Annotated in this window: 51 protein-coding genes and 1 pseudogene (1 of these 52 running past the window's edge); 28 read left to right on the top strand and 24 right to left on the bottom strand. The window is 43.9% G+C overall.

The window, feature by feature from the left end:
* The 4 genes from BHV72_RS05240 to BHV72_RS05225 form a co-directional block, all read left to right on the top strand.
* On the top strand, nt 1-1,402 hold the 3' portion of the coding sequence (locus BHV72_RS05240) for a family 43 glycosylhydrolase (RefSeq protein ID WP_286855021.1). It extends 38 nt beyond the left edge of the window; only the last 1,402 of its 1,440 coding nucleotides appear in the window; its start codon lies beyond the left edge, outside the window; its stop codon occupies nt 1,400-1,402.
* 121 nt (nt 1,403-1,523) lie between these two features.
* Nucleotides 1,524-2,810 carry an alpha-L-fucosidase gene (locus tag BHV72_RS05235; RefSeq protein ID WP_224241536.1) on the top strand — a complete coding sequence of 429 codons (1,287 nt, stop codon included), beginning with the start codon at nt 1,524-1,526 and terminating at the stop codon, nt 2,808-2,810.
* 51 nt (nt 2,811-2,861) lie between these two features.
* Nucleotides 2,862-3,425 (top strand): Crp/Fnr family transcriptional regulator, encoded by a 564-nt coding sequence (locus tag BHV72_RS05230; protein ID WP_005680254.1) that lies wholly within the window; start codon nt 2,862-2,864, stop codon nt 3,423-3,425.
* A gap of 112 nt (nt 3,426-3,537) precedes the next feature.
* Nucleotides 3,538-4,692, top strand: a complete 1,155-nt coding sequence (locus tag BHV72_RS05225) for an acyltransferase family protein (RefSeq protein WP_286855020.1) — start codon at nt 3,538-3,540, stop codon at nt 4,690-4,692.
* 38 nt (nt 4,693-4,730) lie between these two features.
* Here BHV72_RS05225 and BHV72_RS05220 read toward each other — a convergent pair whose 3' ends face one another.
* Complete coding sequence (locus BHV72_RS05220) at nt 4,731-6,137, bottom strand: DUF4419 domain-containing protein (RefSeq protein ID WP_182426354.1); 1,407 nt, start codon at nt 6,135-6,137, stop codon at nt 4,731-4,733.
* A gap of 179 nt (nt 6,138-6,316) precedes the next feature.
* Between BHV72_RS05220 and dinB the strand changes: the two genes are divergently transcribed.
* The 3 genes from dinB to BHV72_RS05205 all read left to right on the top strand — a co-directional run bounded on the left by dinB (nt 6,317) and on the right by BHV72_RS05205 (nt 10,335).
* Nucleotides 6,317-7,408, top strand: coding sequence for a DNA polymerase IV (gene dinB / locus BHV72_RS05215; protein ID WP_022042486.1), 1,092 nt, complete (start codon nt 6,317-6,319; stop codon nt 7,406-7,408).
* A gap of 247 nt (nt 7,409-7,655) precedes the next feature.
* A complete protein-coding gene (locus tag BHV72_RS05210) occupies nt 7,656-9,590 on the top strand; it encodes a heparinase II/III domain-containing protein (protein ID WP_286855019.1) in 1,935 nt (644 codons plus the stop codon).
* Nucleotides 9,591-9,633: 43 nt separating this feature from the next.
* Nucleotides 9,634-10,335 (top strand): BT4411 family hyaluronic acid-binding protein, encoded by a 702-nt coding sequence (locus BHV72_RS05205; protein ID WP_286855018.1) that lies wholly within the window; start codon nt 9,634-9,636, stop codon nt 10,333-10,335.
* 110 nt (nt 10,336-10,445) lie between these two features.
* On the opposite strand, the gene BHV72_RS05200 is transcribed toward BHV72_RS05205, so the two are convergent.
* Nucleotides 10,446-11,624, bottom strand: coding sequence for a C1 family peptidase (locus tag BHV72_RS05200; protein WP_022042484.1), 1,179 nt, complete (start codon nt 11,622-11,624; stop codon nt 10,446-10,448).
* A gap of 525 nt (nt 11,625-12,149) precedes the next feature.
* Between BHV72_RS05200 and BHV72_RS05195 the strand changes: the two genes are divergently transcribed.
* The 4 genes from BHV72_RS05195 to BHV72_RS05180 all read left to right on the top strand — a co-directional run bounded on the left by BHV72_RS05195 (nt 12,150) and on the right by BHV72_RS05180 (nt 17,119).
* Nucleotides 12,150-14,843, top strand: a complete 2,694-nt coding sequence (locus BHV72_RS05195) for a transglutaminase domain-containing protein (RefSeq protein WP_374938594.1) — start codon at nt 12,150-12,152, stop codon at nt 14,841-14,843.
* Between the two features lie 115 nt (nt 14,844-14,958).
* Nucleotides 14,959-15,333, top strand: a complete 375-nt coding sequence (locus BHV72_RS05190; RefSeq protein WP_229095655.1) for a DUF8440 family protein — start codon at nt 14,959-14,961, stop codon at nt 15,331-15,333.
* A 125-nt stretch (nt 15,334-15,458) separates the two neighbouring features.
* Complete coding sequence (locus tag BHV72_RS05185) at nt 15,459-15,890, top strand: hypothetical protein (protein ID WP_005679424.1); 432 nt, start codon at nt 15,459-15,461, stop codon at nt 15,888-15,890.
* Between the two features lie 14 nt (nt 15,891-15,904).
* Nucleotides 15,905-17,119, top strand: a complete 1,215-nt coding sequence (locus BHV72_RS05180) for a sodium ion-translocating decarboxylase subunit beta (RefSeq protein ID WP_005679425.1) — start codon at nt 15,905-15,907, stop codon at nt 17,117-17,119.
* Here the strand turns inward: BHV72_RS05180 and BHV72_RS05175 are convergent.
* From BHV72_RS05175 to BHV72_RS05160, 4 genes are all read right to left on the bottom strand, one after another.
* Nucleotides 17,103-17,855: a copper homeostasis protein CutC gene (locus BHV72_RS05175; protein ID WP_005679426.1), complete on the bottom strand. Its 753-nt coding sequence runs from the start codon at nt 17,853-17,855 to the stop codon at nt 17,103-17,105. The two genes, BHV72_RS05180 and BHV72_RS05175, sit on opposite strands and share 17 nt — an antisense overlap.
* Before the next feature lie 120 nt (nt 17,856-17,975).
* Nucleotides 17,976-19,511 (bottom strand): ribonuclease Y, encoded by a 1,536-nt coding sequence (gene rny / locus BHV72_RS05170; protein WP_005679427.1) that lies wholly within the window; start codon nt 19,509-19,511, stop codon nt 17,976-17,978.
* A 119-nt stretch (nt 19,512-19,630) separates the two neighbouring features.
* On the bottom strand, nt 19,631-19,921 hold the full coding sequence (locus BHV72_RS05165; protein ID WP_005679428.1) for a cell division protein ZapA: 291 nt from the start codon (nt 19,919-19,921) through the stop codon (nt 19,631-19,633).
* Between the two features lie 12 nt (nt 19,922-19,933).
* Nucleotides 19,934-20,227, bottom strand: coding sequence for a coiled-coil domain-containing protein (locus BHV72_RS05160; protein ID WP_005679429.1), 294 nt, complete (start codon nt 20,225-20,227; stop codon nt 19,934-19,936).
* 325 nt (nt 20,228-20,552) lie between these two features.
* Here BHV72_RS05160 and BHV72_RS05155 point away from each other — a divergent pair, with 325 nt between their 5' ends.
* Entirely contained in the window at nt 20,553-21,119 is a 567-nt protein-coding gene (locus tag BHV72_RS05155; protein ID WP_055172930.1) for a 5'-methylthioadenosine/S-adenosylhomocysteine nucleosidase family protein, read from the top strand.
* Here the strand turns inward: BHV72_RS05155 and BHV72_RS05150 are convergent.
* Nucleotides 21,089-21,448, bottom strand: a complete 360-nt coding sequence (locus tag BHV72_RS05150) for a YbaN family protein (protein ID WP_005680267.1) — start codon at nt 21,446-21,448, stop codon at nt 21,089-21,091. The genes BHV72_RS05155 and BHV72_RS05150 overlap by 31 nt on opposite strands.
* A 128-nt stretch (nt 21,449-21,576) precedes the next feature.
* On the opposite strand from BHV72_RS05150, the gene BHV72_RS05145 reads away from it, so the two are divergent.
* The 6 genes from BHV72_RS05145 (at nt 21,577) to BHV72_RS05120 (ending at nt 26,633) form a co-directional block, all read left to right on the top strand.
* Nucleotides 21,577-21,966 carry a 6-pyruvoyl trahydropterin synthase family protein gene (locus BHV72_RS05145; protein ID WP_005679433.1) on the top strand — a complete coding sequence of 130 codons (390 nt, stop codon included), beginning with the start codon at nt 21,577-21,579 and terminating at the stop codon, nt 21,964-21,966.
* A gap of 30 nt (nt 21,967-21,996) precedes the next feature.
* Complete coding sequence (locus tag BHV72_RS05140; protein ID WP_122336680.1) at nt 21,997-22,542, top strand: 7-carboxy-7-deazaguanine synthase QueE; 546 nt, start codon at nt 21,997-21,999, stop codon at nt 22,540-22,542.
* A 51-nt stretch (nt 22,543-22,593) separates the two neighbouring features.
* Nucleotides 22,594-23,334 (top strand): (Fe-S)-binding protein, encoded by a 741-nt coding sequence (locus tag BHV72_RS05135; protein ID WP_005679435.1) that lies wholly within the window; start codon nt 22,594-22,596, stop codon nt 23,332-23,334.
* Nucleotides 23,331-24,716, top strand: coding sequence for a lactate utilization protein B (locus BHV72_RS05130; RefSeq protein WP_005679436.1), 1,386 nt, complete (start codon nt 23,331-23,333; stop codon nt 24,714-24,716). The genes BHV72_RS05135 and BHV72_RS05130 overlap by 4 nt, the downstream gene beginning before the upstream one ends.
* A complete protein-coding gene (locus BHV72_RS05125) occupies nt 24,713-25,294 on the top strand; it encodes a LutC/YkgG family protein (protein WP_005679437.1) in 582 nt (193 codons plus the stop codon). Before BHV72_RS05130 ends, BHV72_RS05125 begins: the two co-directional genes overlap by 4 nt.
* Nucleotides 25,295-25,760: 466 nt before the next feature.
* Complete coding sequence (locus tag BHV72_RS05120; protein ID WP_005680270.1) at nt 25,761-26,633, top strand: pyridoxamine kinase; 873 nt, start codon at nt 25,761-25,763, stop codon at nt 26,631-26,633.
* Nucleotides 26,634-26,659: 26 nt separating this feature from the next.
* Here the strand turns inward: BHV72_RS05120 and BHV72_RS05115 are convergent, their stop codons facing one another.
* Together BHV72_RS05115 and BHV72_RS05110 are read right to left on the bottom strand one after the other, a co-directional pair.
* Nucleotides 26,660-27,877, bottom strand: a complete 1,218-nt coding sequence (locus tag BHV72_RS05115) for an energy transducer TonB (RefSeq protein ID WP_286855017.1) — start codon at nt 27,875-27,877, stop codon at nt 26,660-26,662.
* Nucleotides 27,874-28,443, bottom strand: coding sequence for an RNA polymerase sigma factor (locus BHV72_RS05110; RefSeq protein WP_022042479.1), 570 nt, complete (start codon nt 28,441-28,443; stop codon nt 27,874-27,876). Before BHV72_RS05110 ends, BHV72_RS05115 begins: the two co-directional genes overlap by 4 nt.
* Before the next feature lie 155 nt (nt 28,444-28,598).
* Here BHV72_RS05110 and BHV72_RS05105 point away from each other — a divergent pair, with 155 nt between their 5' ends.
* Nucleotides 28,599-30,434, top strand: coding sequence for a vWA domain-containing protein (locus tag BHV72_RS05105; RefSeq protein WP_149928006.1), 1,836 nt, complete (start codon nt 28,599-28,601; stop codon nt 30,432-30,434).
* Between the two features lie 147 nt (nt 30,435-30,581).
* Here the strand turns inward: BHV72_RS05105 and BHV72_RS05100 are convergent, their stop codons facing one another.
* From BHV72_RS05100 to BHV72_RS05085, 4 genes are all read right to left on the bottom strand, one after another.
* Nucleotides 30,582-30,728, bottom strand: a complete 147-nt coding sequence (locus tag BHV72_RS05100; protein ID WP_286855016.1) for a hypothetical protein — start codon at nt 30,726-30,728, stop codon at nt 30,582-30,584.
* Nucleotides 30,719-32,278, bottom strand: a complete 1,560-nt coding sequence (locus BHV72_RS05095; protein ID WP_122336683.1) for a beta-N-acetylhexosaminidase — start codon at nt 32,276-32,278, stop codon at nt 30,719-30,721. Before BHV72_RS05095 ends, BHV72_RS05100 begins: the two co-directional genes overlap by 10 nt.
* 423 nt (nt 32,279-32,701) lie before the next feature.
* Complete coding sequence (locus tag BHV72_RS05090; protein ID WP_005679447.1) at nt 32,702-33,055, bottom strand: arsenate reductase family protein; 354 nt, start codon at nt 33,053-33,055, stop codon at nt 32,702-32,704.
* A 41-nt stretch (nt 33,056-33,096) separates the two neighbouring features.
* Nucleotides 33,097-33,675, bottom strand: a complete 579-nt coding sequence (locus BHV72_RS05085; protein ID WP_258909369.1) for a uracil-DNA glycosylase family protein — start codon at nt 33,673-33,675, stop codon at nt 33,097-33,099.
* Nucleotides 33,676-33,784: 109 nt separating this feature from the next.
* Here BHV72_RS05085 and BHV72_RS05080 point away from each other — a divergent pair, with 109 nt between their 5' ends.
* The 4 genes from BHV72_RS05080 (at nt 33,785) to BHV72_RS05065 (ending at nt 40,653) form a co-directional block, all read left to right on the top strand.
* Nucleotides 33,785-36,919 carry a SusC/RagA family TonB-linked outer membrane protein gene (locus BHV72_RS05080; protein WP_286855015.1) on the top strand — a complete coding sequence of 1,045 codons (3,135 nt, stop codon included), beginning with the start codon at nt 33,785-33,787 and terminating at the stop codon, nt 36,917-36,919.
* 17 nt (nt 36,920-36,936) lie between these two features.
* Entirely contained in the window at nt 36,937-38,532 is a 1,596-nt protein-coding gene (locus tag BHV72_RS05075; RefSeq protein WP_122295102.1) for a SusD/RagB family nutrient-binding outer membrane lipoprotein, read from the top strand.
* A 72-nt stretch (nt 38,533-38,604) separates the two neighbouring features.
* Nucleotides 38,605-39,312, top strand: coding sequence for a nucleoside-specific channel-forming Tsx family protein (locus tag BHV72_RS05070; RefSeq protein ID WP_005680276.1), 708 nt, complete (start codon nt 38,605-38,607; stop codon nt 39,310-39,312).
* A 24-nt stretch (nt 39,313-39,336) separates the two neighbouring features.
* Nucleotides 39,337-40,653 carry a nucleobase:cation symporter-2 family protein gene (locus tag BHV72_RS05065; RefSeq protein WP_005679452.1) on the top strand — a complete coding sequence of 439 codons (1,317 nt, stop codon included), beginning with the start codon at nt 39,337-39,339 and terminating at the stop codon, nt 40,651-40,653.
* On the opposite strand, the gene BHV72_RS05060 is transcribed toward BHV72_RS05065, so the two are convergent.
* The 3 genes from BHV72_RS05060 to BHV72_RS05050 form a co-directional block, all read right to left on the bottom strand.
* Nucleotides 40,650-42,788: a KamA family radical SAM protein gene (locus tag BHV72_RS05060; protein WP_005680277.1), complete on the bottom strand. Its 2,139-nt coding sequence runs from the start codon at nt 42,786-42,788 to the stop codon at nt 40,650-40,652. The two genes, BHV72_RS05065 and BHV72_RS05060, sit on opposite strands and share 4 nt — an antisense overlap.
* Nucleotides 42,789-42,947: 159 nt before the next feature.
* Nucleotides 42,948-43,580, bottom strand: coding sequence for a DUF8491 family protein (locus BHV72_RS05055; RefSeq protein ID WP_005679454.1), 633 nt, complete (start codon nt 43,578-43,580; stop codon nt 42,948-42,950).
* 216 nt (nt 43,581-43,796) lie between these two features.
* Nucleotides 43,797-44,444, bottom strand: a complete 648-nt coding sequence (locus BHV72_RS05050) for an AlbA family DNA-binding domain-containing protein (RefSeq protein WP_022042472.1) — start codon at nt 44,442-44,444, stop codon at nt 43,797-43,799.
* A 146-nt stretch (nt 44,445-44,590) separates the two neighbouring features.
* Here BHV72_RS05050 and BHV72_RS05045 point away from each other — a divergent pair, with 146 nt between their 5' ends.
* A complete protein-coding gene (locus BHV72_RS05045) occupies nt 44,591-44,767 on the top strand; it encodes a BF3379 family histone-like protein (protein WP_005679456.1) in 177 nt (58 codons plus the stop codon).
* A gap of 171 nt (nt 44,768-44,938) precedes the next feature.
* Nucleotides 44,939-45,958: pseudogene (locus tag BHV72_RS05040) on the top strand (ATP-binding protein); the annotation flags it as partial.
* Nucleotides 45,959-46,456: 498 nt separating this feature from the next.
* Here BHV72_RS05040 and BHV72_RS05035 read toward each other — a convergent pair.
* The 6 genes from BHV72_RS05035 to BHV72_RS05010 form a co-directional block, all read right to left on the bottom strand.
* Entirely contained in the window at nt 46,457-46,906 is a 450-nt protein-coding gene (locus BHV72_RS05035) for an N-acetylmuramoyl-L-alanine amidase (protein ID WP_055170243.1), read from the bottom strand.
* The gene (locus tag BHV72_RS05030) at nt 46,903-47,193 is read right to left on the bottom strand and encodes a hypothetical protein (RefSeq protein ID WP_005679746.1); all 291 of its coding nucleotides are present in this window, start codon (nt 47,191-47,193) and stop codon (nt 46,903-46,905) included. Before BHV72_RS05030 ends, BHV72_RS05035 begins: the two co-directional genes overlap by 4 nt.
* A gap of 111 nt (nt 47,194-47,304) precedes the next feature.
* Nucleotides 47,305-47,808, bottom strand: coding sequence for an HU family DNA-binding protein (locus BHV72_RS05025; protein ID WP_122294960.1), 504 nt, complete (start codon nt 47,806-47,808; stop codon nt 47,305-47,307).
* A gap of 189 nt (nt 47,809-47,997) precedes the next feature.
* A complete protein-coding gene (dnaB, locus tag BHV72_RS05020) occupies nt 47,998-49,359 on the bottom strand; it encodes a replicative DNA helicase (RefSeq protein WP_286855014.1) in 1,362 nt (453 codons plus the stop codon).
* 13 nt (nt 49,360-49,372) lie between these two features.
* Complete coding sequence (locus BHV72_RS05015; protein ID WP_022042468.1) at nt 49,373-49,993, bottom strand: LvrA C-terminal domain-related protein; 621 nt, start codon at nt 49,991-49,993, stop codon at nt 49,373-49,375.
* Nucleotides 49,994-50,472: 479 nt separating this feature from the next.
* Complete coding sequence (locus tag BHV72_RS05010; protein ID WP_005679740.1) at nt 50,473-50,769, bottom strand: DUF4248 domain-containing protein; 297 nt, start codon at nt 50,767-50,769, stop codon at nt 50,473-50,475.
* 298 nt (nt 50,770-51,067) lie between these two features.
* On the opposite strand from BHV72_RS05010, the gene BHV72_RS05005 reads away from it, so the two are divergent.
* From BHV72_RS05005 to BHV72_RS04995, 3 genes are read left to right on the top strand one after another with little or no spacing between them, the layout of a single operon-like run.
* On the top strand, nt 51,068-52,336 hold the full coding sequence (locus BHV72_RS05005) for a putative DNA modification/repair radical SAM protein (protein ID WP_005680285.1): 1,269 nt from the start codon (nt 51,068-51,070) through the stop codon (nt 52,334-52,336).
* Between the two features lie 14 nt (nt 52,337-52,350).
* Nucleotides 52,351-53,154, top strand: a complete 804-nt coding sequence (locus tag BHV72_RS05000) for a TIGR03915 family putative DNA repair protein (RefSeq protein ID WP_195414376.1) — start codon at nt 52,351-52,353, stop codon at nt 53,152-53,154.
* 19 nt (nt 53,155-53,173) lie between these two features.
* The gene (locus BHV72_RS04995) at nt 53,174-53,542 is read left to right on the top strand and encodes a ribosomal maturation YjgA family protein (protein ID WP_005679735.1); all 369 of its coding nucleotides are present in this window, start codon (nt 53,174-53,176) and stop codon (nt 53,540-53,542) included.
* Nucleotides 53,543-53,783: 241 nt separating this feature from the next.
* On the opposite strand, the gene galB is transcribed toward BHV72_RS04995, so the two are convergent.
* Together galB and BHV72_RS04985 are read right to left on the bottom strand one after the other, a co-directional pair.
* Complete coding sequence (gene galB / locus BHV72_RS04990; RefSeq protein WP_005680287.1) at nt 53,784-56,285, bottom strand: beta-galactosidase GalB; 2,502 nt, start codon at nt 56,283-56,285, stop codon at nt 53,784-53,786.
* A gap of 41 nt (nt 56,286-56,326) precedes the next feature.
* Entirely contained in the window at nt 56,327-57,220 is an 894-nt protein-coding gene (locus tag BHV72_RS04985) for an ion transporter (RefSeq protein ID WP_005679715.1), read from the bottom strand.
* Nucleotides 57,221-57,671 lie beyond the last annotated feature (451 nt).

The raw sequence follows: 57,671 nt of genomic DNA, 5'->3' as shown, positions 1-57,671 counted from the left end.
TTGTTTGGGATTGTCGGCACAGCATCGCATGGTAAATACGGCTGTGACCGAACAAACAGGAAAGAAGGTTTCCAAATTACTTAAGACTAATCATCGAATGCTTAATCCTATTTCTCCTCCGGGCGTGTATATTGCCGATCCGGAGGCCAGGCAGATGCCTGATGGGCGTGTCTATGTATATGGTTCGCGTGATGAGCCGACAAATGTCTGGTGTTCGCATACCTATGATGTGTTATCGACTTCTGATTTGATAAATTGGGATGTGGAACAGTTTTCTTTCGCTACAAAAGGTATAGGGAAACAAGTCGACTATACCGACCAGTTGCTTTATGCTCCGGATTGTATCTATCACAACGGCAAATACTATTTATACTATTGCCTGACGAATGAAAAGGAAGATGAAGGTGTTGCCGTATCTTCTTCTCCTTATGGACCTTTTAAAGAGGGAAAAGCCATAGCCGGAATTCATGGAATTGATCCTTCGGTCTTTATAGATGATGACGGGCAAGCTTATTTATTCTGGGGACAAGCCAATGCCAAAGGAGCTAAACTGAGTAAGGATATGTTATCTATCGAAGGTGAAGTACATGAGAAACTGTTGACTTATAATGAACATGCATTCAATGAAGGCAGTTCGGTCCGTAAACGGAATGGCATCTACTATTATGTATATGCCGGGCACCAGCGTCACGGTGAATCTAATTGTGCTACCCTGAACTATGCTACGGCTACTTCTCCATTAGGTCCTTATACATATCGGGGAGTAATTATAGACAATTGGGGGAGTGACCGGAATTTAGTGAACAATCACGGTTCTATTGCTGAAATAGATGGGCAGTGGTATATCTTTTATCATCGGCCTACCCATGCTAGTTCATCTATGCGCAAGGTTTGTATGGAACCCATTGTATTTAATCCGGACGGAACTATCAATGAAGTAGAAATGACCACTCAAGGTTGTGGGGGGCCTATTAATCCTTTATTGCGTATGGATGCGGCGAGGGCTTGTCTTTTGTCGGGGCATACCACGGTAGTTGTTCGGCGTCCGGCACATAGCAATCCGGTAGAATATTTGTCGGCTATACGGAATGGAGATTGTGCTTACTGGAAATATTTCGATTTTACAGGAATGGAGGTGAATTCTTTCATTTGCAAAACATGGGGAAAGAATGCTGCCGGTACTATTGAAATCCGTTTGGATAAACCGGATGGAGAACTGATTGGTACTTGTGAGCTGCAACCGATGAATGGGGATGTTGCCTATTCCATTCACCGGACAAAAGTGAAACCGGTGACCGGTGTTCATGCATTGGTGCTGGTGTTCAAGAACAATGATCCGTCTATGACCGGGCAGGATTTTATGAATCTGGAGTGGTTTATGTTTGAAAATCATGACCGCTAATTCAGATGTATGGGGTAAAACACCTCTTTGAATATAGAAAAATAACTTAAATAACTTCTATTATATGCAGCTTAAAAGACTCTCTTTTCTATTATTGTTTATATGTGGATATTTAACTTGTGTGCAAAGTCAGACAACGGTACTTAATCCTCAAACGGACAAGAAACTTCTAAAACAGTTTCAAGATGCCAAACTGGGTTTGTTCATTCATTGGATGGCTTGTCATTCACCCGGTACAGGAGATTCCTGGGCTATTGGTAATGGTACTCCTAAAAGTGTGGCGGACTCTATTACCATGAAATGGAATCCTCAGAATTTCAATCCTAAAGAGATTGTAAATGTAGCTGTTCAGGCTGGATGTAAATATATGGTAGTCATTTCAAAACACCATGACGGGTTTTGCATTTGGCCGAGCGAATATTCTATCTTTGATATAGACCGCATACCTTTCAAGCGAGATATTTTGAAGGAATTGGGTGAAGAATGTCGGAAACAGGGATTGCTTTATGGCATTTACTATTCAATAGCAGACATTGATTATTGCGGTTGGAACTCTATGGCACAAGTTGGAAGAGAAATAAAAGAACCGAAATATGGGCGGGAAGATTTTATCCGGTTTGTGCATAACCAGACAAAAGAACTGATAGACCGTTACCAGCCGGATATCTTGTGGTTTGACGGCTTTTGGCTGGATCCTCTTTGGACTGCAAAAGAAGGAAATGATTTATATCAGTATATCAAGAAACTAAAAAGTAATACGTTATCTACTCGTCTGGCTATTACCAGAGGAGAGGACGGGCATGAAACTTTCTGGACAGACGGCTCATCGGGCGACTACTTCTCAATAGAAGCCAAAACAACAGATGCTCCCCCGTTTCCATGGGAAGCATGTACCAGCGTCACTTATCCGGTATATGCTTACGAACCTGATGCTAAGATGCTGACAGCAGACGAACTGATCGGAATGTTTAGTAAAACACTTTGCGGTAACGGTAATCTATTAGTGAATATCGGACCTAAACCTACCGGAGAGATGCCCGAAGAACAAGTGGAACGGTTATATGAATTGACGAAATGGATCAACCGGAATAGAGAAGCTGTGTATGATACACATGGAGGTCCTTTCAAGCAAACTGATGAAATAGGAAGTACCTATAAAGATGAGTATATATACTTGCATTTACGGAAACCGGTTTCTACCCTTCGGATAAATTCTTTGGAAGGCTATCAGATAACCAAAGCTTTTGATTTGTCAACAGGTAAAAGGATTAAGATTCAACGAAAGAATAATGAGGTCATCTTATCCTTGCCGGCTTGGGAGAAAGGACGACAAATACCTGTCATTGCCTTAAAGCTCGATAGAGAATATCGTTTTGTAAAATGGTTGCCGTTTGTATTGCTGAAGTAATTGTTTTTTCTATCTTTGTGACCACTGGAAAAACAATTAAGGATTTGCTTTATGACGAATGTAATAGAAATGATGACCTCTCTGTATCCGGTTTCTGATGATACAATACAACTATTGAAGGATAATGTGACACTTTGCCATTTCCCTAAAAAATATCAATTGATAAAGGCTAATCAATATAGCAGATCAGCTTATTTCATCGAAAAAGGAATGACCCGCTCTTATTGGCTGGTCAACGGAGAGGAAATCACTACCTCCTTCTCGTGTGAAGGAGGGATTGTTTTCAGCATGGATGAATTATATTATAATAAAATGAGTGAGGAATTTGTGGAAACGCTTGAAGACGTGGTTGCCTATAAAATAGCACTATCTGATTTGATCCGGCTTTTTCAGACCAATATCGAACTGGCTAATTGGGGAAGGATCATTCATCAGAATGAATATCGACGCTTACACCGTTCACACAAAGATCGCCTGACTTTGTCGGCCAAAGAGCGATATGAGGAATTTATGCAGCAGTTTCCTCAGATATGCCAGCGGGTACAATTAGGATATATTGCCTCTTATCTTGGAATAACCCTTCCGACACTTAGCCGCCTTAGAAGCCGGAAATAATTTCTGGTAGGGGCGTATTTTGATGTAGGACAATTTTTTTAATAACTAACTTCTGTAACTTTGGGCCCTCATCAGTGATACGCAAAATAATAATCTAATTTATAAATTTATCATGCAAAACATCTCTTCTTCTGCTGCATTTGCAGATAGTAAACCCCATTATGAACTCCTTGACGGCTTGAGAGGAATCGCTGCTCTTTTGGTTATATGGTATCATATATTTGAAGGCTTTGCCACAAGTCCCATAGACCAGCGGTTCAATCACGGCTATTTGGCCGTCGATTTCTTTTTTATCCTGTCGGGATTCGTTGTTGGTTACGCTTATGACGACCGTTGGAAAACAACGATGAACACAAAAGACTTTTTCAAACGCAGGTTAATCCGTTTGCATCCAATGGTTATCCTGGGAGCTGTTTTAGGTGCTATTACGTTTTGTATACAAGGTTGTGAGAAGTGGGACGGTACGCAGGTCAGCATATCTATGGTGATGCTTGCATTGCTTCTCAATCTTTTCTTGATTCCGGCTGTACCCGGTTCGGGTTCCGAAGTTCGTGGAAATGGAGAAATGTATCCTTTGAACGGTCCGAGTTGGTCTTTGTTTTTCGAGTATATAGGGAATATTCTGTATGCCCTGTTTATCCGCCGGTTCTCGACTAAACAGCTGACCGTGCTTGTCATTCTGGCGGTGATCGGACTGGCTTCATTTGCTGTATGCAATCTTTCCGGTTATGGGCATTTAGGTGTAGGTTGGTCATTGCTGGATTATAATCTGCTCGGAGGATTTCTGCGTTTGCTGTTTGCTTTTTCCGCAGGGTTGTTGATGTCGCGTATTTTTAAACCGGTCAAGATTAGAGGAGCTTTCTGGATATGTAGTATTGCGATTGCTGTTCTACTGTCTATACCACATATCGGTGGTATGGAAGCTTCGTGGATGAATGGTATTTATGACTCTGTATGTACCATTATTCTTTTCCCGATCCTTGTTTACCTGGGTGCCTCCGGAAAAACGACAGATAAAGGGACTTCCGGAATTTGCAAATTCCTGGGAGATATATCCTATCCCTTGTACATCGTTCATTATCCTTTTATGTATTTGTATTATGCCTGGTTGTGGAGTGGGGAAAAACTCACTTTCTCCGATACATGGCCGGTGGCTTTGATAGTATTCTTCGGAAATATCCTGTTGGCATACCTCTGTCTGAAGCTGTATGATGAACCTGTAAGAAAGTGGCTGACTAAGAAGTTTCTGGCTAAGAAACAGGCCTGATATATATAAGAAATAGTCCCGTTCATCGGGACTATTTCTTATATTCGTGAACCATTTATTTTAATATCACTATCAGGCAATAGTCTTTTAATACGTTCAATTCCTTCTTTGCTTATTTTCCCGAATAACTCTAAATGTTCAATTTTTATCTTTGATATTTCATCCGGTATATCAATCTGATTAATGAATCTTATTTCCAATTTCTTTATTTCAGTGAGTTCTAACAAAACAGAAGGAAATTCTTTCACTCTAATAGAAATGCCACGACCGAAACCTGTACCTTGTGTATCTGCCATTAATTTGTTTTTCACTTTGTTGTTAGTGAGGTCTTTCTTTCTGATCATCCAACTGATTTGTGGTCGTAGAGCGAAGTTTCTTTTATTCTGTTCAAGCCCGACGAAGCCTGCCCAAAGTTCCAACGGAGTTTCTGTAACTGTATTGTTATATACTTCCTGATATTTTAAATCTACTTTTACTATTTCATCAGGCAGACTGTCTGTGCCTTCCAGTTGTTTTAGATTGTTCCTTTGTCCTTTTTTGTCATAAGGAAAGAATTTCACTATCCAGCCGTCGATCATATTAGGAGCGCCATACTTCTCTTGCGAATGATATTTAAACATATTGCGCCAAAAGCCTTTATTAATTTCGCCTTTGGATGCTTTTACAAATTCCTCCAGAAGAGGTTCCAGCTCGGAGATCCACCATTCGAGCTTATATCCTTTCAAACTTTTAGCCTTACTTAGCACCTTCTCCCAATCTTCAGGTGTACCTTCGAGGGTTATTTCCGGGATTCCGCAAACAATGCGTATAACAATAAACTCAAAATAAGGCTTCACGGATTCCATGATTGTTATTTCAGAGGCAATTTTCTCTAAAGGTGTTGTTGTTGAGAAGTTGCAAGTCAGGGTTTCAACCAGGCTATTTCCTACTTGTTTTTTTATTTGTTCTGTAAATTGAGGGAAGATCTCATTCCATGAAAGAGTAGGATCTTCCAACTGTTTATCTGTCTTAACAATCAACGATTGTTTTCCGGAGAAATCGACGATATAATCTCGCATTGCTTCTTGATTAGCGTTGATATGTCGTGCAAAGCCTTGGCTGATTAACAACCAGATCATGTCCGGAGATAACACAAACGGTCTGTGGTCCGCATAAGCCTGATACATACCTTGAAAGAAAGAATGGTAGCGATAAGATACCAGGCTGTCGGGAGCTTCGCTTTTTGCGATGATATTGAACGGCGGATTCTTTTCCTGCTTTTCAACTTCTTTTGAAAAAACTTCGGTTTCGGACATGATAAGTCTTTTGTAGATATCGTCGTAAGATTGCAAATAAAGGAAGTTTTCGGGAGTTGAAAGCTTTTCTATTTTGAAAGTAATTCTTTTTTGAGCAAATGCGGAAATGCTGCAAAGCATTATTAATACGCAAAATAGTATTTTTTTCATAATATTGAAGTATATAGTACTGTGATATAAACTTTTCAGGTGCGCCTGTGGTTTCAATAGATAATATGCAAATATAGTATTATTAAGAGTCGGTTTGGTGCAATCTTGAATATTTTTTGAACCGCTAAACAGAAATTATTCAGGAATTTATAGTAAGTTTGCTCTGCTAATCGCAAGAAATGGTTCAGAGAAAGATCATACACATTGACATGGACGCCTTCTACGCATCCGTAGAACAGCGTGATCATCCGGAGCTTCGGGGAAAACCTCTGGCAGTCGGTCATGCCGAAGAAAGAGGAGTAGTAGCTGCTGCCAGCTATGAAGCCCGGCGTTACGGTGTCCGTTCTGCGATGTCCTCACAGAAGGCAAAGCGCCTTTGTCCTCAGTTAATTTTCGTACCGGGCAGAATGGATGTCTATAAGTCCGTTTCCCGACAGATACATGAAATCTTTCATGAATATACCGATATCATTGAACCGCTTTCTTTGGATGAGGCTTTCCTGGATGTGACGGAGAACAAGAAGGGTATTTCTTTGGCTGTGGATATAGCGAAGGAAATAAAGCAGAAGATTCGCGACCAGTTGAATCTTGTTGCATCTGCCGGGATTTCTTATAATAAGTTTCTTGCCAAAATAGCTTCGGATTATCGTAAACCGGACGGGTTGTGTACCATTCATCCGGAACAGGCACTCGAGTTCATCGCCCGTCTGCCTATTGAATCCTTTTGGGGAGTGGGACCTGTCACGGCAAAGAGAATGCATCTGTTGGGAATCCGTAACGGGCTTCAACTGCGGAAATGTTCATTGGAGACATTGACCGCGCATTTTGGCAAAGTAGGATCACTTTATTACGAATGTGCACGAGGGATCGACGAACGTCCTGTGGAAGCGGTTCGTATTCGTAAATCTATCGGGTGCGAGCGTACATTGGAACGGGATATTTCCTCCCGTTCATCTGTTATTATCGAACTATATCACATGGCGGTAGAACTGATAGAACGACTGCAACGAAAAGAGTTCAAGGGAAACACTCTGACGCTGAAAATCAAGTTCCATGATTTTAGTCAGATCACCCGCAGTATCACCCAGTCGCAGGAGTTGACGACGCTGGACCGCGTGCTTCCACTCGCCAAGGAATTATTGAAAACAGTGGAATATGAGCAACATCCGATCCGCCTTATCGGACTTTCCGTTTCCAATCCGAAAGAAGAAGCCGATGAGCAACACGGGGTCTGGGAACAGCTCAGTTTCGAGTTCAGTGACTGGGAATAAAACAGAGCCTCTATTTCATTCAAACAGAGCCTCTATTTACCCCAAACAGAGCCTCTGTTTTACTCAAATAGAGCCTCTGTTTTTTGCAGGATAAAATCTCGCTTTTATGGCTTGAATACTTAATTTAAGCTTTCTGTGAGTACAATTCTTGAACTCTGTACTATTTTGTCATCAGGTTCGTATGATTTGTTCACCTCGTTTTTAGGGAGATGCGCTATCTTTGCCATACTTAAATGAACAAAATACCATGAATCGAATGAAACATTTACTTTGTTTTCTTCTGGTTGCAACTTTGGGAAGTCTTTCTTTCAAAGCCAATGCTTACACCGAACGAAATATGCTGCAAAAAGCGGCTGATGAAGCTACGTTGAAAAACGTATTAGTAATGAAACAAGCTTGGGTGCCTTACCCGGCTTATACCGATCGGGCAGCCTGGGATTCGTTAATGGGGCCTAACAAGCAACGTCTTATCGCAGCCGGTGAGAAACTTCTCGATTATAAATGGAAACTGATTCCTGCCACTGCTTATCTGGAATACGAACGTAGTGGTAATCGTAAAGTAATGGAAGCTCCTTATGACGCCAACCGCCAGGCATTGAATGCGTTGATGCTTGCTGAACTGGCCGAAGGAAAGGGACGTTTTATCGACCAGTTATTAAACGGAGCTTACATGAGCTGCGAGATGAATTCATGGGTTTTGTCTGCACATTTGCCTCGCCAGAGCAGTAAACGTTCACTTCCTGATTTCCGCGAACAGATTATCGATCTTGGTTCCGGTGGTTATGGTGCTTTAATGGCATGGGTACACTATTTTTTCCGTAAACCGTTCGACAAAATTAATCCCGTGGTGTCTCTTCAAATACGTAAAGCTATTAAAGAACGCATTCTCGATCCTTATATGAATGATGATGATATGTGGTGGATGGCTTTCAACTGGCGGCCGGGAGAGATTATCAACAACTGGAATCCATGGTGTAACTCCAATGCGCTGCAATGTTTCTTATTAATGGAGAACAACAAGGATAAACTGGTCAAAGCCGTTTACCGTTCGATGAAATCGGTGGATAAGTTCATAAACTTTGTGAAATCCGACGGGGCTTGTGAAGAAGGAACTTCCTACTGGGGACACGCAGCCGGTAAACTTTATGATTATCTTCAGATTCTTTCTGACGGTACGGGTGGCAAAATATCCTTGTTTCAGGAACCGATGATTCGCCGAATGGGTGAATATATGTCACGCTCTTATGTTGGCAATGGCTGGGTCGTAAACTTTGCCGATGCATCTGCACAAGGCGGGGGTGATCCTTTATTGATCTATCGTTTCGGTAAGGCTGTGAACAGTGAGGAGATGATACATTTTGCCGCTTATCTATTGAATGGCAGAAAGCCGTATGCTACAATGGGTAATGATGCTTTCCGTTCTCTCCAGTCCCTGCTTTGCTGTAATGATCTTGCCAAAGCCACCCCTAAACATGAGATGCCGGACGTGACTTGGTATCCCGAAACGGAATTCTGCTATATGAAGAATAAACATGGAATGTTTGTAGCAGCCAAAGGAGGGTTCAATAACGAAAGCCACAATCATAATGATGCGGGCACATTCTCTTTGTATGTGAATACGATTCCCGTATTGATTGACGCCGGCGTGGGCACATATACCAAACAGACATTCGGAAAGGACCGCTATAAGATTTGGACGATGCAGAGTGATTATCATAACTTGCCGATGATTAACGGGATATCGCAGAAATTCGGTCAGGACTATAAGGCTACCAATACGGTGTGTAATGAGAAGAATCGCTTTTTCTCTACTGATATAGCTGCTGCCTATCCGGCAGAAGCGAAAGTAAAAAGCTGGGTTCGTTCTTATAAACTGGATGACCGTAAGTTGGTGGTGGCCGACAACTATACATTAAATGAAGTGCTGGCGCCTAATCAGGTAAACTTCCTGACTTGGGGAAATGTTACATTTCCGTCGCCGGGCAAAGTGCGTATCGAAGTCAGAGGACAGAAGGTGGAACTGGACTATCCGGCTCAATTTAAAGCCGAACTGGAAACTGTCAAGTTAGATGATCCGCGCCTGTCTAATGTATGGGGTGAGGAGATTTACCGGATCACACTGAAAGCAGAAGAAAAGAAAATGACCGGGAATTATAAATTTGTCATTCAACAAGTAAAATAAGAAAGAATAGAAATTGAGATATTAACAATTAAATTGCTATAAGATGAAGAAAGTATTATTTGCCGGCCTTTTGGCTATCGCGGGAGTAAGCGTAAGTGCTCAAAATCTGATTAAAAACGAAAAGTTTGCTACCGAAGTGAAAACTAAAGTAACTAACGCCAACAAGGCTACCGCAGGAGAATGGTTTATTATGAATAATGAAGCTGACGGAGCGACTACCATTGTTTGGGAACAGACAGGAGACGCCAAGTATCCGAATGCCATGAAGATTGACAACTCCGGAGCCGAAAAGAATATTTCCTGGTACAAGGCATTCTTGGGACAGCGTGTTACCGACGGTCTGGAAAAGGGTATCTATGTTCTCACTTTCTATGCAAAAGCTAAGGAAGCCGGCACTCCGGTAAGTGTATATATCAAGCAGACGAATGAGGAAAAGAATGATAACGGTAAGTACAACACTACTTTCTTCATGCGTAGAGATTATGATGCGGACGCTCAACCAAACGCTTCGGGTGCACAATATAACTTCAAGATTAAGGATGCTGATAAATGGACTAAAGTAGTGGTTTACTATGATATGGGACAGGTGGTGAATGCTATCAGCAGTAAGAAATCAAATGCCAATCTGGAAGTATCCGATACTGATGATGATGCGGCTATCCTGAAAGATTGTTATGTAGCTATCCTTTCCCTAGGTAAAGGTGGTGTGGTAGAAATCAGTGATGTGACGCTGAAAAAGAAATAAAAGAAAAAAGGGTTTAATAGTGGGTTAATAAGAAAATAGGGCGGTGAAGTAATACTACTTTTCCGCCCTGTTTTTTCCAACTAAGTCTATAAGAATTTGCCCGATACGTTTTATCGGATTCCGAGTTTCTGTTTCAATTCCTTCGGTAGGGAGTCTTTGTGTACCATAACGCAGATAGTCTTGGCACGTACATAGCTTTCCGACATATTCAGGTAACCGCCGGACTTGTTACTTTCTGCTCCCCAGGAGTTCTTGGTAATATAATATTTAGTACCGTTCTGATCTTTTGCAATGCCGGTGATATGCATTAAATGGTCGTCGGTAGTTACAAACTTTTCATAGCCTTCCTGACGGATTTCAGGTGTTACGGCGATTTCCGGATAAGGGTGCTCAAACTTAAACACTTCGTCCAGGCGTTGATATTTCGGCATACTTTCAAAACGGGCGCGATCGGTAGTAGAGTAATCTTTTACGTCTTCCACTTGTGGATTGATAGCAACTCCGTTCTTAAAAGAGAAGCCTTGTTCGCTGACATCACCGTCCCAACATACGGTATATCCTTTGTTCAGTGCATAGTCGATAGTTTCAATCAGTTCATCCAACGGAAGATTATACATCGGCTGGTTCTCCCAGTTGTCCGGTACCTCGGGAGAGAACATTTCATAATAAGGTTTGTGGGTGAAGCTGGTCAGTTCTATGTAATCATCCATATTCAGTCCCAGGCTTTCGGTGAAAGACTGCGGTGTATATTCCTTTCCTTTATAAGTGAATTTCTCCGGCAGCTTACCCAAATACGTATCGAACAGATTATTGATAAGTGCATAATATTGCGGAGTACGCTTTTTAGAAGCGATATTTGCGTCTACCAAAGCCTTGAAATAACGTGATAACGCTCCATGGTTATGTTCTTTGTTGCCGTCTATCAAACCGGAGTATGCCTCTTCCGGTACAATTCCTACTTGCTTATAAGCGTTTTTAAAAGTATGTGCCAGGCTTCCCTCGCCGATATTTCCTTTTCCGCGTCGGAGATAATTATCTTCCATTTGGTTCATGTACTTTTGGCGGACGATGAACATCTCTGATAAATCGTATTCTCCTTTCCCCATGCGGAGCAGTTCCGACTCCATAAAAGATGCAGTGGCAAAGCACCAGCAAGTTCCGGTGGACGACTGGTCTTTGACAGGTGTGGCTTTGTGGGATACAACGGTTGTGAATTCATAGCCGGGTGCTTGTGCAAATGAGGCTATGGCAAAGGCGAATACCGCGACCGATATTAATAGTTTCTTCATAATTGATGTGTTTTATTATCTTTAGAGTACAAAAGTATAAAAAAAGCGAGGATACTCGAAAGTTCCTCGCTTTATTTCAATATAATTAGTGTGTTTATTTACATGGCAACCTGCTGTGACAGCAGTTTTTGAAGTTTACCGTTCAGGGTTTGGCACATTGCACCATTTCCCATTGCTTGATAGCGTTTAATACGGTACTGTAACATCATTTTGCATTCTTTTTCATAATTTGTTTCCTCTTTTTTTGCCCTCCACGTTTTGAAGAGCGGTTTTACATCTTGTTTTCTTTATTAACACTGCAAAGATACGAAATGTTTTTGGATTATATGCTGTAAAACATAAAATATTTCTTTTTCTTCTGCTTTTTCTTTTTATAAGAGGTTCGAACACGGTATATATTACAAACCTATTACATACATTTACAAGGACTTGTGCCGTCTTTCTGAAAAAAACTTGTAATTTTGTGAACGTATCTTTTAAGTACGCATAAAATAGCTCACATATTTATTTTATTAAGATATGAATATAAACACACACATTCGACTATTACTTGTTCCGATTCTATCGGTTGTATTGTTTTCCTGTGGTGAATCTCACTTTCTGAAGGAGGAGGCTTACCGGAATCAGGTGTTTCAGGATTTTGAACAGAAGCAGAGGGCACTTCCTCATGGAGATTTGTTCGCAATCTTTTCCGATTCGACTTTGACTCTTTCCGAGCGTGAAGCTCTGATGTTTTTGTATGCCTATATGCCGATAGGGGATATTACGGATTATTCCGGAAATTACTATCTGGAGAATCTTCGTCTTTCCGAGCAGGCCCGTAACGAAATGTCTTGGGGAAAAAACGTCACCGATGAATTATTCCGGCATTTTGTTCTGCCTATCCGGGTGAATAATGAGAATCTGGATGATTCGCGAAAAGTGTTTTATGGAGAATTGAAAGAGAGGGTGAAAGGCCTTTCTATGAAAGATGCAATTCTGGAAGTGAACCATTGGTGTCATGAGAAGGTGGTGTATCGTCCGAGTGACGCCCGCACTAGTTCGCCTTTGGCTTCAGTAAAGACGGCATACGGGCGTTGTGGGGAAGAATCCACTTTTACTGTTGCCGCATTGCGTTCCGTTGGGATTCCTGCGCGTCAGGTTTATACTCCCCGTTGGGCACATACCGATGATAACCATGCGTGGGTAGAGGCTTGGGCAGACGGTGAATGGTATTTCTTCGGGGCTTGCGAACCGGAACCGGTCTTGAATCTGGGTTGGTTTAATGCGCCTGCAAGTCGTGGAATGCTGATGCATACCAAGGTATTCGGACGTTATAACGGTCCGGAGGAGATTATGCTCGAAACTCCTAACTATACTGAAATCAATGTAATAGGGAATTATGCTCCGACGGCAAAAGCCGTGGTGACGGTGACAGATGCGAATGGGAAACCTGTTTCCGGAGCCAAAGTTGATTTTAAGGTGTACAATTATGCCGAGTTTTATACGGTAGCTACCAAATACACTGGTACCGACGGCCGGGCATCGTTGACAGCCGGTAAAGGAGATATGTTGGTATGGGCTTCCGCTGGCGGGGCATTCGGCTTTTCTAAGTTGTCTTTTGGTAAAGAAGATACTTTGAATTTGGTTTTAGATAAGAAAGGAGGAGAAGCATATACATTGGATTTGGATATCACTCCTCCGGTTGAAGGAGCCAATTTGCCTGAAGTAACTCCGGAACAGCGTGCCGAAAATGATCTTCGTTTGGCTAAGGAGGATTCTATTCGTAATGCGTATGTTGCCACGATGCTGACGGAAGAACGTGCAAAAACTGCGTTGGCTTCGTTTCAACAAGAAGGTATTGCCGATACGGAACAGTTTGTGAAAATGTTGGTCGCTTCGCGGGGAAACTATCAGACGTTACTTGATTTCCGGAAGTCGGCAACCGAATGTGATAGAGAAGGACTTGCTTTGCCCTTATTACAACAACTTTCTGCAAAGGACTGGAGGGATGTCTCTTTGGAAGTATTGGAAGACCATTTGAAGAATGCTCCTGATCCTCAGGAAACGGACTTATGGGCATGTGCGGAGATTGCCAATCCACGTGTAGAGAATGAAATGTTGACACCTTACCGTTCTTTTTTCAAGAAAGTCATTTCAAAGGAAGAAGCAGGGGAGTTTATAAAAGAACCGATACGGTTGGTAGAATGGTGTAAGAAGGAAATCCAAATCAATAATGAGTTGAATTCGCAGCGTATACCTATGTCGCCGATAGGAGTGTGGAAAGCGCGTGTAGCAGATGAAAAGTCGCGTGATATCTTCTTTGTGGCAATGGCACGTACTTTAGGTATACCTGCCCGGATAGATAAGGTGACAGGGAAAGTGCAGTATACTGATAAGGAGGGACATACTTTTGATGTGAATTTCTCTACAAGTTCTCCTGTACAGGCCACTACCGGCATATTGCGTGCTGCTTATAAACCTATTGCCTCATTGCCCGATCCGAAGTATTATTCTCATTTTACGCTTTCCAAGTTCAAAGACGGGGTATTCCAACTGTTGAATTATGATGAGGGGGATGTAGATATGGGAAAAGGTGCTACGTGGGCGAATCTTCTAAAGAATGGAGCAAAACTGGATTCTGGGTATTATATGTTAGTCACCGGAAGCCGTATGGCAAGTGGTGCAGTGCTTTCCAATATCACTTTCTTTAATGTGAAACCGGAAGCGACTACCGATATTGAATTGGTGATGAGAGAAAGCAAAGAACAGGTACAGGTGATTGGAAATTTTGATTCGGAATCGCTCTATCGTCCGTTAGGAGATGAAGAAATACAATCAACATCACAAAGTATTCTACAAACTTGTGGAAGGGGATATTTTGTTGTCGGTGTGTTGGGAGTAGGGCAGGAACCTACCAACCATGCTTTGAGAGACATTGCTGCTTTGGGCAGTGAGTTTGAGAAATGGGGTAGAAAGATTGTTCTTCTTTTCCCCTCCGAGGAACAATACAAGAAGTTTCATCCTGCGGAGTTTCAGGGACTACCTTCTACTATTGCTTATGGGGTAGATATAGACAATCGTATCCAAAATCAGATTGCTAAGTCGATGAATCTTTCTAATTCGGATATTCTTCCTATGTTTATTATTGCCGATACGTTCAACCGGGTGGTCTTTGTATCTCAAGGATATACTATCGGACTGGGAGAACAACTGATGAAAACCATTCACGGGTTGTAGAAAAATGTAGGATAGGAAGGTAGTAATGTAGTGTGACAGAATGCAATATTCGTTAATTCTCTCTATCGGGCGCACTTTTGTGCGAATTAATTGTTACGTTTGTAGGAGAGTTATTATGAAGTATCTATTGTGCATACTGTCACTTGCATTTTTACTTGTTGGAGTAGGTTTGTTCTCCAATGAAGAAGACTTGCAGGGATTTCGGGAAGAAACCGGAGTCCCGGTTCTTTGTGACGTCTCGCCTACCGGATTTTCTTCGGCACCTGCGGAACATTATGATTTCGGTATATTGACTACTTTTTCTCTTCCAAGAAACGTATCTCCTGTCCGTACACTGAAATTTAATGATATACCTACGATTGTACAGTTGTTGAGTTCTAGAACTTTCCGTCTATCCGAAGATAAAAGGAAAATTATATATTCAGATACTGACTATTTAAAGTATTCCAATAGGTATTATATCTATACCTTAGCCCATATCTTGATTTAGCCCTTCTTTGCCATAAGTATTCCTGAGAATTTGTGCAAATATGTTTAGCAGGTTCGGATTATATTCATTTTCCGGACGTGTCTTGTTTGTGCATAAATGATTGTACAACTAGTTTTTATATTACTATGATTCATTTATTATTATCCACATTGGCTATGATGGGGTTAACCTTTCTCATAGGCTTCTTTGTCGCGGCAGTTATCAAACTGATTGCTTATGCTGCCGATTCGTTTGACTTTTATAGTTCCCACAAGCTGGAGCTAATCCGCCTTCATCGCTGGCGGCAGCATCGTCAGAAAGTGGAGAAACTTGTCAGACAGATACCGCTTGAAGCAGAAGAAGCATTGGGGGATTATCGTGAAGACTTCAGCCGTGGTATCAACCGTAACTTTACCGGTTACGCCGGTTATTATCATGGTGTAAGTCACGGAGCTTCGGATGAAACTCTGCTGGACTATTATTATCCGCGGGATACCCGTGAATTCTTTCTCAAGGAAGAAGAACGGGCACATATCAACAAGAAAAACTCAAAGAAACCTACTGCTAACAAACAATAAAAAGACACTTATTTATGGAAAATATAGATTTCGCGACCTTATTTCAAGGCATTGGCACAATGATGGCGAGCGGTTGGTTCCTCGCTTCTGCCAGAATCTTTCTGGTACTTCTCGGTTTACTGCTTATCTATCTAGGCTGGAAAGGAGTGCTTGAACCTATGGTTATGATCCCAATGGGGTTGGGAATGGTAGCTATCAACTGCGGGACACTGATTATGCCCGACGGCACATTAGGCAACCTTTTTCTCGATCCGATGCTTTCGGACACGGATGCACTGATGAATACGATGCAGATAGACTTTCTACAACCTGTCTACACCCTTACATTCAGTAACGGACTGATAGCCTGTTTTGTCTTTATGGGGATCGGAACCCTGCTGGATGTAGGCTTCCTGCTTCAGAAACCCTTTGCTAGTATATTCCTTGCTTTGTGTGCCGAACTGGGTACCTTCCTGACGGTGCCTATCGCTGCTGCTCTCGGACTGACTTTAAAAGAAAGTGCTTCTGTTGCTATGGTAGGAGGTGCTGACGGTCCAATGGTATTGTTTACTTCGCTGGCATTGGCAAAGCATTTGTTTGTTCCCATTACCGTAGTTGCCTATCTGTATTTGGGGTTGACGTATGGGGGGTATCCTTATCTGGTGAAATTGTTAGTACCAAAACGGTTCCGTGCCATTAAAATGGTAACGAAAAAGGCTCCGAAGAATTATGACGCTAAAGTGAAGCTGGCTTTCTCGGCTGTTCTTTGTGCTGTTCTCTGTTTCTTGTTTCCGGTTGCTTCTCCTTTGTTCTTCTCTTTGTTTCTGGGGGTTGCCGTTCGCGAATCGGGCATGAAACATATATATGATTTTGTTAGTGGTCCGTTACTTTATGGTTCTACCTTTATGTTAGGACTTTTGTTGGGTGTACTTTGCGACGCCCACCTGTTGCTTGATCCTAAAATCTTGAAGTTACTAGTTCTGGGTATTGTAGCACTGTTGCTTTCCGGCATCGGAGGGATTATCGGTGGTTATATCATGTATTTCATCAAACGCGGCAATTATAATCCGGTGATTGGTATTGCAGCTGTTAGCTGTGTTCCCACTACGGCTAAAGTTGCCCAGAAGATCGTGAGCAAGGATAATCCGGACTCATTTGTTCTGGGCGATGCTTTGGGCGCTAATATTTCCGGAGTGATTACTTCGGCTATTATCACAGGTATTTATATCACGGTCATTCCTTATTTGTAGCTTGAATCGTATCCATAACTCTCCGGGCGGTAGTTACGTTTCGTTCGTATTCGTCGATATGTACAGTGCCGCCCATGGATACTGATTCATTTTTATAATTCATTCCGCTTTTGATGTTTTCACGTGCAGAGAAATGAAATTCCCGTATCCCTGTTTCCGAGGCGATTCGATGAATATTCTTTTCATTGACGCCGCATCCTGCAAGTAGGATAATCCTTCCTGCCGCTTGCTCTTGTAATTCTTTGAGCAAAGGGATGCCTGATTCGGCAGTTGGTTGTTGACCGGAAGTGAGAATACGATTGCAGCCAAGTGCAATGATTTGTTCCAGTGCTTTCTTCGGATCACGACAAACGTCAAAAGCCCTGTGGAAAGTAACGGACAATCCTTGTGCTGCCTTCATTAACTCTTGCATGATAGTAAGATCAATTTCTCCTTCGGCAGTTAAACAACCAAATACGACCCCGTCAGCTTTCAGCTGTTTGGCCATTTCTATATCTTTCAGCATTGCCTTTACTTCGATAGGAGAGTAGAGGAAGTCACCGCCCCGGGGACGGATAATGACGTGCAAACGAGTTGCATCGAGAACCTCACGTGCTACGGAGATTTCTCCATAAGAAGGAGTTGTTCCGCCTTCCGGAATGCCTGCGCATAGTTCTACCCGGTTGGCTCCGCCTTTTTGTGCTGCCAGACAGCTTTCTACTGAATTGGCACAAACTTCGAATTGAAACTTATTCATAGATTGATGTTTACGGGGTAAAAATGAATAATCTGCTAAGTATTAATTACAGTGTATATTAAAAGAGGGCGAATTGCTTCGCCCTCTTCATCTATTGAATCCTTTTTTGTATTCTGATTTTTATTTAGCGAAGCTAACCGCACGTGTTTCACGAATTACGGTAATCTTCACTTGTCCCGGATAAGTCATCTCATCCTGGATTTTCTTAGCGATTTCGCCGGACAGGCTTTCTGTCTGCTTGTCGTCAATCTTATCCGCACCAACGATAACGCGGAGTTCGCGTCCTGCCTGGATTGCATAAGTCTTGGTTACACCCGGATAAGACATCGCCAATTGTTCGAGATCATTCAGACGCTTGATATAAGCCTCTACGATTTCGCGGCGTGCTCCCGGACGTGCACCGGATATAGCATCACAAACCTGTACGATAGGAGCCAACAGACTCGTCATTTCCGTCTCATCGTGGTGAGCACCGATAGCGTTGCAGATGTCCGGTTTCTCTTTGTATTTCTCTGCGAGTTTCATACCCAGCAATGCGTGTGGCAATTCCGGCTCTTCATCAGGCACTTTACCTATATCATGCAACAATCCGGCACGTTTCGCCTTCTTCGGGTTCAGACCCAGTTCCGATGCCATTACAGCGCAGAGATTGGCTGTCTCACGTGCATGTTGCAACAGGTTCTGTCCATATGAAGAACGATATTTCATTTTACCGATAATACGGATCAGTTCAGGATGCAGACCATGGATACCAAGGTCGATCGTTGTACGTTTACCGGTTTCTATGATTTCTTCTTCTACTTGTTTACGTACTTTAGCCACTACTTCTTCGATGCGTGCGGGGTGGATACGTCCGTCGGTCACAAGCTGATGCAGTGCCAGACGGGCAATTTCACGTCGAACTGGGTCGAATGCGGAAAGAACGATTGCTTCCGGAGTATCATCAACAACGATTTCCACACCGGTGGCTGCTTCCAAAGCACGGATATTACGTCCTTCACGTCCGATGATACGTCCTTTGATTTCATCCGATTCGATATGGAATACCGTTACGGAGTTTTCGATTGCAGTTTCCGTAGCTACCCGTTGGATAGACTGGATAACGATACGTTTTGCTTCTTTGCTGGCAGTCAGTTTGGCATCATCCATAATATCGTTGATGAATGATTGAGCCTGCGTTTTGGCTTCTTCTTTCAGTGATTCTACCAGACGTTCTTTTGCTTCTTCGGCAGACAGTCCGGAGATTGTTTCCAGTTTCTCGATTTCCTGCTGTTGCAGTTTGTCCAGTTCCTCTTTCTTTTTGTCAACAATAACAAGCTGCGCTTCCAGGTTTTCTTTTACAGCTTCGGCTTCCATTTTCTTGCGCTGGATTTCCTCCTGACGCTGGCTGAGTACCATTTCACGCTGTTTCAATTTGTTTTCCGCCTGCTGGATCTTCTGATTACGCAGTGCCACTTCCTTTTCCAAATCCGCCTTTTTGTTCAGGAATTTCTCCTTCACTTCCAGCAGCTTGTTTTTCTTAATTACTTCAGCTTCCGTCTCCGCTTCTTTCAGGACATTGTCGTATTTGGATTTCAGTGCATACCGGAATAGTATGTATGAAAGTAATCCTCCTACGATGAAGCAAGCAATTGCTGTTGCTATTATTGCTATCATTCTACATTTAATTTAAATATATAAATAAAAACGCACCGCCAAATATCCAAGCAGGGCTTTGCTTGGATATTGTGCAGTGCGTGGTTGTTTCTCTCTTATCAGCGAATGGCCGGTCGTTCTTATTCCTCTTTAAAATAATCTTCCAGCAATTCAGTTAGTTCTTTTACCTTCTCCACATAGGGGCTGGTATCGTTACGTTGCATTAATTGCAGTTTCTCTAACGAGAACTGATAGGCTACCATGGCAATAATTTTTTCCGGTTCCAGATTTTTGTATACTTCCCGGTACTTATTAAGCCTGATATTTACCTGCTTGGCGGCTTCCCGTACCGTTTGTTCTTCCTCTCGGTTGATGGTTAACGGGTAGTTTGAGTCTGCTATTTGCAGGTTTATTTTTATCTTATCGTTCATACATCTCCTTCTTTATTCATTCAACAAAGCGATGCATTTATCGACTTCACGCACTAATTTTGACAATCGCAACTTCGTCTCTTTTACGTCGCTGCCGTTAAGGGTGATTGCCGTAGCTGTCTTTAGGTTCGTATAGCTGACTTCCAATTCATCGTATTGAGCCTGTACCTTCTCGTTTTTTAGCTTTTCCATATCAAGAAGCTTCTTCAATTCGGCATTTTCACGCTTTAATTCATCGTGGATATATATCAAATGCCGTAGTTGCGTTTCAAAGGTTTTCAATAACTTTTTTTCTTCTTCTGTCATCACTACACCAAAATTGTACACAAAAATACGATTAACTCTGATATTACAAAAACTTTTCGGGATAAAATGTTCTTTTTAGTTCAAAATAGTATATTCGGTATCTATTGTTAATGGTATTTTGAGCAGATTTTGTACTGTATTGAATTGTCATTTTCCTTCTTTATTAATAAATATAGGTATGGGTCATTTTGGCGGAATCTGTTTTGAGATGAATGATTGTGATATTGAAGTGACCAACACATCAGAAGAAAAAAATATTTATATCTTTGCAAAGTTTCTAGTGACATAAGAAACAGTAATAGTAATCTATTTTTGGAAACGTATTATGTTGAAGATATTAGTAACTTACGCCGTCCAAGGCGAATTTGTGGAAATAAAGTGGCCTGATGTAGAACCTTATTACATCCGCACAGGTATTGGTAAAGTAAAATCAGCCTTTCATCTGGCTGAGGCTATTCGTCAGGTGCAACCCGACTTGGTTTTAAATATCGGAAGTGCGGGGGCTGTCAATCATCAGGTTGGGGATATTTTTGTCTGCCGGAAGTTTGTAGACCGTGATATGCAGAAGCTGGCAGGTCTGGGAATCGAATGCGAAATCGATTCTGCAGCTTTGCTCGAAGCGAAAGGTTATTGCAGGCACTGGACGGAGAATGGAACTTGTAATACGGGGGATAGCTTCCTGACAGAACTGACTCACGTCAGCGGAGACGTAGTAGATATGGAAGCCTATGCACAGGCATTTGTCTGCCGTGCCAAGGAAATTCCGTTTATCTCCGTAAAATATGTAACCGATATTATTGGGCAGAACTCCGTAAAACATTGGGAAGATAAACTGGCAGATGCCCGTCAGGGACTTTCCAACTATCTTAATGTCTTGAAAGAGAGAATATGATAAGTGACCCCTGCGGCAATCAACCCCAAGAGAATTTTTACCCATAGCAGAGGAATGAGGAAGAAGATGCAATATAGCATTGTTCCCCACATCAGCACAAGTGAGATAACTTTGGCTCGGAGCGGAATTGCTTTATTCTCGCGGAAGTTACGGATATAAGGACCGAAGTGCCGGTGATTCAGTAACCAGTTATATAATCGTGGCGAACCCTTGAAATAAAGGGCGGCTGTGAGTAACAGAAAAGGAGTCGTGGGCAACAACGGCAGAAAGATACCGAGAATGCCGAGTGCCAGGGAGATGCTTCCTAAAATGATACAGAGAGTTTTCATGCAGCAAAGATAGTGTAAAAACAGGAAAAAAACATCGGATTTGCTGAATGGAAACTCTTTTTATATTACCTTTGTCATTGCATCGAGGTGACATTAGATGCGTATAACCTAAAAAAAGACGTATAACAATGTTTACAGTAATCAAACGTTTGGAGATATCGGCTTCTCATAAGCTGGTGCTCCCGTATCGCAGCAAATGCGCCAGTCTACACGGTCACAACTGGATTATCACTGTCTACTGCCGTTCGGCACGACTCAATGCAGACGGTATGGTGGTAGATTTCACCCGTATTAAAGAAGTGGTCATGGAAAAACTCGACCACCAGAACCTGAATGAAGTACTCCCGTTCAATCCCACCGCAGAGAATATTGCCCGCTGGGTGTGCAAACAGATCCCGCAATGCTATAAAGTAGAGGTACAGGAGTCGGAAGGCAATATTGTCATTTACGAGAAGGACACTGTAAAAGACAATGCCTCGAATGATGTAAAAGACCATTCGGAAGATAAGGAAGAATAAACCATAGCGGACAAAACAAATTAGTGAACGATGAGAAAGATTAATGAAATCTTTTACAGTTTGCAGGGGGAGGGATATTATACCGGGACTCCTGCTATTTTCATCCGTTTCTCCGGATGTAACCTGAAATGTAGCTTTTGCGACACACAGCATGAAGAAGGAACAATGATGACCGATGATGAAATCATCGCCGAAGTTAAGAAATATCCTGCCGTAACCGTTGTCCTTACGGGAGGCGAACCTTCCCTTTGGATAGACGACACCTTGATCGACCGCTTGCATGAAGCCGGTAAATACGTGACCGTAGAAACCAACGGTACGAACCCCTTGCCCGAATCTGTCGACTGGGTGACTTGCTCGCCCAAACAAGGCGTGGAGCTGAAGATCAACCGGATCGATGAAGTGAAAGTAGTCTACGAAGGACAAGATATCAGTATTTTTGAACTACTTCCCGCCGAACATTTTTTCCTCCAGCCTTGTTCTTGTATTAATACTGCTGATACGGTGGATTGCGTCATGCGACATCCCAACTGGAGACTCAGCCTGCAAACGCACAAACTAATTGATATCCGCTAGACACATAGGCGGATGTAGCAGAGGATGCTTATAATTTTTACATAATATATTATGAAAGTAGGTTTGTTTATTCCTTGTTATATCAATGCTATTTATCCCAATGTAGGGGTGGCATCGTATAGACTATTGAAAAGTTTGGGAGTAGACGTCGATTATCCGTTGGATCAGACCTGTTGCGGACAGCCAATGGCAAATGCCGGTTTTGAAGGTGAATCGGCTAAGTTGGCGCTCCGTTTTGACGACCTGTTCCGGGAGTACGATTATATCGTCGGTCCCTCGGCCAGTTGTGTGGCTTTTGTGAAAGAGAATCATCCCGGTATTTTGAAGAAAGAAGGGCACGTTTGCCAAAGTGCGGGAAAGATTTATGACCTCTGTGATTTTATTCACGATGTGATAAAACCGTCGAAACTGCCTGCACGCTTTCCGCATAAGGTCAGCATACACAACAGTTGTCATGGCGTGCGCGAATTGTTTAATTCCGCTCCGAGCGAGTTGAATATCCCTTATTACAATAAGTTGCGTGATTTGCTAAATCTTGTGGAAGGTATCGAAGTCTTTGAACCGAGCCATATTGACGAGTGCTGCGGCTTCGGGGGAATGTTTGCGGTAGAAGAACAGGCGGTATCCGTCTGTATGGGACGTGACAAGGTGAAAGACCATATAGCTACCGGAGCCGAATACATTGTCGGGGCGGACAGTTCCTGCCTGATGCACATGCAAGGCGTCATCGAACGGGAACATCTGCCGATTAGAATTATCCATATAGTAGAAATCTTAGCGTCGCAATCATGAGTACCAGACATTCAAAGGCTGCCGAGAAATTCTTGCAGGACAGCAAAATGGCAGCATGGCATAATGAAACTCTTTGGCTGGTCCGTGCCAAAAGGGATAAGATGAGCAAGGAAGTTCCCGAATGGGAGGAACTGCGCAACAAGGCTTGTGAGTTGAAACTATATTCCAACAGCCACCTCGAAGAACTTTTACTGGAATTTGAGAAGAATGCCACCGCCAACGGAGCAATCGTTCATTGGGCGAAAGATGCCGATGAATATTGTGCCATTGTCTACGAGATTCTGAACGAACATAATGTGCGTCATTTTATCAAGAGCAAGTCTATGCTTGCCGAAGAATGCGGACTGAACCCCTTTTTAATGGAGCGCGGCATTGACGTCGTGGAATCCGATCTGGGCGAACGTATCCTTCAACTGATGCATCTTGAACCGAGCCACATCGTCCTGCCCGCCATTCACATCAAACGCGAGCAAGTGGGCGAACTTTTTGAAAAGGAAATGGGTACGGAGAAAGGAAACTTCGACCCGACTTACCTGACGCACGCTGCCCGCAAGAACCTGCGCCACCTTTTCCTGAATGCGGAAGCAGCCATGACGGGCGCGAACTTTGCCGTGGCCTCTACCGGTGATATCGTGGTCTGTACCAATGAAGGAAATGCCGATATGGGGACTTCTTTCCCGAAACTGAATATCGCCGCCTTCGGTATGGAAAAGATTGTGCCGGATTTGGACGCTTTGGGGGTATTTACCCGACTGCTTGCCCGTTCGGCTACCGGACAGCCGGTGACCACCTATACTTCTCATTACCGTCGTCCCCGCGAAGGCGGTGAATACCATATTATCATCGTGGATAACGGCCGCAGTACCATACTTTCCAAGCCGGATCACATCAAGACATTGAACTGCATCCGTTGCGGTGCATGCATGAATACCTGTCCGGTATATCGCCGGAGTGGGGGATACTCTTACACCTACTTTATTCCCGGGCCTATCGGAATCAATCTCGGTATGGCACATGACCCGGAGAAGTATTACGATAATCTTTCCGCCTGTTCTTTGTGCATATCCTGCTCCGATGTCTGTCCCGTGAAAGTAGATTTGGCGGAACAGATTTATAAATGGCGTCAGGATTTGGACGGACTGGGAAAGGCGAACACCGGAAAGAAAATCATGTCCGGTGGCATGAAGTTCTTAATGGAACGTCCCGCACTGTTTAATGCGGCTTTGTGGGCGGCTCCGGTGATAAACGGTCTGCCCCGCTTTATGAAGTACAATGATCTCGATGATTGGGGAAAGGGACGTGAACTACCCGAATTTGCAAAAGAGTCATTCAACGAAATGTGGAAGAAAAATAAAGTACAGGGAAAGGAGGAAACAAAATGAGCAGTAAGGAAGAAATATTAGCCCGTATTCGTCAGAATACCGGAACTCGTTACGAGAAGCCGGACATTGCAGCTATGAAACGGTTGGCTTATCCCGATAAGATAGAACAGTTCTGTGCCGTTAGCCGTGCGGTGGGCGGTACGGCTGTCGTGTTGGGAGAAGGAGAAGATGTAAATGCAGTGATCCGCAGGAACTATCCGGATGCGATGCGTATTGCCTCCGTCTTGCCGGATATTTCTTGTGCAACGTTTAATCCGGATAATCTGGACGATCCGAAAGAGTTGGACGGAACAGATGTGGCAGTGATTAAAGGAGAGATAGGTGTAGCGGAGAACGGTGCTATCTGGATTCCGCAGGAAGTGAAATATAAAGCGCTCTATTTTATCTCCGAACGGTTGGTGATTCTGATTGACCGTAATAAAATAGTAAATACAATGTATGATGCTTATCGTGAACTGGACGGGCAGGATTATAAATTCGGTACGTTCATCTCCGGTCCGTCAAAGACGGCGGACATCGAACAGGCGTTGGTTATGGGAGCACATGGGGCACGGGAAGTATTGGTGATTTTGACATAGCTCCGGTTCATTTATTCCAGAATCTATTTGATTTAAAAACAATGAGCCCGCCTTAAGTCGATAGTATCTACAATTCTCCTCCTTCTGGAAGGAGGAGTACCCGTAGGGGGAGGTGGTAGGTGAATACATGAACCGCATATTATCAACATTGTGTAACTGCCTGCCTGCCACCCCGGCCTTCAGCCCTCCCTCTTTTCCGAAAGGAGAGGAATCAGAACTTTAAACCAGATTGAGCCATGGAAGCGTAATTTTGTTAGGACAAGAACAAACAGAACTTCCATTAAAAAAACAGAGGTTCTGTTCTTTCTAAAAACAGAGCCTCTATTTAGTGTAAACAGAGCCTTCATTTCACTGAAACAGAGCCTTCGTTTTCCCTAAATAGAGCCTCTGTTTGGAGAGAGTGAAAACAAGGATTCCGCTCTTCTTTCGCATCGATAAGAATAATAATTGTCTAATTGTAACAAATATGTATGCAAATAAAGTAAAGAAAATAGCTGCCGTTCATGACCTTTCCGGTATGGGGCGTGTTTCTCTCACAGTCGTTATCCCCATTCTGTCGTCTATGGGTTTTCAAGTTTGCCCCTTGCCGACGGCGGTATTGTCCAATCATACGCAATATCCCGACTTCTCCTTTCTGGACCTGACGGATGAAATGCCCAAGATTATCGCCCAATGGAAAAAGCTGAATGTGCAGTTCGACGCTATTTACACCGGTTATCTGGGTTCTCCGAAACAGATTCAGATTGTTTCCGATTTTATCAATGACTTCCGCCATGAGGACAGCCTGATCGTAGCCGACCCTGTACTGGGAGATAACGGCAGACTATATACCAATTTTGATATGGAAATGGTGAAGGAAATGCGTCACTTGATAAAGAAGGCGGATGTGGTTACACCCAATATGACCGAGCTGTTCTATTTGCTGGATAAACCTTATAAAGCGGACAATACAGACGAAGAACTGAAAGAATATCTTCGTCTCCTGTCCGACAAAGGTCCGCAAGTCGTTATCATCACAAGTGTTCCTGTGCACGATGAGCCTCACAAAACCTCGGTTTATGCGTACAACCGTCAGGGAAATCGTTACTGGAAAGTAACCTGTCCGTATCTTCCCGCCCATTATCCCGGCACGGGAGATACTTTCACCAGCGTGATTACCGGTTCGTTGATGCAGGGCGACAGCCTTCCAATGGCTCTAGACCGTGCCACACAGTTTATCCTGCAAGGAATCCGTGCCACTTTCGGCTATGAATATGACAATCGGGAAGGTATCCTGCTGGAGAAAGTGCTCCATAACCTGGATATGCCGATACAAATGGCCAGCTACGAATTAATATAAGAGAAATCAGATGAATGCAAGAGAAATCAAAACTCTACCGTAACTCTTGTCGGAAGGTCGCCGGACGTCCACTTCGGACCTTCTTTGACAAGCCGGATTGCTTCTTTGTCGGCAGATTCGCATAACCCGTGAACGACAGTGATATTCTGTGGCCTTCCTTCTTTATCTACAAAGAAAGAGAGGACTACTTCTCCTTTCACATCCTTACATGACTCGTCATTCGGACGAATCAGATTTTCTTCCAGATATTTCTTGTATTTGCGCTTACCTATCACCGGTTGCGGCGTCTTGTATTTTTCTTTTGCCTTTAAATTTATTTTTGCCGTAGCACCGGCGACGTTGGACTTCTTCTTTTTGCCATACCCCACTACCACTACTTCACTAAGTGCTTGTTGGTCTTCATTCATGGCTATCAGCATTGTCCGGCTGGTATCTACGGGAATCTCCACCGGTTCGTAACCGATGAACTGTGCTGTCAGTTGCTTGTTGCCTTTTTCTTTTTTCAATATGAACTCACCGTTGAGGTCTGTTACTGTACCAATATTCGTACCGGTATATGCTACACTGGCTCCGATGATAGGTTCTCCTTTTTCATCCGTCACTTTACCTTTTATCAGGTTCAGATTGGGGGTGGCTGCTTTGGCTGCCTTCAATTGATGAACTTCGGAAAGTGAAGTATCCGTATCCGCTACTATTCTTTCCTCTTGTATATCTGTCCGCCCGACGGTTTCCTCAATAACCGGCGTTATTGCTACCGGTGCACTTTGAGTCTTTGGAATAGATTTGCTCTTGGCTACTATATCTTTCTTATCCGTTGGCGTCGCAGTGACTTCGTGAGTGGAATCCTGCTTTATCTTAGTTTCTGCTAAAGAAGAAATTTCTTCTTTCGGACTAATAGGTTCAAATACCACTGAAGGAATCTCTTCTTTAGCGATGAATACATCATCCGTCATCCTCTTTTTAAGGAACAGGAAATAACAGCTGATACCGATACCGATTACCAGGCAGGCGGCAATGCTCCAAGTGACAGCATACGAATTCTGTTTCTTTGAAAGATTCCTTTTCTTTGTGGCACGAGCCGAGACCTGCATCCGCAGTTGCCCGATTCGTTGTTCATGATTTCCCTCCACTTGACCATATCCGTCCATAGCATCGGCCAGAAAAGGGTCTTTCATCGACTCTTTCTCCAGTCGATGTGCCTCTTTTCCTTTGCGGAGTCCTCGTATGTAGTCTAATAGTTTCATAGGGCCTGTTTCTTGATACAATTTTTTAAGTTTCGCTTTCCGTTTTGGATATAGCTTTTCACATTGTTCAGAGTAAATCCGGTCTGTTCGACGATATCGGCATACGACATTTCTTCTAAAAAGAAACGTGTAATGCTGGTCCGTTGTTCTTCGGGCAACTTTTCAAGACAGTGATGCAATGCCTTCAGTTGTTCCTCCGGACTTTCCTCTTCACTTAATAGATGCAGAAATTCGTCGGATTCCATAACGTTGATCGTATAATCTAACGGAATTTCTTTGTTTTCTTTTCGCAGAAGTTGCAGACAATGATTCTTGGCTACCCGGTAGAGCCACGGCTTGAAGACTTTTATCTCGTAGTTGCCCGTTTTCGGCAATAAATCTTCAAACAATTGCATCACCGCTTCCTGTGCACGGTCTTCATCTTGCAGATATTTCAGGCAAAGTCCATACAGTAACGGGATATAACGGTTGTATAGCTCACCGAAATATTCCGTATCACCGGACTTTGTATAATGTGTCAGTAATTCCTCGTCCGATAGTTTTGATATGTTTCTTTTGAAAAACAAAACTGTTTTTGTTGCCAAAGATAGGGATTGGGACTAAATATAGCAACTGTCGGAAGAAAAATAAAAAAAACTTCAATCGGTTTATGGAATCTGTGTGAAATCTGCATCTCTATATCAAAAGCGAATTAATAGTAACATTTTAAAACGATAAAGTTATGAAAGCAAATCAATTCAGAGCAATGATGCTCGTACTGCTCATGGCAGTTGTTTCTTTAGGTGTGGTGAACGCGCAGACGCTGACTGTGACGGGTACGGTGACGGATGTTGCGGACGGGACTCCGATTGTCGGTTGTTCTGTAATGCTGAAAGGTACTACCAAAGGTACGGTGACAAATGTAAATGGACAATATGCTATTCAAGCGAAGAAAGGGGAGACGTTGTTGTTTCAGTTTATCGGATACAAACAAGAAAGCAGAGTCGTCAAATCTGCCAGACTGGATATCAGGATGAAAGCTGATGAGGTTGCGTTGGAAGAATGCGTGGTGGTTGGCTACGGAACCCGGAAGGCTAAGGCTATAACAAGTGCTTATATGGCGATATGTCCTACACCTGCGTATGATATGTGTGTGAATACGGAAGAATATGGTTCCTTTCAGGAAAATGGCTTCAAAGAGGTGGCGGATGCAGCGCTTTCTACTTTCTCCATTGATGTAGATGCAGCTTCTTACAGTAATATGCGTCGGTTTGTCAATAAAGGTGAGTTGCCTCCGGTAGATGCTGTCCGTACGGAAGAACTGGTCAATTACTTTTCTTATGACTATCCGAAACCGACCGGAAACGACCCTGTGAAGATTACAATGGAAGCCGGAGCCTGTCCTTGGAATCCTGCTAACCGTCTTGTCCGTATCGGACTGAAAGCAAAGGAGATTCCTACGGATAACTTGCCTGCCTCCAATCTGGTATTTCTGATTGACGTGTCCGGTTCTATGTGGGGAGCCAATCGGTTGGATTTGGTGAAGTCTTCTCTTAAATTGTTGGTCAATAACTTGCGTGATAAGGATAAAGTAGCCATTGTTACCTATTCAGGAAGTGCCGGTGTAAAACTTGAATCGACTTCGGGCAGTGACAAGCAGAAGATTCGTGAAGCGATAGATGAACTGACGGCGGGAGGTTCAACTGCCGGTGGCGCAGGTATTATGCTGGCTTATAAAATAGCGAAGAAGAATTTTATCTCTAATGGTAATAACCGTATTATCCTTTGTTCTGACGGTGACTTCAATGTAGGTGTTTCTTCGGCAGAAGGACTGGAACAGCTAATCGAGAGAGAACGGAAAAGTGGAGTGTTCCTGACTGTACTGGGGTATGGAATGGGTAACTACAAAGATAAAAAGATTCAGGTACTTGCCGAAAAGGGAAATGGTAACCATGCTTATATAGATAATTTGCAGGAAGCCAACCGTGTGCTGGTCGGTGAGTTTGGCGCTACGCTTCATACGGTGGCGAAAGATGTTAAGTTACAGGTTGAATTTAATCCGGCACAAGTACAAGCGTATCGTCTGGTAGGTTATGAAAGTCGTCTGCTGAAAGATGAAGATTTCAATAATGATGCAAAAGACGCCGGAGATATGGGCGCAGGGCACACGGTGACGGCTTTCTATGAAGTGATTCCGGTAGGAGGAAAGAATACGTATGCAGGAAAGGTGGATGAATTGAAATATCAGAAGAAAGAAAAAGTGAGTGTGAAGCCTACCGGTTCTGACGAACTTCTGACAGTGAAACTCCGCTATAAGGCTCCAGATAAAGATGTCAGCAGGAAAATAGAACTTCCTTTTGTGGATAATAAAGGTAACAATGTATCTTCCGATTTCCGTTTTGCGTCTGCCGTAGCTATGTTCGGGCAGTTACTCCGGGATTCTAATTTCAAGGGTGAGGCTACTTATGACAAAGTAATCAGTCTGGCTAAACAGGGATTGGATCATGATGATAAAGGATACAGGAGAGAATTTGTCCGTTTGGTTGAGGCTGCTAAGGGAATACAGCAAGAGAAATAAATATATCCTGTTAGTATAAGTAAGTTCTCTGTTTGAATGGTGACAGACATATAATTAAGTAATCATTGATATTGTTATCGGCTAGTAAGAGTTCGGGAGGATACACCAACGAAATAACTTTGGCGATATCTTGCCGAACTCTTTTCTTTATAGATTTCCGCTTCCCGCCTTTCTCATCAATTCCCAATATAAATAGGTGAGTTGTTTTATTTCGCTTTTCTCTATCAGTGGACCGAGTTGTTCGGCAAAGTAACTAATCATGGCATTGGGTGTTTCTATTTCTTTTAATCCCATTGATACCCTTTCTTTACTTCACTTTTTAAGGCCGGTCCGAATTCGAATCCCATTTGTTCGAACCATTCTTTTCGTTGAAGGATGTTTTGGTGGAACCGGGTAAAGTCAAGTCTCTCTCCCTGATACCACATTTGTTCTGCCAATGCCAAGATACGGGGAAACAGACGCCGGTCTATCATTCGTTCTGTAACTCCGTCGTCAGTCCACAAAGCACAAGTCATGCCAAGAATTAAAGGGTCCTTTTGGTTGATCGCCTTGTCGGAAGGATTGTTCTGATATATGTCTTTCAGGTCGAAGGTACGTGTATTGGTATATCCTCTCCAGGGAGTGACCGGGAAGTTCAGATACGTATAATAATTGGAACTGCAAATGACTGGATAATGGTGTTTAATTGCATTCCGAAGTGCTAGCTCTTTGTGCCCACGGTAGTTCCACCATTGAATTACTATGTTGTCCGGTAACGGATATCCGTCATGATAAACTACATCCCCCCAGAATATGGCCTTTCGTCCTTTCGACTTCAGATAATCCGCCATTTGTGCCGAAAACCATAATTGCAGATCATGGCTATCTTTCAGATTCATTGCTGCAATTCTGTTTTGGCAATCCGGACATTTGTCCCAATTACCTTTCGGGGCTTCGTCTCCTCCCAAATGTATATAGGGTGAAGGGAAAATAGCGCATACCTCATCCAATATATTTTTCAGGAAATGTAGGACTTCTTCTTTTCCTGCACAAAATATATTTTGAGTAAATCCGTGCTGTGGTACTTCAACAGGTTGACCGAAACAACCGAGTTCCGGATAAGCGGAAAGTGCTGCTTCGGCATGCCCCGGCATATCAATTTCAGGAACGACGGTTATGTTTCGTTCGCTGGCATATTCGATAATTTCCTGTATCTCTTTCTGTGTATAAAATCCTTGTTGTTCTTCTCCTTTTCCTACCGAGCCTCCTATCTGTGCAAGACGCGGATATTGTTTGATTTCGATTCGCCAACCTAGTCCTTCGGTCAAATGCCAATGGAAATAATTCATTTTAAGTAATGAAACCATATCAATATATTTCTTGATAGTGGATATTTTCTGGTATTGACGTCCGGAATCTAGCAGAAAACAACGCCATGGCGTACGGGGAGAATCGGAAATATCAGCACAGGCGAAGGTGAGAATTCCTGTTGAACCAGTAACCCATTGCCGCAAGGTTTGTACTGCATGAGTGAATCCTCTTTTATCAGAGGCGGCTATCACCATTTGTCGCGGACTGATATTTATCCGATAACCTTCGGGAGGAAGTGAAGAATCGGTCATCCAGCGGATTTCGGCTTTAGATGCTTTCTTCGTCCATTTGACAGAAGCGTTATGAAGTACTTCTGTACGGAAAAGACTTAAATAAAAAGTTGTGGTATCTTCAGCGTATATGGAAATCTTTTTTCTTAAAGTCAGGTAGCCTTTTTGCATTTCCACTTGATTGGGGGAAGGAAATACAATTTGCCCACAGGCGATAACTGCAAATGATGCGAGAAAGAAAATCGTTAGGAATAGATATTTCATAAGATATATATGTGTTTATTTGGATTTCGTAAGTAAAATAAGGGAATAACTTGCACTTATTCAAGTCCTAAAAGTACAAATCTATTCCAAAAAAACAATTATTTTTTGATATAATTTACGAAATCAGAGAAGGATAAGAAAGAACTGTCCGTTATAATAAGTACTTCGGACAGCTCTGATTGATTAAGGTCTATCTATTGGAACAGATTTATTTAATTTTTGAAACGTCCCAATTTTAATGGGACACTGATGATGTACTTCAATATAAGAGATAAAACCGCAAACAGTCGGAGGAGAGGCTCGAACTCCCGACACCCGGTTTTGGAGACCGGTGCTCTACCAACTGAGCTACTCCCGTGTTTGCGGCTGCAAAGGTAGTAGAAACTTCCGAATCTGCAAGCGTTAGGGTAAATAAGTTTTGAACTATTTTAATTTTTCCCACTCATCGGGCTTGAAACCGACCAATACAAAGCTGTCTGTTACTACTAGTGGTCGTTTTACTAATTTTCCGTTTGTAGCAAGCAATGCGATCTGTTCCTCCTCGCTCATGTTTGGGAGCTTTTCGCTCAGTTTCAGTTCTTTATAAACCAAACCGCTAGTGTTGAAGAATTTCTTGATAGGCAGACCGCTACGCGGAATCCATGCTCTTAATTCTTCTATTGTAGGATTTTCTTCTACGATAAGTCGATTGGTGTATTCAATGTTATTTTCTGTTAACCACTTCTTGGCTTTTTGGCAAGTACTACATGCCGGGTATTGTAAAAACAGAGGTTTCATACGCAATTTATTGTTTAATGATTACTATTACATATATATATTTAAGAAAGAATTTGCAAATCCTGATACATAATCCGGTAAGCAGTCGCTTTCTTGTCTAATGCCAATGGGTATGCCCGTGATGAGGAAGGCATTCGGTAGAGCCGCATGGCGCGACCTTCGAAAATAAATTCCGAGTAATCGCCGACTTTGGGTTCCTCTACGTTGAATTGTTGGCGGAGAGTATCTGTGGCTTTCTGTCCCGTAGTGACAATAGCTTTACATTCGGGAAGTTGCCGGAGCAGTGCTGTCACGTCAGTAGCTTCCACTACTTCGAGAAATTTATCCGATGCATTATCTTGTAATCGGCGAATGGATGAAGCGGTATCGAACAAAGCAATTCCCTTTTCATTCAGAAAATCAATAATTCGTTCGCGGCAAAATACTTTCCGTGTCTCATTCAGAAAATAATCCTTGTCATCGAAGAATAAAATCCCGAAGATGCGCCACATATCATTATTGAGGTTCGGATAATAAAAATCCATTGACCAACGTTTTTTTTGTGGCGGAAAACTGCCGAGCATGAGCAGCTTTGCTTTCGCAGGAAGAAACGGTTTTAACGGATGTTTTTCGATTTCCATTTTTATGTATCATTTTAATTTCCTACAAAAATAATGATATTGTTCATTTCCCTCAAAATCAAGATAAAAAATTACTATATTTAAAATATTTAGTTATTTTTGTGGCATAATGAATACACGATTTATTAGAATATCATTGAAAAAAAGAATTTTTATAAGTTATTGTCTTATAGGATTATTCTTTTTTCTAGGAGAGAACTGTTACGCTTCAAAGCGGCCGGTGTTTAGGGAAACGGTGAGAAAAGCCTCTGCTGATAATTCAACAGTAAGGGGACGTGTTGTTGATGTCAGTGGTGAACCTCTTATTGGTGCAACGATACGAGAGAAAGGGGGAACCCGTGGAACTGTGACAGACATTGAAGGAAATTTCATCTTATCTGTGCCGGATAGTGCGGTCTTGCAAGTTTCTTTTGTGGGGCACGAGAGCATAGAAGTCAGTGTAGGGGGTAGAAAGACACTTGAGATACAGCTTCGTGAAAATACAGTGATGCTTGACAATGTGATTATAACTGCTCTTGGTCTTGAAAAAAAAGAGGCTTCTTTAGCATATTCCATTCAGAAAGTGAAAGGGGAGGAACTCACCCGTATGAAAGAGGTTAATATGATAACAGCTCTTGCCGGCAAGGCTGCGGGAGTGCAGATAAATAAAAATTCCTCCGGTATAGGAGGTTCTGCGAAAGTGAGTCTTCGGGGGATTCGTTCCGCATCCGGTGATAATCAGCCTCTTTATGTCATAGACGGCGTGCCGATGTTGAATATCGGTACTGAACAAGCTTATTCTGCAATCGGTGGTACTGCAAATGCCGGAAACCGGGACGGAGGTGACGGTATCTCCAATTTGAATCCGGAGGATGTGGAAAGTATCAGTATCTTGAAAGGTGCTCCGGCAGCAGCTTTGTATGGAAGTCAGGCTGCGAATGGGGTTATTCTGATTACTACCAAGAAAGGTAATACTGCCGGACAGAGGAATATTTATTTCTCCACCGGATTGACATTTGACAAAGCATTCAGTCTTCCTAAAATGCAGAACTGCTATGGGGTGAGTGATGTTGTAGATAGTTGGGGAGAAAAAGCGTATCTGCCTATCTCCAATGAACTGAATGATTTTTTTCGTACCGGATTAACTTCCATTACTTCCGTATCCGTCAATTATGGAAATGAAAAGATACAGACTTATTTCTCTTATGCCAATACTACCGGACGTGGTATTGTAGACAAGAATCAACTGACAAAGCATAACATCAACTTGCGGGAAACAGCTGTAATGTTCAATCAACGTCTGAAATTGGACGGTAATGTGAACGTGATGCGACAGATTGTAAAGAACAAACCTGTATCGGGAGGTTTTTACATGAATCCTCTGGTCGGCCTTTATCGTTTTCCCCGTGGGGAAGATTTGTCTTATTATAAGGATAATTATGAAATATACGATCCGGAACGGAAACTGGGGATACAAAATTGGCATACTTTTACAGAAGATTTTGAGCAGAATCCTTATTGGATACAGAACCGTATACAAAGTAAGGAGACACGTATGCGTAGCATCATCTCTCTCTCAGCGAATTTGAGGATAAATAGTTGGCTGACTGTCCAGGCTCGTGGTAGTGTTGATTATATATCCGATAAGATGCGCCAGAAATTTTATGCTTCTACTGCTCCCGCTTTATGTGGGGCAAACGGGCGTTATATTGAAATGGATTATCAGGAAACGTTGATTTACGGTGATGTCATGGCTATGGGGAAGAGGAAATGGGAGGATTTTGCGTTGGATGTGGCCATTGGTGGGAGTATCAATGATAAAAATGTCAATTCCACCCGTTACGATTCCAAGAATGCTTCTTTGAAGTATGCCAATGTGTTTAATTTGGCTAATATCGTAATGAACGGTTCCGCCAGCATTGACCAGAAGATAGATTCCCGACGCCAGTTACAGTCCGTATTTGGTACGGCACAAGTTGGCTATCAGGATAAGGTATTCCTTGATTTAACAGCCCGTAATGACTGGGCATCGACTTTGGCATATACAAGCCATGAGAAATCCGGATTCTTTTATCCTTCTGCCGGTCTTTCTTTTCTTATAGACAAATGGATACAACTTCCCGAATGGATTTCTTTTGCCAAACTACGGGGAACATACAGTAAGGTAGGTAATGATATTCCTCAGTTTATCACAAACTCCGTTTCACATATTACTGCCGGGGGAGAGCTCCAGGCGAATGACGCCGCTCCTTTTAAGGAAATGGAACCGGAAATGACCCATTCGGTAGAGGTGGGTACGGAATGGAGGTTCTTCCAAAGTCGCTTAGGCTTCAATCTGACTTATTACCGCACCAATACTCATAATCAGTTTTTCAAACTTCCCGCCCTTGCCGGAGATATGTATGCATACAGGTATGTAAATGCCGGAGATATACAAAACCGTGGTTGGGAACTGACCGTAGATGCCACTCCGGTACTTACTCCGGATTTTACATGGAAAACATCTTTGAATTTCTCGTCCAATAGAAATAAGATCAAAGAACTGCATGAAGAACTGAAAGAGTTAGTTTATGGACCGAGCAGTTTCTCATCCAGTTATGCGATGAAGTTGGTGAAAGGTGGTTCTATCGGAGATATTTATGGTAAGGCTTTCGTGCGTGATGCCGAAGGGAATATTGTCTATCAGACCGAGGGCGACCATAAAGGCCTTCCGGCTGTTGAAGGTGAAGGGAATACAATAAAGGTGGGCAATGCCAATCCACGTTTTATAATGGGGTGGAACCATACATTCTCTTACAAAGGCTTCAGTCTCTACTTATTGTTGGATTGGCGTTATGGCGGCAAGATACTTTCGCAGACACAGGCGGAAATGGATCTCTACGGGGTGTCCCAAGTGACAGCGCTGGCTCGTGACAGAGGATATGTAACTCTTGAAGGACAGCAGATAGACAATGTGAAAGGTTTTTATAAGAATATAGTGGGCGGACGTGCCGGAGTGACGGAATATTATATGTATGATGCTACAAATCTTCGTTTGCGGGAAGTCTCACTGAACTATACTTTTCCGAAAAAATGGATGCAGAAAACGAAAGTGCTGAAAGATTTGCAGCTTGCTTTCGTTGCGCGTAATCTTTGTTTCCTGTATAAGAAAGCTCCTTTTGACCCGGATTTAGTACTTTCTACCGGAAATGATAATCAGGGAATTGAAGTGTTTGGTATGCCGACAACACGAAGTCTGGGCTTTACTGTGAAATGTGAATTCTAAAGATACGGGAGGAGATGATGAAAAAGAACTATATTCATATATACTTATTGGGGATACTGTTGCTTTTGGTTGCATGTACCGGAAAATTCCGTGAGTTTAATACCGACCAGTCCGGCATTACAGATGAAGATCTGATAATTGACGACAATGGTTACGGAATCCGTTTAGGGATTATTCAGCAGGGTATTTACTTTAACTATGATTATGGCAAAGGCAAGAACTGGCCTTTCCAATTAACACAGAACTTGAACGCAGATATGTTCAGCGGATATATGCATGATGCCAAACCATTGAACGGAGGTTCTCATAATTCCGATTATAATATGCAGGACGGTTGGAACAGTGCGATGTGGACACACATGTATTCGTATATTTTCCCTCAGATTTACCAGTCAGAGAATGCAACCCGTGATACACATCCTGCTTTATTCGGTATTACGAAAATTCTGAAAGTGGAAGCGATGCACCGTGTGACGGATTATTACGGACCTATTATCTACAAGAATTTTGCAGATGCAGGGAAGCATTACCGTCCTGATACGCAGAAGGAAGTTTATTATGAGTTTTTTAACGAACTTGATTCTGCCGTTGTCGCTCTTACCAGTTATGTGGAAGCAAATCCGGAATCTAATGGATTCTCCCGTTTCGATATTCTGCTGGACGGCAGATATTCTTCGTGGATTAAGTTTGCCAATTCCTTGCGTATGCGGCTGGCGATGAGAATTTCTGCTGTCGAGCCAGATAAGGCATGTGTTGAATTTCAGGAAGGGCTTAACAATGAATACGGTGTCTTTGAGGCCGAAACGGAACGGGTGGCTGTCTCCACCAAGTCCGGGTATACTAACCCGTTGGGAGAACTCAACCTTGTTTGGAACGAGACTTATATGAGTGCTTCCATGGAATCGATTCTGACTGGATATGACGACCCGCGTATTGCTGTCTATTTCGCACCTTGTACCGACGAACAGTTTAAAAACACATATCGCGGTATCCGTCAGGGGACGTGCTTTTCGCATTCTCATTATGCCGGATTGTCAAAACTGACCGTAACGCAAACAACGGACGCTCCTTTGATGACTTCATCGGAAATTTGGTTCCTGCGTGCCGAAGCTGCTTTGCGCGGGTGGACGGACGAAGATGAAGAAAGCTGCTATCGAAACGGAGTAATAACTTCCTTTCATCAAAATGGAATTTATCAGGTGGAAGATTATCTGAACAGCGAACGAATGGCTTTCGATTTTGAAGATACGTATGATAACGGCAACAATATCGAAGCCCGTTGTAAAGTATCACCAAAGTGGGATTCCGAAGCTGATAAAGAGATAAAACTGGAAAGGATTATCACGCAGAAGTGGATTGCCATGTTTCCCGAAGGTTGTGAAGCATGGGCAGAACAGCGTCGTACGGGCTATCCCCGTTTGTTCCCGGTGCGTTATAACCATAGCCAAAACGGATGTATTGATACGGAAATTATGGTACGCCGTCTCAACTTCCCCGGCACATTGCAAACGGAAGATCCCGACCAGTATCTTGCTCTTGTAGAAACCTTGGGAGATCCTGATGACGGAGGTACACGACTTTGGTGGGATGTAGAAAGTAATGGCTTGGACTAAAAATCTGTTGTAAGAATGTGTATATGTGTGCCGATTTAACTAATTTTGCACCTTCATCTAAACACATTCGTCATGAAAACAATCATCTCTACTATTTTTCTGTGTGTATTGCTTTCTTTTATACCGGAACTGCGGGCACAAAACATACAGTTACATTACGACTTTGGCCGTTCTTTGTATGACAAAGATTTGAAAGAACGTCCTTTGTTAACGTCTACTGTCGAGAAGTTTCATCCCGACACGTGGGGAAGTACTTATTTCTTTGTCGATATGGACTATACCTCTGAGGGTGTTGCCTCCGCCTATTGGGAGATAGCCCGTGAAGTAAAATTCTGGAAAGGACCTTTCTCGGCACATCTTGAATATAATGGTGGACTGGCAAAAGGATTCTCTTACAAAAACGCTTACTTGGCAGGAGCTACTTATACCTATAACAATGCTTCTTTTTCCAAAGGCTTCTCTTTGACAGCCATGTACAAATATATCCAGAAGCATAAATCACCTAACAATTTCCAGTTGACCGGAACATGGTATGTCAACTTCTGCAATAATCTGCTTACTTTCTCCGGATTTGCCGACTGGTGGCGTGAGGAAACCGATTACGGAAAAACGATCTTCCTTACCGAACCGCAATTTTGGGTAAATCTGAACCGCATCAAAGGAATAAACAAACACTTTAATCTAAGTGTAGGTTCCGAAGTGGAAGTAAGTAATAACTTCGGTGGTCGTGACGGATTCTATGTAATTCCGACTCTAGCCCTGAAATGGACATTGAATTAATTTATTGAATACATCAATTATTGGATGAAAACAGATTTAATTTACGGTGTAGAAGACCGTCCTCCTTTTAAGGAAGCCTTGTTTGCAGCCTTGCAACATTTACTGGCCATTTTTGTAGCCATAATAACACCTCCTCTTATCATAGCAAGTGCCTTGAAACTGGATGTAGAAAAGACGGGCTTTCTTGTTTCCATGTCCTTGTTCGCTTCGGGAGTTTCCACTTTCGTACAATGCCGTCGTTTCGGTCCGGTGGGGGCGGGACTGCTCTGTATTCAGGGAACAAGTTTTTCCTTTATCGGTCCTATCATAGCCACGGGATTAGTAGGTGGATTACCGTTGATTTTCGGTTCCTGTATGGCTGCCGCTCCGATTGAAATGATTGTCAGCCGTACATTCAAATATCTTCGCAACATCATCACTCCGTTGGTGTCCGGCATTGTCGTACTGCTTATCGGATTGAGCCTGATAAAGGTCGGCATCGTATCTTGTAGCGGCGGATATTCGGCAATGGATAACGGTACTTTCGGTTCGTGGGAAAACCTGTCTATCGCAGCATTGGTATTATTGAGCGTATTGTTTTTCAATCGTTGCAGAAACAAATACCTGCGCATGAGCTCTATCGTGCTCGGTCTTTGTTTGGGTTATGGATTGGCTTTTGCTTTGGGAAAAGTAGATATGAGTTCGCTGAATGTTGAAATGCTGATGAGCTTTAATATCCCTCAACCTTTTAAATATGGTGTTGAATTCAATGTTTCGTCTTTTATTGCCATTGGTTTAGTTTATTTGATAACTGCCATTGAAGCAACAGGCGACGTGACTGCCAACTCCATGATTTCCGGTCTTCCGATCGAGGGTGATTCATATCTAAAACGTGTTTCCGGTGGTGTCATGGCAGACGGGTTCAATTCCTTTCTTGCCGGAGTCTTCAATTCCTTTCCGAACTCAATCTTTGCCCAAAATAATGGTATTATCCAACTGACCGGAGTGGCCAGCCGCTATGTGGGGTATTACATTGCCGCAATGCTTGTCTTGTTGGGATTATTCCCCATTGTAGGAGCCGTATTCTCTTTAATGCCCGATCCCGTATTGGGTGGTGCAACCTTACTGATGTTCGGTACCGTAGCAGCTGCAGGAATCCGTATTATTTCGTCCCAGGAAATAGGGCGTAAAGAGACATTGGTATTGGCAGTCAGCCTCTCCTTAGGACTGGGTGTAGAATTAATGCCGGATGTCTTGAAACAGGCTCCGGAAGCGATACGAAGCATATTTTCTTCAGGAATCACCACCGGAGGCCTTACTGCAATTATTGCGAATGTCGTAATACGCGTAAAAGAGAACTAACTTGGCGTAATACTTAAATTACTCATCTTTTCTGTCGTCCGGAAGGGGAAATCAGGATACTCGTAAAGACTGAAGCGAGGTTCGGTTTCCCCTTTCGTATAGCTCCATATTGAAGCATAATCTTCCGGGTCTTCCCCCATTTTTCCTAATTGGCGTAGATAAGCAGCCAACGACTTATTCTCTACGATATAAATTTGTCCCATTTGATTGATAATCGGACTATGATGCCGTGTACCGTCGTGTTCGAAACATAGGATACGTTTTCCTTCTTCCGTAAGTCCTACTAACTGAAAAGTCATACTTTTACCGATAGCCGGCAGATTCAGCACACTGCGATCGGTAGCAAGGAAGGGCAGGCGATGTTTTCTCATGAAACGTCTTAGTTGCTTGGCAACATCCTCTTGTGTTTCAATATCCGCACCTACTTTCGTTTCCAGTATCCTGTACAGTTCTTCCGCTTGTTCCGGAGTCATTTGACCATATATCTTTTCTTCCTGTTGTTCTTGCATTGAACGACTGTTCGGTGCGAATACTGCATAATTTTCATTGAATCCTTTTACAGAGAAAGTATAGTAACATACAACTCCCAATGAATTAAGTACCTGTCGGAGTCGTGTCGTATGTCCCCGGCGCGAAGCAGCCACCGTATACACTAACTGGTTCGTAATGATCCACCCCGCAGAAAGGATTTTCCGGATTGCCTCTTTCGCTTCGGGGGTCACCTCTAGCGGTGTTTGAAAATGGGTCTGAATAATAAACTGCTTGACACCAATTGCTGAAGCCTTTTCTTTAAATTCGCGTAGAATTTCAACCAGTTCATCATTAATACGCATTGGCAGATAAGCCAATAACCGTGATCCCAACCGTACCCGTTGCAGTTCTGCATACTTCTCTCCTTCGGGCCTTTCAAGATTTGCTCTCTGCTTGCGGACTGCCATTCGATACACTGCTTCCAGTATATGTCGTAGTGTCTTATTCTGGCTCATCAATGCGTCACCACCCGTTATGAGAATATCCCGTAATTGTGTATCCTCTTCAAAGTAAGTCATCAACCGGCGCAATTTGCGGTCCCATGATTCCTTCGGGCGTAAAGTCTCAAATTCGAAATTTAGCCGTTCGCTTTGGAAGTCATACATACGTTGGCAAGAAGCACAAAGCCCGCCGCAAGCCCGTCCCATTGTATCGGGAATAAGAATTGCCACCTCCGGATAGCGTCGATGAATATTATGTCCGTCCGGTAAAATCCACCCCGCAGCATTCGGTTTTCCCGCCTCTACAATATCTTCCTTTTCCCATGCACGAATATTTCCATACGTTTCTACCAATCGTGGTGAATAAAGAATATAACTTCGGATTGCCTCGTCATTATACCCGTATCCCGTCACATTAAGTAATGATAAATAATAAGGAGTGGCAAAAAAAGGCATCCCTTTTTTACGGGCACGGTAGAGTAGATACATTGTTTCCGAAGAAAGCGAGTTTCCCAGAAAACGGTTCAGCTCTCCCGGACTTTTTACCGCCATTGCCAAGTGAAAACGAAAATCATTCCACCATTCGCTCACCAACCGGTATTTCTCCTCATAACTCATTCCCTCCTCAAAATGAAAACGAACTGAAGGTTTCGACTTCCTGTTTTCAATCTTCTGAATCAGTAAATGTAACATTCTCTCCTTGTTTTCATCGCGAATCTCTCTCACCTCTTCGTCCAGTCCGGTTTCCCAGCGGTCATTTCGGCTCTTGATACGTTGAGGTGAAGGTAGAGGAACCGTTTCTTCTTTCAGCCTTTTGAACAGCTGAAACAATTCAATAAACAAATCCGTCGGCATTTCCATATTTTCCAGCGTTTCCGTCAGAAACTTGTAGAGCAGTCGAATAGTCTGTACTGACATATCCTGTCCCGTAGACAGTTCATGGACATGCTGTCCATCATAATGGAGTAAGAGTCGAATTTGCTCCCTCGCCTCCTTCGCAGTATCACTCTTTATATCACAAGTTTCCGAAAAAGTCAGTAATTCAGCCTTAAAGTCCTCAACAGTAGTACTTTTTTCCGCTATCTCCACTAGTTCCGGTAGCTCTTGATTAAAGATTTGTTTCAACTGTGAAAAAGTAAGTGTAAGCAATTTCTTTTGTTTCATAAGCGATCTATTTCTTTTTGTAGGTTCATAAATAAGGATGATGCGTCAATTTTCATAGAGCCTATAAAGATAACAAAAAAAGCGGAGGAACAGAACCTCCGCTTTTTCTATCGTTCAATTCTTTACGAATCTTTTTTTCTTTCTAACATTTCGGACAGACTATTTTTTCGTCTCCGTGTCGTCGTTCTTCCGTTTCGGTTCTTTCTTGGCGAGAAGAACGATATTGTAAACATAATCCGTCATCCATTGTTCGGAGTATCCGAGACGTTCTTTGTACTGACGGACAGCCATAGCCGTCTTGTGCACGTCGTCAGCCTTCCATACCGTTTTGGTACATACGTCATGAACCGTTTTCTGCGTCATTCCATACAGTGCCTTTTTGAAGATAGACGGCATACGGAATTTCCACTGCATCAAGTTACCCATTAACATCATCAGGTCATTCGAGAACCCCTGATACATAAATAAGTAAGATTGGATATCATTCTGTGTGCGGCAATTACGTTTTACGGATGCATCGATTTCTTTGAAGAAATTATCGTTCAGTCCGTAGTCCTGCATCAGCATTTTGCGTGAGGCGGACTTCTCACCCAGTCCCAGTTTACCGTTTTGTGTAGGCACTTTAAACAGACGTTTGAAGTTAGCCACGTCCGGCAAAAAGCGGATATTGGTGATACCAAGGTTTGTGGCGATAACTGACTGGAAATAAACCCGGGTCAGTGATATGAAATCTTCTACATTGCCGACTTTTGTTTCATCGGATTTTTTCTTGAATAAACCAAATAAGCCCATTGTTATATTAATGATTATATTATTTACAAATTACTATTTGAATGAGTGGAAAGTGTGTCCCCTGACTCCCACATGGCAATTTGTGTGCAAAGGTACAAAAACAGTTGGGTTTCACCAACATTCCAAGTCCTTTTCGATGTCCGGCATTATCTCTTTTTTGTTGGGCGAGTTGTACACTGTTGGCGGAACCGTCCAAATATCCGGTATTTTTTGTGGCTATTCGTTCTTAATTCGGAAGTAAAACTTATGATTTTCGAATACAGGTTCCACAATATCATAACGGACAAATTTGGCCAACAGATGTTCGGCGGCCCGGCGGGAAAGTCCCGTTCGGCGGCAGTAGCGGTTGAGTGAGAGTAAGTTACCTTGTTCCAGTTGGTCGAGCAAGAGTTGTTCCCGTTCGGTATAACGGATCAGTTCTCCCCGTGGACTGTCGCTTTGTTGCCATACACGGAGGTGGATAGGAGTTGCCAGTATATTTTCATCTTTGATGCGGAGGTAGGCGAGAGGCTTTCCGTTTTCGTCTTTGGCGTATACCGGTTTGTGGGGTGTTTCCTCAATGGTAACTACTAATACTTGCCGGCCTTCCACTATATATGTCTGCATGGTATATTCCACTTCGGGGATACAGTAAAGTTGTGCGGCAGCTTCAATCATATATTTCTCTTCTTCGGAGCGTACGCCTGCTATTTTTCCGTTGTCCTTCACGCCGATAAGCAATCGTCCTCCGTCGGTGTTTGCAAAGGCCGATAATGTTTTGGCTATTTTGCGTGCGTCGGAAATTTCAAATTTGAAATCCTGTTGCTGATGCTCTCCTTCAGCAATCAATGCATGTATATAATCGGTATCTGTAAGCAGTTTCATGGCTACAAAGGTAGGTAAAAATGATGAAAAGCCTTTTTTTTAGGTATTTTTCAAAGATTATTTCAAAAAAAATATTGTTTTTATGCGTTTATTTCGGGAAACAGTGTATTTTTGCGGCACATTATTAACGAAAAAATAAAAGGATTATGAAAGAATTGGTAGAAAAGGTAGCAGCTCTTTATGCTGACTTCTCAAAAGATGCTAACGCTCAGATTGAAAACGGTAACAAGGCAGCAGGAACTCGCGCTCGTAAGGCTTCTCTGGACATTGAAAAAGCAATGAAAGAATTCCGTAAAGCATCTTTGGAAGCTTCTAAAAAATAATATTAGAAGTCTGCTAAGATATTAGAAAACAAGGAGAGGGTATATCCATTCGGGTATGCCCTTTTTCTATTTTTGGCAACCAATCTTTTAATTGTTTTTGCATGGATAGTTACTATTATTTAGGTAGAAAGGTGTATCTTTGTGTGTGGCAACCTCAAAAAATATAAATATATGAGTAATAGGATTTATCCTATCGGTATACAGAACTTTGAAAAAATCCGTGTAGACGGTTATTTCTATGTTGATAAGACTGCGTTAATCTATCAAATGGTAAAGACAGGTGGCTATTACTTCCTGAGCCGCCCGCGTCGTTTCGGCAAGAGTCTGTTAATATCCACGCTTGAGGCTTATTTTTCTGGGAAAAAAGAACTTTTTGAGGGGCTGGCAATGGAAAAGCTGGAGAAGGATTGGATAAAATATCCCGTTATTCATCTGGATCTGAATGCAAAGAAATTCGATACGGTAGATGATCTGATTCGTCTTGTCGACCGTCAGTTGCTGGTATATGAGTCTCAGTATGGCTCATGTTCTAAAGATGTGACGATAGACGACCGTTTGGTCACCCTTATTCGTTTGGCGGCGGAGAAAACGGGACAGCGTGTTGTGATTCTCGTTGACGAGTATGATAAGCCCATGTTGCAGGCTATTGGAAGAGATGAGTTGCAAGAAGAGTATTGGAATACGTTGAAGGCTTTCTATGGTGTGTTGAAGTCAATGGACGGTTATATTAAGTTTGCTATGTTGACAGGTGTTACGAAATTTGGCAAAGTTAGTGTATTCAGTGACTTGAACAATCTTGACGATATATCTATGCGTCAGATATATGTGGACCTTTGCGGTATCAGCGAACAGGAGCTTCATGATAATCTTGAAAGTGAATTGCATGAATTGGCGGATGCCCAGGGAGTAACGTATGATGAAATATGCAAGAAACTGCGTGACTATTACGACGGTTATCATTTTACATATAACTCTATCGGCATTTACAATCCGTTTAGTTTGCTCAATGCATTCAAGTATCAGGAGTTTGGCAGTTACTGGTTTGAAACGGGTACACCTACCTATTTGGTCGAATTATTGAAGAAGCATCATTATGATCTCCACCGCATGGCTCATGAAGAAACCACTGCCGAGGTTTTAAATAGCATAGACTCAACTTCCGATAATCCTATTCCTGTGATATATCAGAGCACAAGAAGGTGCAATCGTTAATCCTATTACAGTGAAAATTAAAGTGATAGCTACTACAGGTTGGGGAGCACCGGAGAATGCTGAAACAGAATTGACTATTACATATCCGGCAGGTTCAACTAAATAATTAAATATTTAGAAACCGGGATATCGACAAACTTCATTGATATCTCTCGTCATTCGCTTATTCCCATTATGGACTTATCGGAGCGGGAGATATCTTTGAATTAATAATTCAAGTTTCGTAAGTGCTGCATTCCGCATGGATTATACTGCTGAGAATTATACCGCAGGGAATTATACCGCAGGCTTCCCCTCCTTTTGGGAAGGAGGGGTGCCCAAAGGGCGGGGTGGTAGGTAGAGATAAGGTATATTCCTTATTTCTTTTAAAAAGGTAAACTCATTATTTTTCCTACCACCTCCCCCTACGGGGACTCCTCCTTCCCGAAGGAGGAGAAGCTATGCAGGATGCTTGCGAAAGTCCGGGCTTTTCAATACTTACTCTTCGCTCCAACACTTTTCGGCGTCGAAGCAAGGACAAGCCTTGATCCATTCCTCCGGTTCAATCTCACCGTTGCCGTTGAGGTCAGGACTCAGGTCACGATGTCCGCAGACACGACATCCGGGATAATCCCTCAATAACGTCAGGATAAGCACACGCAAAGAATGTTTCTGCCACGGTGTCCGGGTATCTTTGGGATGTCCCTCGTTGTCCAGACCGCCCTCATAGCAGATACCGATACTTTCACTGTTGAAGCCACGGGCGTGCGCACCGATGCGTTCGAGAGGACGGGTCGATTTGATGTCCCCATTCTTGCGAATATAAAAATGATACCCCACACCGTTGAAACCACGACGACGGTGGCAAACGTCCAGGTCGTGCTCGGTGAAACTCTTGTCCTCACGAGTGGCGGAACAGTGGACAACGATCAGACTGATAGCTCTCATGCGTTGCCGTTATTTCGTTGGATACACTCTTTGTTGACGCATTGCAGGGCAATAGCTTCCGACAACTTACCTTTCAGCGAAAAGATTTCGGAATGCATCTCCTTCACACGGTCGCTCAGGTTGAAATAATCCTTCAATACCTTCTCAAGCTGCTGCATGAGGAAATTGTACTGCTCTTTCACTAATTCGCTGAATTCTTTGACTTCCTGCATCATCTGTTGACGCTTCTTGCGACCTCCGAAAAAAGGAAGGACGGTCATGATAATATCAATGATTTTGTCTAACATCTTATTTAATTAAAATTTGAATATTGAAAGTTGAAGATTGAAAACAGAAACCGCATGGCGTGGAACCGTAGAAGTCGGCTCCTGAAGCCATGCGGGACTGTTTTTCGGGTTTTATACTGACGGGTCCGGTGTCACTCCGCCTCCGCCCGGTTTCTCCTCACCCGAACCACCCTCGTCCGGATCGCTGCCGTCGCCTTTACCACCCAATGCGAACACCACATTATTATCGCTCTGCGTGCTCGTGTGGCTCGAATTGATTAACTTCAGCGCCTTATCGGCAACGAAACGGACATTGACACGGCGGATACTACGTACCGTGCAATCCTTCTTCACCTCCGTACCGTCACTGGTCAAGGTGATATGAAACGTTCCCAACCCGTCGATTTTCACTTTATCGCCCTGAGTAAGCGACAACCGCAACTGCTCCACAAATGCTTCAATGGTATGCTTCACATCCCCTGCCGTAAGCGACGACTTGCTTTCAATGGCGGCAGCCATTGTATCGACATCCATGACTCTTACATTGCCGGCTTTCTGGCGAATGTAATACAACATCGGAGCATCCTCCTGATTCACATACTTCCTACGCTGATAGCGTTCTACTAATACATCCATAAAATTAAAAAGTTAAGGTTTAGATAAATAATTCTATAATCTCTTTCTGATACTACAAATATACAAAATCCAAGAGGCGAAGTCAAGTAATCAACCGTTTATTTTCTCTATATTTATAAAATAATTTGGCAGATATAATAGTTGATAATCTATTATTTACTGTTATATTATTTATATAAATAACCAAAACTATTTGGCGTATTTATTCAAATATTCCATTGGAGGAACATAGTCATAAAATTTTGTAATAGACTGATTATGTCCGAAATACACATTTCCCGTCTCCCCGTTACGTTGCTTGGCAACGATAGCCACACCCAGTCCCTCTGTCGGGTAACCGCTTTCGCGGTCGGTCGGAATATGCAGCATAGCCGGTCGGTAAAGGAGTATAACGATGTCCGCATCCTGTTCGATTGCTCCGCTTTCGCGCAGGTGCGCCAGTTCCGGACGACCTCCGGGACGGTTCTCCGATTCGCGGTTCAACTGGCTCAGCAGCACGACGGGGATATGCAACTCCTTTGCCAGCAACTTCGCTTTGCGGGTGGCTTGTGCCACCTCCTGTTCCCGGTTCCGGTTGACCTGCTTGGTGCTCATGTCGCAAAGTTGCAGGTAGTCGATGATAATCATGTCACACTGCTTGCGGCTTTTCAGCAGCCGTGCGCTCGAACGGATGTGATCCATGCTGACGGAAGAACTGTCGTCCACGTAGATAGGCAGTTGTGCCAGTCCCGAGGCGGTGGTGCGTGCCTCCGCTACCTCTTGGGGATTGGGAATCCCGTTGCGCCACCGGTACGGGTTGATGTTGCAGGCGGCCATTAGCCAACGGTCCCCAAGGCGTTCGCCCTGCATTTCGAGACTGTACACGGCTACTGCATTCCCCGCCAGAGCCGCATGGCGTGCCAGGTGGAGGGCGAAGGTCGTTTTGCCTACCGAGGGACGGGCGGCGATAACGATGAGGTCATTGTCCTGTAAGCCACCTGTTTTCTTGTCCAGTTCCGTCAGACCGGTGGGAATGCCGGTGACACCGTTCACGCTCTTGGCGATGCGCCTTTCGGCTTCTTCCATTGTGTCCGCCATAAGGGTTTCCATGTCGCGGATGTGGGCGTTGTGGCCGGATTCACCTTCGAGACGGTCGAGGAGGTTGTGGGCGTCTATGAGAGTGTCGTCGATGTCGATCGTCTCGTCCATGGCACAGGTGAGCAGCTTGTTGAAGCCGACAACCATTTCGCGTGCCAGGTATTTCTGGTGAATGATTTGCGCGTGATATTCGATATGTGCGGAGGAGGCGACTTTGCTGCTCAGTTGCACAATGGCATACGGTCCGCCTATCGCATCCAGATTTCCGCGACGGGCGAGTTCTTCCTTGACGGTCAGTATGTCGATTTTCTTGCCGGCATGATACATCGCCATGAGGGCGGCGAAGATCAGTTGGTGGTGGTCGTCGTAGAACATTTCAGGGCGTAACTTGTCCGCTATGAGCGGCAGCGCTTCCTGCTCTATCAGGCAGGCGCCTATGACGGCTTCTTCGAGTTCGGGTGCGTGTGGTTGCATATTCTTTGTCTTTTTAGTCCATATATTCGTTCAGAAAAGCCTTGTCTTTCAGGTAAGTGGAAGCGTGGGCGATGAAGCGGGTGTCGTTGGTGTGGTAGTAGACGTCCTCGATGCGGTCTATTGCCAGTTGTTGTTCCTCGCGGGTGAGCTTGTTCCATTCGCGGCGGCCGCGGGCGACGTTGACTTTCGGCTTCCGCATCACGGTGTGGTATTTGTCCCAGAAAAGGTCGAAGTCTGTGGAGATTTCTTCCTTTCGGGTGTCTTTGGCTTCCGAAGGGATACGTCCGGTCCAAAGATCAAAGTTGGTGATACGGATATGGAGTATCTTTTCCTGATGAGGGATGAGGTCTATAATGCCTCCTTTGGCCAGTCGTTGAAAGAAACGGGTGGTTTTGGGGCGTGTCCAGCCGAAAATATTGCTCCAGTGGTGATAGCTGATAAGGGAGTCACCGCGTTTGCATAGAATGATTGTCCCGTTGATGTCGTATGGCACGTCGGAATAATTGGTGTGTGCCAGGATTTGGAGAAATGCTTCTGTCTCTCCGGCAGCGCCGTCGGTTGCTTGTCTGTTTAGTAATGCCCGGGGGATAGTGATGTAACCTTGTTTGAGAGATGATGTAGTTAATTGTTTCATGAATTGAAATGGTTTATTGTTTTACACTCGTTGTTGAATGCGGTGTAAATATAAGGCGATATTTCCCGTCGGCAAAATAGCGTTGGACGCTGTTGGCGGATATGGACGGCGGTGTAGTATTTGGACGGAAAGAGCCGGTAATAAATTGTCGGTATTGATAGGGAAGGAGAGAAAAACGAGGATTCTGCCCGGTCAAGGCAGAACCTTCGTTTCAGTGAAACAGAGCCTTCATTTCGGTGAAACAGAGGCTCTGTTTAGGGGAAATAGAGCCTTTGTTTAGGGAAAATAGAGGCTCTGTTTTCGGGACTGTGACCGTGCCACCAACCGTGCCGCCCTCTTTGTGATGATAACCGTTTGTATATGAGGGTTTTGCACGGGTGCTGAAAAACGGGGCGTGCCACGAACCGTGCATATATAAATAAAAATATATATTATTCTATATTATATAGTTCGCTCAACTCATTTTTTCCGTGTTTTGCCTACTTCTGGTTTTCCGGTGTTTCGTCATGACCGCGCAGCTTAATCTCGGGAGGTCCCCAGGTGGTGAAAAGTATGCACTGTTGTTTGGGGCTGAGGCGTGCGGTCTTGTGGGTGTAGTGCGTAGGCTTTAAGTCCGCGAGCAATTGTGCGTCGTTCTCTATGTCATGGCGCATTCTTTTGATTGCAGCGTCAGTGCTGGTGTACTCCGGAAAGTATTCTACTGCTGCTATGGAGAAAGATTTGAAACCTTTAATACTCCATTCATCCTCATCGTCAATCTCTTTGACTTTTTTCATGTTTGTAAAAATTAATATTTAATTAGTTGGTGTGATTCTCTTTGAATCCCTGCAAAGGTAGTTAAAAAATAATTGTTGTGATAAAATTATAAATATATTTTGCTTTGTATAATATATAATGTAATAATTTATATATTTATTATTTTTCTTTTTGAAGCATAGCTTCCCGCCTCTTAATTTTTGACTTATTTTGTACTTATATATTTGCTAAATTTTTTTTTCTGCCGGTTTCTCAAATTAAATTGTATATTTGCGAAAGAATCGGAGAAGTAATCAGAAGAACCGAAAAAAGGGGGTCATGAACGAAAATGTCTTAGCTAAATTGAAGATACTGGCGGAGTCTGCCAAGTATGATGTTTCCTGTTCTTCCAGTGGCACAGTGCGTTCCAATAAACCGGGAATGCTGGGCAACACGGTGGGAGGCTGGGGGATATGCCACAGTTTTGCCGAGGACGGGCGATGCATCTCATTGCTGAAAATCATGCTTACCAATTATTGCATCTACGATTGTGCCTACTGCGTGAACCGCCGCAGCAACGACCTCCCGCGCGCCACGTTTTCCGTCTCGGAACTGGTAGAACTGACTATGGAATTTTACCGTCGCAATTATATCGAAGGCCTGTTCCTCAGTTCCGGCGTTGTCCGCAATCCGGACTATACCATGGAACGGCTCGTGCGTGTCGCCAAAGACTTGCGCCTGGTGCACCGCTTCAACGGGTATATCCACCTGAAAAGCATTCCCGGTGCCAGTCGCGAACTGGTAAACGAAGCCGGACTTTACGCCGACCGTCTCAGCGTCAACGTAGAAATCCCCAAAGAAGAAAACCTGAAACTGCTTGCACCGGAGAAGGATCATAAAAGCGTTTTCGCCCCGATGAAATACATCCAGCAGGGAGTATTGGAAAGTAAGGAGGAACGGCAGAAGTTCCGCCATGCCCCGCGCTTTGCGCCTGCGGGACAGAGCACGCAGATGATCGTAGGAGCGACCTCCGAATCGGATAAGGATATTCTTTTCCTCTCGTCGGCACTCTACGGGCGCCCGACGATGAAGCGTGTCTACTATTCCGGATACGTCTCCGTAAATACGTATGACAAGCGTCTTCCGGCATTGAAGCAGCCGCCTCTCGTGCGTGAAAACCGTCTCTACCAGGCGGACTGGCTGCTGCGTTTCTATCAGTTTAAAGTAGATGAGATAGTGGATGATGCGTATCCCGATCTCGACCTCGAAATAGATCCGAAACTCTCGTGGGCGTTGCGTCATCCGGAGCAGTTCCCGGTCGATATCAACAAGGCGGATTACGAAATGCTCCTCCGTGTGCCCGGCATCGGTGTGAAATCGGCGAAGCTGATTGTCGCTTCCCGCCGTTTCTCGCGACTGGGATTTTATGAATTGAAGAAGATCGGAGTGGTGATGAAGAAGGCGCAGTATTTCATTACGTGCAAGGAACTGCCTCTCCAAATGGCGACCGTGAACGAGCTTTCGCCGCAACGGGTACGCAGTCTGTTGCTGCCGAAGCCGAAAAAGAAGGTGGATGAACGGCAACTGTTACTTGATTTTGGCGAATGAATTGAACTTTGCGAATGAATGTCTACCTCTACGATAAAACCTTCGACGGTCTGCTGACGGCTGTTTTCGACGCTTACTTCCGCAAGACTTTTCCCGATGCGCTGCTGTCGGAAGGAGACACTTTGCCGTTATTCTGTGACGATCTGCACACCGTAGTCACTGACGAGGAGAAGGCGGCGCGTGTGTGGCGGGGATTGCAGAAGAAGGTTTCGTCTTCCGCGCTTGGCTGTCTCACGCAGAGTTGGCTGTCGGAGCTTCCGGAGGTCGGTATTCTTATTTTCCGTTATATCCGCAAGGCGATTGATGCGCCGCGCTCTATCGAAACGAATTTTGCCGATCCGGACGTCCTCCGGCTTGCACAGATTTGGAAGAAGGTGGACGGTGAGCGTGTGCATATAATGCAGTTTGTCCGTTTTCAGAAGGCGGCGGACGGCACGTTTTTCGCGGCTTTCGAACCGCAGTATAATGCTCTGCCGCTTACGGTACAGCATTTCAAAGACCGCTTTGCCAATCAGAAGTGGATTATTTATGATATGAAACGCCGCTACGGTTTTTATTATGATTTGCAGGAGGTGACGCTGATTTCCTTCGATGACGACAGCCGCGAAGCTCACCTGATAACGGGAATGCTGGACGAGAGCCTTATGGATAAGGATGAAAAACTTTTCCAGCAACTTTGGAAAACGTACTTCAAGGCTATCTGCATCAAGGAACGTATGAATCCGAGAAAGCACAAGCAGGATATGCCTGTCCGGTACTGGAAGTATTTGACGGAGAAACAAAAAGTTGTACCTTTGCAGATCAAAACGGATTTTTAACCCTGTGAGTAAGAGAAGGATGAAGAAAAGGATATTTTACATTATCAGCTTTCTGGTAATATTTTGTATAGAGGTATTGATAGCTTTGTACGTATGTGATAATTTTGTCCGTCCTTACATTGGAGATGTACTGGTGGTTGTGCTTGTGTATAGTTTTGTCCGTATATTTCTGCCAACGGGGATTCCGAGAATGCCGTTCTATGTATTTCTTTTTGCCTGCTTTATAGAAGTGATGCAATACTTTCAGTTGGTGGAAACCTTAGGGATTACGAACCGGGCGGCAAAAATTATTCTCGGATCTACGTTCGATTGGAAAGACATTGCCTGCTATGCGGTGGGTTGCGTTCTGATTTTCTTGTTCGAGCGTATTTGTCAAAAGAGTTTATAATAACAGGTCTTTTATAAAGAAATAAGAGACTGTTTAACAAGTCGGTAGTATCTTCCATTCCCCTCCTTCCGGGAAGGAGGGGTGGCTGAAAGCCGGGGTGGTAGGTGGATACACAATGCTGATAATAATGGACTTACGCATTCACCTACCACCTCCCCCTACGGGTACTCCTCCTTCCTGAAGGAGGAGAGTTTTAGATACAGTCGACTTGTTAGTCAGCCTCTTATATTTGTTTTATTTTCTACTTGCTTTCAATATTCAACACACCCTTCGCCAATCCTTTTCCGGTAGCTTCCAGTGTGATCTTTCCCGGCTTGTCCGAAGAAGAAACGATTGCGGTCATCATTCCGCTGAATACCTTCATCTTCGGGGTCTGGAACGATTCGAGTGAAGCCGGGTTTCCGTTGGCTCCTGCGCGGTAAGTTCCTGCGCCTTTCACTTTGAAGCTGATAGTGTTATCCGCCAGCGGACAGAGATTACCGTCCTTGTCCACTACTCTGACGGTGACGAATGACAAGTCTTTTCCGTCGGCTTTGATTTGCGAGCGGTCCGCTATCAGTTCGATATGATGCGGTTTTCCTGCGGTATGCATTTCCTTTTCGGCAACGGGCTTGCCGTCTTTGTCGTAAGCGACCACTTTGACAGTCCCCGGTTCATATTTCGTATTCATCCACATCAGGCGGTAACGTTGCTGACGTTTGAGATTTGCTGTTGAAGCAGAGTCGGCACTGTTGTCAATCGTTACGGAGAGATCCTTGGTACGTTTGCCTTGGCTCTTACCGTTGATAAACAGCTCGGCAGACGGGTAGTTCGTGTAGACAAATACCGGGACTACTTCGCCTTCGTGTCCTTCCCAGTTCCAGTGCGGGAGGATGTGGAGAGTTTCCACGTCCTTGTTCCAGTGACTGCGGTAGAGGTAATAGCGGTCTTTGGGCAGTCCGGCAAGGTCGATGATACCGAACAGGGACGAGTGGCTGGGCCAGTCGGTGTAGTACGGTGTCGGTTCACCCAGATAATCGAAGCCGGTCCATACAAATTCCCCGATGCAGTAGGGGAGGTCTTCGTGCTGGATAAAGTCGTCTTCGGGCAGGTTAGACCAACCGCAATGCTCTACGTCGTATGACGAAGCCTGATGATCGGGATACTTCTGCATCGAACGTCGGGCGACAGGCAACTTGTACACGCCGCGCGAACTGACTGTGGAAGCTGTCTCACTCCCCAGGATAATCTGTTGCGGGAGCTTCTTGTAATTCGTCCGGTACTTGTGCGGACGGTAATTGAATCCGGCTACATCCATTACGGCAGCCATATTATTATTCACCACTGCGTCCGGAGCATCCATGCCTTGAGTGACGGGGCGGGTGGGATCTTCGCGGTGACAGATGTCTTGCAGGAAGCGGGACAACTTCGGTCCGCGGTCACCGTTCCACTGGTCGGGAACCTCGTTGCCGATGCACCACATCACGACACTGGGATTGTTGCGGAACTGGTGAATCAGGTTTACCAAGTCTTTTTCCGCCCATTCGTCAAATATCTTATGATAACCGTTCTGCAATTTGGCTGCTTTCCATTCGTCGAACGATTCGGACATAATCATCATACCCATTTCGTCGCACGCACGGATCAGTTCGGGAGCCGGCATATTGTGGGAAGTGCGGATAGCGTTACAACCCATATCTTTCAGGATGCGTATCTGGCGGCGGATCCCTGCTTCGTTGGCAATGCCGCCCAACGGGCCGAGGTCGTGATGATTGCACACCCCTTTAAATGTGGTACGTTCACCGTTCAGATAGAATCCCTTGTTCGGGATGATTTCGATAGAACGGATACCGAAAGGCGTGGTATATTCGTCTTTCAGCGTATTGCCTTCATACACTTTGGACACTGCAGAATAGAGCGCCGGAGAATCGGGCGACCAGAGTGCAGGGTTGTCTACCACGAAATGTTGGTTGAATATTTTTTCGTCGTATTTCGTACCCTGTTGTTCGTCGGAAGCTACCACTTTGCCGTCGGGAGCTTTCAGTTCGGTCACGATGCGATAGTCGGTGAACGCCTTGCCCGAAGGGATGTCGAGACGTGTTTTCAGGTTGACTCTGGCGAAATCCTTCTTTACGACAGGCGTGGTGAGCTGCGTCCCCCATGTCGGGATATGGGCGTCTTCGTTAATCACCAGATGAACGTTGCGGTACAGGCCTGCGCCCGGATACCAGCGTGAAGATTCGGTTTCGTTTTCCAGACGGACGGCCAAGGTGTTCTGTTCGCCCGCTTTTAAATAAGGAGTGGCGTCGATGTGGAACGAATTGTAGCCGTAAGGCCAGAAGCCGGCTTCCTGTCCGTTGATGTAGACACGGGCGTGGCTCATGGCGCCGTCGAAGATGAGGGTTGCTTTCTTGCCGGAAGAAAATGCCGGGGCTTCAAAGTTCAGGCGATACCAGCCTACACCGACAAAGGGAAGTCCGCCCGTGCGTCCTGCGTGTTCCAGTGCTTCCTTCTGCCCGTCCTGGGTGATAGCGACTTTCTGTTTGTCATTTTCGATACTGAAAGGACCGTAGATAGCCCAGTCGTGCGGGACGGTGACGGATTGCCATTTGGTGTCGTCGTACGTCTGCTGACTGAAGTCCTTGCTGTCTTCTCGTGTAAACTTCCAGCCTTTTTCAAAGGTCTGTTCCGTACGCACTTGCGCGAAGGTTAATGTCGGTAGAGCTACTAATAGAGCTGCTGCGATTTTAAGATGTTTATTCATAAATATAGGGGGTAAAGATTGTTTTTCATTTCTGTTTTGAGCTATGTGTTGTCTTTGGCTTCGTCTTCGGGTTTTACTTGCATTTCGTCTTTCGGATTCAGACTGCTGCCGCAGTATTTGCAAAACCCGGCATTGTCCTCGTGTCCGGAGCGGTGGCAGTGGGGGCATTCCTTGTCCCTTCTGCGTTTATAGTCTTTCATCATGGAGGCCGAAACGATTCCTGTCGGTACGGCGATGATCGTATAGCCGATAAGCATCACGCAGGCGGAAAGGAACTTTCCGAATCCGGTGACCGGGGTGATGTCACCATAGCCTACGGTGGTCATGGTGACGATTGCCCAGTAGATACTGTTCGGGATGTTGTTGAACTGGGAATCGGGCTGCGTGCCCTCTATCATGTACATCAACGTTCCGATCGAAGTCACCAGAATGACGACGAACAGGAAAAAGACGGCTATCTTCTTGCTGCTTTCGCGCAGGGCGGTGAGTAGCCGTTCGCCTTCGTTTAGGAAGTTGAACAGCTTGAATACACGGAATACGCGTATCAGACGGAAAGCGCGGATGATGAGCAGGTAACGTGCGCCGGGGAAAAGCAGGCCGATATAGAGCGGGAGGGTAGCCAGCAGGTCTACAATGCCGAAGAAACTGAATATGTATTTCCGTGGGCGGGGCGAACAGTAAATGCGTGTCAGGTATTCGAAAGTGAAGAAAGCGGTGAAAAGATATTCCATAATGACAAACGGAGTCGTCAGGTAGGAGGGGATGCTTTTCAGGCTTTCGATGATAACGAGCAATACACTGACCAGGATACAACCGATAAGAACCACGTCGAACAACTTCCCCGCAGGGGTGTCCGATTCGAAGATGATGACGTATAGTTTTCGTTTCAACTTCTCGTCATGCAGGAAATCGCGGATTCTTTCTTTCAGTTTCATATATGTATTCAGTTTCATATATGTATTCAGTTTCATAGATGTATAATGGTAAATAATAAATTAAGGAACTCACTTCTAGAAGTCGGTGCTATCCAGATTCTCCTCCTTCGGGAAGGAGGAGTCCCCGTAGGGGGAGGTGGTAGGTGAATGCGCAAGTCAGTTATTATCAGCATTGTGTATCCACCTACCACCCCGGCTTTCAGCCACCCCTCCTTCCCCGAAGGAGGGGAATTGGAGATACTCTCGCCTTTTGGGGGATGCCTTCGCTTTCTGGGGAGATGCCCTCTCCTTTGTTGAAGCCCCTTTCTCCTTTTATAATATCCTTAATTAGTTTCTTTATCATTCCGTATATTAATTTATATCATTAATCAATCACCCAATGCTTATTGTAAGCAACAGTCTTTTTGGGATCATAATGCATTCCCTCTTGTGTGGGGATATGGAGGACATA

Source organism: Bacteroides sp. 43_46 (assembly GCF_001915455.1).
Classification (GTDB): Bacteria; Bacteroidota; Bacteroidia; order Bacteroidales; family Bacteroidaceae; genus Bacteroides; species Bacteroides caccae.
This window is presented reverse-complemented; position numbering and strand designations above follow the sequence as displayed.

What these genes read in the sequence shown, in the direction of transcription:
- BHV72_RS05230 (WP_005680254.1), top strand. Translation starts at nt 2,862, where the DNA reads ATGACGAATGTAATAGAAATGATGACCTCTCTGTATCCGGTTTCTGAT.
- BHV72_RS05225 (WP_286855020.1), top strand. Translation starts at nt 3,538, where the DNA reads ATGCAAAACATCTCTTCTTCTGCTGCATTTGCAGATAGTAAACCCCAT.
- BHV72_RS05220 (WP_182426354.1), bottom strand. Translation starts at nt 6,137, where the DNA reads ATGAAAAAAATACTATTTTGCGTATTAATAATGCTTTGCAGCATTTCC.
- dinB (WP_022042486.1), top strand. Translation starts at nt 6,317, where the DNA reads ATGGTTCAGAGAAAGATCATACACATTGACATGGACGCCTTCTACGCA.
- BHV72_RS05210 (WP_286855019.1), top strand. Translation starts at nt 7,656, where the DNA reads ATGAATCGAATGAAACATTTACTTTGTTTTCTTCTGGTTGCAACTTTG.
- BHV72_RS05205 (WP_286855018.1), top strand. Translation starts at nt 9,634, where the DNA reads ATGAAGAAAGTATTATTTGCCGGCCTTTTGGCTATCGCGGGAGTAAGC.
- BHV72_RS05200 (WP_022042484.1), bottom strand. Translation starts at nt 11,624, where the DNA reads ATGAAGAAACTATTAATATCGGTCGCGGTATTCGCCTTTGCCATAGCC.
- BHV72_RS05190 (WP_229095655.1), top strand. Translation starts at nt 14,959, where the DNA reads ATGAAGTATCTATTGTGCATACTGTCACTTGCATTTTTACTTGTTGGA.
- BHV72_RS05185 (WP_005679424.1), top strand. Translation starts at nt 15,459, where the DNA reads ATGATTCATTTATTATTATCCACATTGGCTATGATGGGGTTAACCTTT.
- BHV72_RS05180 (WP_005679425.1), top strand. Translation starts at nt 15,905, where the DNA reads ATGGAAAATATAGATTTCGCGACCTTATTTCAAGGCATTGGCACAATG.
- BHV72_RS05175 (WP_005679426.1), bottom strand. Translation starts at nt 17,855, where the DNA reads ATGAATAAGTTTCAATTCGAAGTTTGTGCCAATTCAGTAGAAAGCTGT.
- rny (WP_005679427.1), bottom strand. Translation starts at nt 19,511, where the DNA reads ATGATAGCAATAATAGCAACAGCAATTGCTTGCTTCATCGTAGGAGGA.
- BHV72_RS05165 (WP_005679428.1), bottom strand. Translation starts at nt 19,921, where the DNA reads ATGAACGATAAGATAAAAATAAACCTGCAAATAGCAGACTCAAACTAC.
- BHV72_RS05160 (WP_005679429.1), bottom strand. Translation starts at nt 20,227, where the DNA reads ATGACAGAAGAAGAAAAAAAGTTATTGAAAACCTTTGAAACGCAACTA.
- BHV72_RS05155 (WP_055172930.1), top strand. Translation starts at nt 20,553, where the DNA reads ATGTTGAAGATATTAGTAACTTACGCCGTCCAAGGCGAATTTGTGGAA.
- BHV72_RS05150 (WP_005680267.1), bottom strand. Translation starts at nt 21,448, where the DNA reads ATGAAAACTCTCTGTATCATTTTAGGAAGCATCTCCCTGGCACTCGGC.
- BHV72_RS05145 (WP_005679433.1), top strand. Translation starts at nt 21,577, where the DNA reads ATGTTTACAGTAATCAAACGTTTGGAGATATCGGCTTCTCATAAGCTG.
- BHV72_RS05140 (WP_122336680.1), top strand. Translation starts at nt 21,997, where the DNA reads ATGAGAAAGATTAATGAAATCTTTTACAGTTTGCAGGGGGAGGGATAT.
- BHV72_RS05135 (WP_005679435.1), top strand. Translation starts at nt 22,594, where the DNA reads ATGAAAGTAGGTTTGTTTATTCCTTGTTATATCAATGCTATTTATCCC.
- BHV72_RS05130 (WP_005679436.1), top strand. Translation starts at nt 23,331, where the DNA reads ATGAGTACCAGACATTCAAAGGCTGCCGAGAAATTCTTGCAGGACAGC.
- BHV72_RS05125 (WP_005679437.1), top strand. Translation starts at nt 24,713, where the DNA reads ATGAGCAGTAAGGAAGAAATATTAGCCCGTATTCGTCAGAATACCGGA.
- BHV72_RS05120 (WP_005680270.1), top strand. Translation starts at nt 25,761, where the DNA reads ATGTATGCAAATAAAGTAAAGAAAATAGCTGCCGTTCATGACCTTTCC.
- BHV72_RS05115 (WP_286855017.1), bottom strand. Translation starts at nt 27,877, where the DNA reads ATGAAACTATTAGACTACATACGAGGACTCCGCAAAGGAAAAGAGGCA.
- BHV72_RS05105 (WP_149928006.1), top strand. Translation starts at nt 28,599, where the DNA reads ATGAAAGCAAATCAATTCAGAGCAATGATGCTCGTACTGCTCATGGCA.
- BHV72_RS05100 (WP_286855016.1), bottom strand. Translation starts at nt 30,728, where the DNA reads ATGGGATTAAAAGAAATAGAAACACCCAATGCCATGATTAGTTACTTT.
- BHV72_RS05095 (WP_122336683.1), bottom strand. Translation starts at nt 32,278, where the DNA reads ATGAAATATCTATTCCTAACGATTTTCTTTCTCGCATCATTTGCAGTT.
- BHV72_RS05090 (WP_005679447.1), bottom strand. Translation starts at nt 33,055, where the DNA reads ATGAAACCTCTGTTTTTACAATACCCGGCATGTAGTACTTGCCAAAAA.
- BHV72_RS05085 (WP_258909369.1), bottom strand. Translation starts at nt 33,675, where the DNA reads ATGGAAATCGAAAAACATCCGTTAAAACCGTTTCTTCCTGCGAAAGCA.
- BHV72_RS05080 (WP_286855015.1), top strand. Translation starts at nt 33,785, where the DNA reads ATGAATACACGATTTATTAGAATATCATTGAAAAAAAGAATTTTTATA.
- BHV72_RS05075 (WP_122295102.1), top strand. Translation starts at nt 36,937, where the DNA reads ATGAAAAAGAACTATATTCATATATACTTATTGGGGATACTGTTGCTT.
- BHV72_RS05070 (WP_005680276.1), top strand. Translation starts at nt 38,605, where the DNA reads ATGAAAACAATCATCTCTACTATTTTTCTGTGTGTATTGCTTTCTTTT.
- BHV72_RS05065 (WP_005679452.1), top strand. Translation starts at nt 39,337, where the DNA reads ATGAAAACAGATTTAATTTACGGTGTAGAAGACCGTCCTCCTTTTAAG.
- BHV72_RS05060 (WP_005680277.1), bottom strand. Translation starts at nt 42,788, where the DNA reads ATGAAACAAAAGAAATTGCTTACACTTACTTTTTCACAGTTGAAACAA.
- BHV72_RS05055 (WP_005679454.1), bottom strand. Translation starts at nt 43,580, where the DNA reads ATGGGCTTATTTGGTTTATTCAAGAAAAAATCCGATGAAACAAAAGTC.
- BHV72_RS05050 (WP_022042472.1), bottom strand. Translation starts at nt 44,444, where the DNA reads ATGAAACTGCTTACAGATACCGATTATATACATGCATTGATTGCTGAA.
- BHV72_RS05045 (WP_005679456.1), top strand. Translation starts at nt 44,591, where the DNA reads ATGAAAGAATTGGTAGAAAAGGTAGCAGCTCTTTATGCTGACTTCTCA.
- BHV72_RS05035 (WP_055170243.1), bottom strand. Translation starts at nt 46,906, where the DNA reads ATGAGAGCTATCAGTCTGATCGTTGTCCACTGTTCCGCCACTCGTGAG.
- BHV72_RS05030 (WP_005679746.1), bottom strand. Translation starts at nt 47,193, where the DNA reads ATGTTAGACAAAATCATTGATATTATCATGACCGTCCTTCCTTTTTTC.
- BHV72_RS05025 (WP_122294960.1), bottom strand. Translation starts at nt 47,808, where the DNA reads ATGGATGTATTAGTAGAACGCTATCAGCGTAGGAAGTATGTGAATCAG.
- dnaB (WP_286855014.1), bottom strand. Translation starts at nt 49,359, where the DNA reads ATGCAACCACACGCACCCGAACTCGAAGAAGCCGTCATAGGCGCCTGC.
- BHV72_RS05015 (WP_022042468.1), bottom strand. Translation starts at nt 49,993, where the DNA reads ATGAAACAATTAACTACATCATCTCTCAAACAAGGTTACATCACTATC.
- BHV72_RS05010 (WP_005679740.1), bottom strand. Translation starts at nt 50,769, where the DNA reads ATGAAAAAAGTCAAAGAGATTGACGATGAGGATGAATGGAGTATTAAA.
- BHV72_RS05005 (WP_005680285.1), top strand. Translation starts at nt 51,068, where the DNA reads ATGAACGAAAATGTCTTAGCTAAATTGAAGATACTGGCGGAGTCTGCC.
- BHV72_RS05000 (WP_195414376.1), top strand. Translation starts at nt 52,351, where the DNA reads ATGAATGTCTACCTCTACGATAAAACCTTCGACGGTCTGCTGACGGCT.
- BHV72_RS04995 (WP_005679735.1), top strand. Translation starts at nt 53,174, where the DNA reads ATGAAGAAAAGGATATTTTACATTATCAGCTTTCTGGTAATATTTTGT.
- galB (WP_005680287.1), bottom strand. Translation starts at nt 56,285, where the DNA reads ATGAATAAACATCTTAAAATCGCAGCAGCTCTATTAGTAGCTCTACCG.
- BHV72_RS04985 (WP_005679715.1), bottom strand. Translation starts at nt 57,220, where the DNA reads ATGAAACTGAAAGAAAGAATCCGCGATTTCCTGCATGACGAGAAGTTG.